The organism is Phenylobacterium sp., assembly GCF_046290725.1.
Taxonomy (GTDB): Bacteria; Pseudomonadota; Alphaproteobacteria; order Caulobacterales; family Caulobacteraceae; genus Phenylobacterium.
This window is the reverse complement of record NZ_JBKBUH010000001.1, coordinates 1,943,062-1,997,101: the sequence shown is the minus strand read 5'-3', so window position 1 is coordinate 1,997,101 and position 54,040 is coordinate 1,943,062. Positions and strand designations below refer to the sequence as shown.

Genomic DNA, 54,040 nt, shown 5'->3' with positions numbered 1-54,040 from the left:
TGGACGGCCCGGTCGGCGGCTCGATGCGCCATAGCGGGCGCGGGATCGAAGTGAAGTCGGTGATGAAGCCGGGCGGCACGATGATCGTGTCGCCGGATCCAAGATGGCCGACGTCGTAGCGGACGGGCTCCAGCAGCCGGTGCTGGGTGGCCCCGGACTTCTTGCGCAGGGCCGGGCGGCCGGCCTCGTCCTCGACCAGCTCGGTCCGCAGCTTGCTGGTGAAACTCATCGCCCGCCTCCCCAGCGCCGGCGCGGCGTGCGGAGGAAGAAGACGGCGCAGGCCGCGAACGGCGTCGCGGCGCCTAGCACGAAGGCCAGGCCCGCGGCGTAGGCGGCCAGGAAGCTCGGCACCCCGCACATCAGGCCAGCGCCCCGATCCGGTGGCGGATCCAGCCGAAGAAGAAGTCCTCGTTGGCGGCGTCTTCCGGCGTGATGTCGAAGTAACGGGCGCCCTGCTGGATGTTCAGGGCCTTGAGCATGACGCTCTCGCCGTCCTGGTCGCGGCGGATCTTCAGGTAGGTGGAGAGCGTGCGAAGCGTGATCGGGCCGACGTCGCCGTCGATCTTGATGTTCGGATAGTCGCGGCCGCGGCGGTTGAACCGGTTGAGGGCGGTCTGCAGGTAGATGCCCGGCCAGGCGACGCCCAGGTTCACGCCGGTGTCCAGCAGCTCCTCGGCGATGGGCAGCGAGAGATAGGCTACGGCCTCGAAGCCGGGCTCCTTCCAGTAGCGCTCCCGATAGATCCGCACCGCCTCGGCCCGCGGCATGTCGCGCATCGAGCCTGCGTAGCCATAGCGGCGGGCGGTCGCGACCGTGATCCCCCACATGGTCTCGCCGCCGCGGTCGGAGGGATGGTTGGAGTACTTGCCCTCGCGGCCGACCAGGCGGTCGATCACCTCTTCGACCTGGGCGGGAACGAACTTGGACGCGGGGGTGTTCACTGGCTGGCTCACGCAAAACCCGGCCTTGCGCCGGGCGATTTCACGTGTGCAGCATGGCTGAGCTGTGGAGCGGCTTAGCCCCTGACAGCTGTCACCCTCAGTCGAACAGATCGCCCTTGGGCTTCTTCGTCGCGGCCTTCACCCGGAAGGCCGAGCGGGTGTGCATGTCGGTGGCCAGCGCCACCTGACGGGCCGAGGCGCCCTTGGCGAGCAGCGCCGCCGCCGCGGCCCGGCGACCCTTCTGGCCGCGCAGGTTCGCCATCGGGACCGTCACCTTCCCGCGGCCGAGGCGCTGGACGATCTTCGCCGCGGCGGCCTGGCCGACCGCGCCGGAGAGCACCGAGCCCTTGGCGTCCGACAGGCTGATGTCGGTGCCCCCGAAGTCGCGGGCAAGCTTCAGGGCGACGTCCAGGCCGGCGGCGTCCGCGATCTCGGCCAGGATCCCGGACAGGCCGCTCATGCCGAGCCGCCCTTCCGGACGCGCTCCAGGGCCAGCTCGGCGCGCAGGGCTTCGAGGGTGGCGGCCTTCAACTGATCCTGGCGGGCGCGGACCTGGCCGTGCGGGGCGACGCGGGCCTTCATCGCCGCCTGGGCGCGGATCTCGGCGGCCGCGGCCTTGCGGGCCTCGGCCTCGGCTTCCTCGCGCCAGGAGAAGAGATCCGCCGGCGCCATGGTCAGTCGCCTGCAGCCCAGATCTCCGCCGCCAGCTCCTTGGCGTGGCGGTCGAGATCGCGCTCGTTGAGGCCGTGGACGGCCAGGAAGGGGCGGCCCAGCTTCTCCAGCTGGGCGTTGACCAGGCGCGCCTTCAGCACCCAGGTCTCGCGGTCGGCGTGGCGCCGATCGATCTGCTGCGACCAGCCGGCGCGCTCCGCCATCGCCTTCAGGGCCTCGACAAGGCGGTAGCCCTGCGACTGGTCGGCCCACTGCAGCCGGTCTACGCCGAGCTGGCGGCGGCCGAAGGCCTCCAGGGCGCGCTCGGAGGGGTCGCGGACGACGCCCAGCTGGTGGAGCGAGATCCAGAGCGCCCGGGCCTTCTTCGCCACCGGATGGTCGGCGGGCCGGCGGGCGCGCTTCAGATCGGGCGCCGCACCCGTTCTCACCGCCGGCGCCGCCGGCTTCCAGCCCAGGCGGCGATACTCGTCCAGCACCGCGGCGAGCTGGGCGTCGGTGCAGTCCGCCGAGGAGCGGTGGCGGGTGACGCGCTCCAGGATGTCCCGGCGCGTCTCCTCGTCCAGGCGCAACTCCTTCGCGCCGAGATGCACCTTGGCCAACAGAGCACGGCGGTGGCCGTCGAGGACGCGGGCGGGAGCGGTCATCGCCTGCGGCTCCTAGCCTGGCCTGATCCATAGCGCCGGGCCTGATCGTCGAGGGCGAGGCGTCTTCCCTCGGCCATCTCTTCTTCCCGGCGGCGGGCGGCTTCGGCGGCCGCGGCGTCATCGGCCCGCTGCCGCGCCCAGAGGCGGTGCATCGCGTAGCTGACGTGAGAGCCCGGGGGGCACACGGCGTCGTCGGTCATGCCGCCCTCCCCGGCGAGACGATGGAGAAGTTGATGCGCATGTTCTCCGACGCGATCTGGAACGCGCCGGCCGGCGTCAGGACTGCGCGGGTGGTGAAGACGATGGTCCGGCCCTGAATGTCCTTGAACCGGGCCTGGAAGGTGTAGCTGCGGCGGTTGCGAGCCACCCTGACGGTGGCCGGCGGCGTCAGGTCGTCAGCGGCGAGCCGGAAGAAGGCGCGGAACTCCGGCGACCACGGCATCGTCCCGGTTTGGCGCTTGCCGCCGGTCTTCGCGCGGCGGGCGGTCACGTGCGGACCTCCGGCATGGCGTCATGGGTGCGGCCGTCGAGCAGGCGGCCCGCCCAGCGCTTGCCGAGCCGCCATGCCACCTGACCGTCCGGGAAGTCATGCTCCTGTACGTTTTCTTCGAACCAAACCGTGTCGGGAGGAGCCTGATCCTCGGTGACCCACGAGCCCCACTGCTTGAAGAAGAATGCGACGCCGGCGACATCGCAGTCCTCGCGGATCTGGCGCGCCCATTCGGGGTGCATCGGCCGCGGGCCGTTCTCGCCGCCCACGATGGCCCAATCGATGCCACGCAACCAGCCTGCGGCGTGGATGGCGCTCAGCAGCGGCTCGAAGCTGATGAAGCGCACGGCGGCCGGGGTGCGCCGAAGAAAGGGCACGCGCTCCTCGAACCGCATCTGATCCTCGGCCGAGATGCCGAGCCAGACATTGCGAAGCGGCCAGGCCGTCTCCTCCAGCGCTCCGCCGTGGGTGCAGGTGACGTCGGCCGCCGCATCATCGATCCGCCGGGGCGCGATGCTCGGGTCGTCGCCCTGTGATTGGGCTTTCGCCTGAAGGCCCCTCATGTACGCGAGCATCCGGTCGGCCCGCTTCGTCAGCACCTGGAACGTGTGCTGCGGGCAGAGCGCCATGACGGCGAACACCCGGTCGATCCAAGCGTCGGGCACGCCTTCGGCGAACAGGTCGCCATGGGCGCAGACGAAGATCCGCCGCGGCCGGCGCCAACGCAGGGGCTGGTCGAGCCAGTCCTCGTTGAGCCGGACCTCGCCCGTCCACACGGGGCCGGCCTTGGTCACTCGAGTGAGGCCCTGGCGGGAGGGGTGATGCTGCAGCCGCGTGCCCGCCAGCTTCATGGCGTAGCAGTTGGTGCAGCCGGGAGAGACGACGCTGCAGCCGGTGACCGGGTTCCACGTCGCGTCGGTCCATTCAATGAGGCTTTGATCGGCCATCAGTGTTCGCTCCGGGATCGGGCCAGCTCGGCCTCCAGCTGCGCGACGCGCGTGCGGGCCAGGTCGAGTTCGTGGCGGATGAGGTAGATCGGCCGCCGCGTCGGGGAGGCGCCGGGAAGCTCTTCGAGGCCGAGGCGGTTCAGAGCCGCGTAGACGCGCAGCACCTCGCCCTCGTCGCCGGCTTCCAATCGCGCCTCCGCGCGGCGGGCGGCGTGAAGGATCGACGTGTGGTCGCGGCCGCCCAGGCGGCGGCCGAGGTTCGGCAGGGAGAGGTCCGGCCGGATCCGCCGGGCGAGCAGGCAGGTGGTCTGGCGCGGCTGGGCGTAAGCCTTCCAACGCCGCGGCCCCTCCAGGTCGGAGAGGCGCATCCCCGCGACGGCGGCGACCGCCCGCTTAATGCTCTCGAAGGAGATCTCGTGGGCCATCTCAGTCCTCCAGCCCATCAGTCCGGATGACGGTGACCACTTCGCCCGCGCGCAGCACCAGGTGGACGCCATAGGCGGGCACGTCGATGTAGATGGACGCGGGCGCCGTCTCGGCCGCCGGGTCGAAGCCGCCGGCGACGACAGCCTTGCGGATCTCTTCGCGGATCCGCTCGATGTCGGCCCCGACGACACGCTCCAGGTATCGCACCACGGCGTGGTCGGTGACCGACAGGAGGAGTTCGTCGGGGCCGGCCATGTCAGGCCGCCTTGCGGGCGCGGGGGCGCTCAGCGGCCGCCCGCATGTCGGCGACGGCGTCTTCGATCACCCGCCACTCGGCGTCGGTGACGTTCGCCTCGGCCCGGTGGTCGAGCCAGCGCCGGCCGACTTCGGCGATGGTCTCGCACTCGAAATCCGACAGGAGGTTGGCGTAGTGGCCCATCAGCGACGCGGCGCTGATCAGGGCGAATTGCTGCGACTTGGAGAGGGCCATCAGGCGGCTCCGACGAAGAGGGTCCAAAGGGCGCGGCCCCCCACGATCAGCCCGGCCCAGATGACCAGGTTGGCGACTAGGGCCACCTGGACGCGCCAGTTGCGCAGCCAGGGCGTGAAGGTGCGGGGGGCCGGGGCGAGCATCAGGCGGCGGCCACATCGATGGAGACGGCCTCCCAGGGATCGGTGGGGCGGGCGCGACGGTAGAACCGCACGTACTCCTTCGATCCCTCGATCCGGATGCTGTCGCGGATCGCGCGCATGGCGGTCTGCCAGCGCTCGTCCTGGATGTCGTGGCGCAGCAGGGTGAACAGCTCCGAGGGGCTGACCTTGCCCTCCTGGTCGACGCTGAAGGCGCTCTGGACGATGGTCCGCAGGGCGGCGTTGGCGTCGGTCGCCCACTCGTTGAGGCAGGCGTCGACCAGCTTCTTGGCCTCCTGCAGCTCCGGGCCGAAGACCACGCGGTCGGCGACCTGCACCTGCACCTTCATGAGCCCGTCGAAGGTGGTCAGGGTGACGTTGCCCTTCGGCCCGCCACGGGTGGTTCCGTACTCCTGCGAGAGGATGTCCTGGAAGGCGGCGACGTCCTGCAGCGTGTGCCGCTTGAAGCGTGCGATCTGATCGGCGAGCGGCTTGGCGTAGCCGAGGATCTTGCGGACCGTCTCGTCCATGAGCTTGTCGGCCGGACGAATGCTCTCGACCGGCACCAGCGCGCCCTTGTGGTTGCGCATGTAGGTCTGACCTTCGATCTCGAAGGTGCCGGGCTCGAACGTCTCCGAGACGGCGCGGGCCAGCTCGGCGGTGGGGGTGGCTTGGGTGATCAATGGAAGGCTCCGAGGATCTTGGACGCCAGGCCCTTTGCTCCGGCGTCGGGTTTGTCTGAGAGGAAGGCGGCCCGCGCGGCGGCCTGCTGGAGGCCCTGCTGCGCGGCGACATCGTGGCGGTGCACGAAGGGCTCCGGCGCTCCGGAGAAGGCGCTCAGTAACGAGCGCCAGAGCCCTCCGCGGCGGCGGCTCATCTCCGCCCCCCGTTGATCACGTGGAACGGGGGCAGATCGGCCGGGGCGGCGTCCTGGCCCATCACCTGGTCGAAGCCGGCCTCCACGGCGTCGAGCAGCCGGTAGAGTTCGCCGGGCGTCAGCACCCCGGCGCGTGCCTGGGAGCGGATCTGGCGGGCGGCGGAGCGGGCGTTGCGGACTTGATCGAGCGAGTTCACTGATCGTTCCTCCTTGCGGATTAGCGGGTACGGCCGAGGCCGGAGAGCTGGGCGAAAGCGCCCTTCAGATGTTCGAGCGAGAGGGCGTCGCCGGCGCCGCGCGCGGCCAGCAGGGCGGCCTCCATCGTCATCTCGATGTTGCGAAGGCCGCCGGCCCTGGAGGCGATGTCGACGCAGTAGGCGACCTCGGCCTCGCTGATGATCTCACCGTTCGCATCGGCCCAGGCGCGGGCCAACGCCGCGGCGTCGACCGGGTCCGGCGAGACGATCCAGCGGCGTTGCGCGAAGCGGCTGGAGACCTGCGCGAAGGCCGCCTTGCCGCCGGTGGTGCCGACGCGGGTCCAAGCCGTCTCGTTGCCCAGCAGCGCCACGCCGATGGGGGCGCCGCGTTCACGCGTGCGGTCGTTGAGCGCCCGCAGGGCTTCGATGGCTTGTTCGGAGAGGTGTTGAGCCTCGTCCACGATGATCAGGCCCTTGGCCTCGACCGCGATGTCGCAGACCCGGCGCATCAGCTGCTGGGGCGTGCCCTTGATCTCCGATACGCCCATGGCCGCCAGAACCTCCAGCAGCATGGTCGGAACGCCGCCGGTGGAGGGGTCCATGGCCGTGTACCAGGTGCGCGGGAAGTCCTCCCGGAACTGGCGCGCGCTGGCGGTCTTCGAGACGCCGGGCGAGCCGGCGATCATCACCATGCGCCCGGTCTCGCGGGCGTAGGTGAGCGCCATGGCGATCTTCCGCGAGCCGGTCAGCGGCATGTAGGCCGGCGCCTTCGGCAGCTGCCGGCGCATCTCGGCCGCCTGTTCGCGGGCGCGGAGCCACTTCGTCAGCTTGGCGGCGGTCGACGCCCGGCCCGCCTCGCTGGGATAGGTGCCGTTCAGATACTGGCTCAGCGTCGCCTGCGGGACGTCGGCCTGGCGGGCCAGGTCGGCCTGCGAGATCTTCTCCGCCGAAAGCACACCCTTGACCTGGGCGACCAGCGCCACGTGTTCGGCGTCGCTGAACTCGGTCTTGCCGGGATTGATGTTCATGGTACTCAAGCTCCTGTTCAGTTGCACTGTTGAGCCCGTCCGAGGTGGCAGCCCCGGGCGGGCTTTCTTCATCCGCGGCCGAGCACCGCGGCGACGCCGCGTTCCCAGCTCTCGTCGAAGTCGGTGGGGGCGCCGCCCAGCTCGGCGAGCTTGCGCGGGGCCTTGGGGACGAGGGCGACCACCTTCTCGTCCGGGGTGACGGGTTCGGGCGGGGCGACGCCGGCGACCTGGGCGGCCACGTCGCGGGCGGTCAGGCGACGCAGGGCGTGCGCCTGTTCCTTCTCGGCCCGCTTGAAGTCGCGGACCGCCTTCCGCTGCTCGCGGCCGTCCGCCAGGTTGTCGAAGCTGCCGGCTTCAAGCCGCTCCGCCCGGGCTAGCAGGCGCCCATCGAGGCTGTAGACGTAGGCCCCGAGATCCATCCGCTCGGGATCGAACCGGACCGTGACCTTCTGGCGCTTCAGGGCGCCCAGCTCCGGCGACCAGTAGCGGTGACCCTCGACCGCGACGGCGCCGCTGCGCGGATCCATCGAGACGGCCTTGGAAGCCAGCATGCAGAGACGCAGCTGGGCGTCGGTAAGACGCCGGATCGGCCGCCGCTCCAGCCCGGCCGCGAACACCTCGTCGAAGCTGCGGCCGTTCATGCCCATGCCGGTTCGGCCGACCTGGGCGTTGTAGTGGGCGATCTCGCGGCGGACGATGTGCTCGAACTCGGCGAAGGGCACCGCCCGCGAGCCATAGTTCTCCGGCTTGGAGACGGGGTTGTGCCCGGTGTAGGCGCCCTCGAACTCCGCGCGCTTGGCGATGTCGTGAGCGAAGTTGCGGAAGGACCGCTCGATGGGCTTGGCCTGGCCCCAATAGGGCGTGGCGAACAGCGCCTTGACGCCCAGGGTCTTCAGGAGGCCGGCCGGCTCCTCCTCGGGCGTCTTGCCCCAGCGCAGGCGCGCCAGGCCGCCGGAGATCGCCTTGGCGGCGTTCTCCCGGCCGTTGTCCATGATCAGCGTCTCGCAGAGCCCGAACTCTCGGAAGGTGTCTCCGAGCGCCAGGCGCACCAGGTGGTGGTTCAGCGTCAGGTCGAAGCGGATCGCCAGGATCTTGCCGCTGGCGACGTCCTGGACCGCCAGCGAGAGCGGCCGGGATATCGTCCCGCCGGGCCATTCCACCCGGATGTCCCAGGTGTGGCCGTCCAGGTTCAGCACCTGCATCGGCGCGATGCTGGAGCGGTCGCGCTCGCGGTGCGGGAAGGCGTGGCTGAGCGCGCTGTCGCCCTCGCGCAGATAGGTCTGGACGTTCGGCGGGATCTCGGCGTCCAGGCGGCGCTGCAGGGTCTTCGCCGAAGGGACGCGCCACCCGCGCTCGGCGGCGACGCGCTGGAGGTTGCGGTAGCAGCTGGCGTGCGTCGGCTTGGACTGCCGCAGATAGTCGCCCTTGTAGAACTCCCAGGCGTCCTGATCGCAGTCGGCCATCACGGTCCGGCCGGTCCAGTCGGGGACGAGGTAGGCCGCCCGATCCTCCGGCGCGACGCCGGCGATCCGCGCGAACCACCCGTGCACCGTGCTGCTGGACAGGCCGTCGCCGGCGCCGGTCAGGCGCGCCTCGCGGATGGAGGCCGAGACGACATAGTCGATGGCCGCGGTCTTGCGCATGCCCTGGCGGACCATGGCCTCGACGGCTTCGATCACGTCGAGCCGGCGCTGGGCCTGGGTCCTGACCGCCTCCGGGGCGGTCTCCCACCGCGCCCAGGCGGTGTCCCGATCCGGCCGCTCGACCTGGCGCTCGTCGTCCAGCATCAGCGCTGCGCGGGCCACTTCCGGCAGCAGGCTCAGGTGGTACTCGAGTCCGCCGCCGCGGCCTTGCCTCTTGCGGGCGAGGCGCCCGAGCTGGGGATGACCCCGGTGCTCCCATCCCTCGCGGGCGGCGAGCTTCAGGAGCCCCATCTTCGTGGCCGGCAGGCCCGGCAGCGCCATGGCCGCCAGTTCGCCCGCCGAGAACCATTCCTGGACCTTGCCTCCGACGACCATGCTTACGACCGCCCCCGCGGCTTACGGAACTGTGTCTGGAATGGCGCGGCCTCGCGGTGCGCGCGGGCCTTGCGCTTCAGCTGCTCGATCTGCTTCTCGATCAGCGCGGCCTCGGCCAGGTGGGCCTCTTCACCCTCCAGGACGATCAGTCCCTCGTCCTTCAGGATGAAGTCCCAGAGCCAGTTGCAGCCGGTCGCCCTCACGAAGGCGATCCAGCGAACGATGCTGATCGTGTGGCTGGTGCGGCTCTCGGCCGTGTAGGCGTAGAGCTGGGCCTTGGTGACCTCGTCGTCGCCCAGCAGCTCGCTCATCTCGGCGGCCACGACCGCGGCGCCCTTGCCGCATGTCCGCAGGGCCTCGCCCATCGCGACGGCGATGGCGCGCTTCATGTCCAGCGCCCGCGGCAGGTCCGAGGGCGCCCGGACCGGGAAGTAGGTTCCCTCGAAGAGATCGCCGGTGCGGTTGTCGCCGCGCGCCTTAGCCACGGTCGGCCTCCGTCACGCTCCAGCCGTCCGGCAGCTTCCGGCCGGCCAGGTCGTTGAGGATCGCCGCCCGGGCCGAGGTGGAGGCCGAGCCCCAGAGCTTTCGAAAGGTCTTCAGAACCTCGTCGGTGGGCGTTTGAACAGGTGTCGAAGGCGCGTTGCCGGCGGCGGCGGCGCGGGCGTCCGCCACGTTCTTCGCGGCGCCGGAGAGGATCAGCTCGGCCACCTTGGCCTGCTCTTTACGGTCGCCGATGGCCGCGAGCTGCCTCAGGAGGCCCTCGTTCCGAGCGAGCGGGGTGCCCCGCATCTGCGCGCGAAGGTCGGCAGGAAGGTTGGAGACCGTGCTGAAGGCGGCGCGGACGGTGCGCTCCGAGAGGCCGACGTCCGCCGCGGTCTCCGCTGCGAACCCCATGGTCTGGGGCGCCCCGCCGGATAATTCGGCAAACTTTGCCGAATTTGAGGGGCGCCCCCTCTTCGGCATGGCCTGGCCATCGGCTTGCGCCACCCGCTCCGGGAACCGGCGGCGCCAGACGGCGAACCGCTCGACGATCATCTCGCCGCGTTCGAGCGGGGTGAGCCCGCGCCGGATAAGGTTTTCGTCGATCTCGATCTGCAACGCCTCGTCGTCAGAGAGGACGCGGATCGTCGCCGGGATGGTCTGCCGGCCAAGGCCCTTCATCGCCGCGAGGCGGTGGGCGCCGGCCACCAGTTCGTACCGGGGGCCGAGGTCGTCGTCGGGCAGCGGGCGCACCAGGACCGCGCCAAACCAGCCGGTCTCCTGGATGGAGACCTGAAGGTTGGCCACGGCCGCGGGATCGACGGGGCGAAGGCGGGGGGCGACCATGATGCTCTTGATTGGGAGCATCTGGACCGCGGCGGCTTCCATGCGGGCGGCCATGTCTAACGCGCCCCCGCGTTTTGACGGTGCGCCGCACCACGATTGCGAATATTCTCATCACGAACGTGACGAGACCGGCGGCGCTCTCCCTCCTTGGAGTAGCGATCCGGCCACAGCTGATGGAGAGGCACCCCGAGGAACTCAGAGATCACCAGGTCGGAGGTCGGCTGGGGACGGCGAAGCGAGGCGCGGCAGGCGCTCTCGCAAAGTCCGTTCTGGAGCGACAAGGCTTTGAGCGAGGTGCCGCGCTTGCGGATCGCCGCCTTGATGTCCTCTGCGTGCCAGGCCTTCGTCATCGCCAACGTGCTCATTTCATCACTTTCGTGATGTAGCATCGAAAGCGAGATCGAAGTCAAGAGTTCCCGTGGTGGGAGAGCACCATGGACGGCGTAGTCGATCCGAATTTCGATATGCAGGGGTTCGCTCAGCGAGCGCGGGAAGCCATGTTTCCGGAGAAGATCACTGCATTCGCCCAGCGCGTCGGTCTGCCGCAGGCGACCGTCTCCAAGATCATGTCCGGAGGCAGCGTCGCCGGGCCTCGCCTCGACATCGCCGCCAAGATCGCCGAGGGGCTGGGCGTCAGTCTCGACTGGCTCGCCTTCGGCCGTGGCGATGGGCCGTCGACCGAATCAGTGCTCCGGGTTCCGCGCTATGACGTCCACCTGGCCGCCGGCGCTGGCGCCTGGAACGAGGGACGGGTGGAGGTCGAGCACATCCCGGTCACCTTGAGCTTCCTTCAGCAGCAGTTCGGGCGGACAACGGCCACAGGGCTGGCCGTCCTGACCGCCCGCGGCGACTCCATGGAGCCGACGATCAAGGACAAGGGCCTTGTGGTGATCGACCAGGGGGTCACTGAGCTGTTCGACGACGTGTTCGCCTTCGTGTTGGCCGGCGAGGCCCGCGTGAAGCGCTTCCGCCGGCTGACGGATGGGCTCATGCTGATTTCCGACAACGAAGACTATCCGCCGGAGACCGTGAAGGGCTCGGACATGGAGCGCCTGCAGATCATCGGCCAGGTGCTCGGCGTCCTGCAGGCGATCTAGGAGGCGACCATGACCGAGATCACAAACCGCGAAGCCGCCGCGCGAGGGGATGAGCCAGACCTGGGCAAGATCTTCGGCTGGCTCCTCTTCGCCGCCGGCCTGGCGCTCGTCGCCTGGGCGTTCGTCATGGACCCTTCGGTGGAGACCGGCCTCTCCGGCGGCCTGGAGCGGATCAACAACGTCGGCCGGCTGAACCACCAGCTGATGGTGGCCATCGTGGGCTCGGCCTTCGTGGTCGCCGGCTCGATCTTCGCCAGCCGGCGCTGATCCGAACGGCCAGTTCCCAGTTTACGGTTCGGGCGGGCGTCAAGCCCGCCCTTTTTCGTGCCCGCGGATGCTAAGCGCCTGTTCTGACGTAGAAATCGGCGAACCGTAAACTGTCGCCGATCTGGCATCTGGAGTTTACGGTTCACGGCCCCGCCGAGGTGGGGCTGGAGCGCCTCGTCCCCCCGCACCCAGGGGCCATCGCCACCGCCGCCCGTGCCGCCTTCGAGCGCGTTCAGGGCCTTATCCTTCAAGGCTTCGCCACACGCCGCCCGAACGGCCGGCGAACGCTCTTCGAACGGGCGAGCAATGTCTAATGGCGCAGCCGCCGTAGACTGTCTAAAACCGCCCTGCAGCGCCGCGACGGCCGATTTTTCGGGACAACTCGACGAAACCGCCCGCGCGCCGTTTTTGGAGCCCTAGCCGTTGCCCGATAAGGGTTTCATCCCGCCGTGTCCCGCATCATCCCGGACCATCCCGCCTCTCCAAGATCATGTGTCCAGGCACAGCGGCTGGGCGGCGGCTACGAAGTCGCGCCAAATCTGGGCCGGCAGGCCTCCGCCCACGGCGCGGCGCATGGGGCTGTTGTCGTCGTTGCCGATCCAGACGCCCACCACCAGGTCGCCCGCATAGCCGACGAAGAGGGCGTCGCGATAATCCTGGGTGGTGCCGGTCTTGCCATGGGCGCCGGAGACGCCGGCCGCCCGGCCGGTGCCCTGCGTCACCACCGCCCGCAGCAGGTCGCGCAGGGCCTCGCGCTCGCCGGCTGGCAGGACGCGCCGCTCGCCCGCCGGCGCTCGCCCGGCCAGGCCGTAGGGCCGGATCGGCGCCTCGCCCGCCGCCACGGCGGCATAGGCCGCCGTCAGCTCCAAGAGACTCATGGGCGAGGTGCCCAACGCCAAGGTCAGGTCGCGCGTGAGCGGCGCGCTCACCCCCATGTCGCGGGCCGCGCGGATTATCGGGTCCGTCCCCACTTCCCGCGCCAGCCGCACGGCCGCAACGTTGGAGGATCCGGCGAAGGCTCGCCGCAGGCTGATCGGCCGGCCGGCGTAGCGCGCCTCATGGTTTTCCGGCTCCCAATCGCCCACCTTGACGGGCGCGTCCAGGATCTCGCGATCGGGCGTCCAGCCCTGGCGGATCGCCGCCTGGTAGACGAAGAGCTTGAAGGCGGAGCCCGGCTGGCGCTGCGCGTCCACGGCGCGGTTGAACTGGCTCTGCGCATAGTCGCGCCCGCCGACCATCGCCACCACGCGCCCGTCCGTGCGCATGGCCACCAGCGCCGCCTGGCCGGCGTTCAGCGCGCCACCCTGCCGCGCCAGCGCCCGCTCTACGATCCGCTCGGCCTGGCTCTGCAGACGGCTGTCCAGGGTGGTGCGCGCCTCGATCTCTCCGAAGGCGCGATCGAAGCCGCGGCGAGCCTCGCGGGTGATCCAGTCGGCGAAATAGGTGCCCACCGGCAGGTCGGCGCGGCCTTCCCGCAGGCGGACGTTGCGGGCCGCTCGAGCCTGGGCCTCGCTGATGACGCCGGTCTCGACCATAGCGGCCAGCACCACCCGGGCCCGGGCCCGGGCCGCCGCCAGGTCCTCGGTGGGCGCGAGCCTCGAGGGCGCCTTGACCAGCCCCGCCAGCATGGCCGCCTCGCCGATGGAGAGGGCCTCGGGCTCCTTATCGAAATAGTGCCGGGCCGCAGCCCGCAGGCCGAACACACCATCGCCGAAATAGACCGCCGACAGGTAGCGGGAGAAGATCTCGTCCTTGGAGAGTCGGGCCTCCAGATAGAGCGCGATCAGCGCCTCCTGGGCCTTGCGTCGCCAGCTGCGCTCGTTGGACAGGAAGGCGTTCTTGGCGAGCTGCTGGGTGATGGTCGAACCGCCCTGAGCCACGCCGCCGGCCCGCAAATTGTCGCGCGCCGCCCGGGCGATGCCCGCAAGGTCCAGGCCGAAATGGCTGTAGAACCGCCGATCCTCGATGGCCAGGAAGGCTCCGGTCACGTGGCCGGGCAGCTCCTTCACCTCGACCGGCGCCTCCTTGTAGGCCCCCCGCCGGGCGAAAGGCCGTCCGTCGGAATCGGTCAGGACGAGGGTGGGCGTCGAAAGCGGCTCCAGCGCCCGCCCCAGCGGCAAAGCCCAGGTCAGGAACAGAAAGGCGGCGAGAAGCGCCAGCAGCGCCCCGCCGGCCGCCTGCCAACGCCGCCGCTTCCAGAAAGGCGTGGCGGCTGGCGGCTCGGGGCCCTCGTGCGGCGTCATGCAGGAAAACTCGGAAGGCGGCTTTGTTGGGCGGAAGCGCCCTCCTTAGCACGCCCCGCGCGCGCCGGAACCGAACAGGCGCGGCGGTGTTGGCGGAGACGAACCCCGAAGCTTCCAAACGCGAAGGAGCCGCCCCATGAGACCGCCTGCCGCGAGCCTAGCCCTTCTTCTTCTCCTGCCCGCCGCCGCCTGCCAGCGCCAGGCCGACACGCCGCCGGGCCAATCGGACGAGGCGACGGCCATCGCCGCCCAGCAGCCCACCGGCGGCGAACCGCAGAACCTGGAAGGCCAGGCCCGTGGGGCTTTGAGCGGCGGCCCCTCCGGCCAGACCCCGCCCTACGGCGCCGCCGGCGGCGTCGGGACCCAGATGGTCGAACAGCACAAGGGAACCCCGCCCTCGGCCGGGAACGACGACGGCGCGGTCAGCACCCAGCCCCCCGCCGCAAGCGCTTCGCCGCACTAGTCACGCAACGCTCCCCGGGGCCAAGGCGTTGGTTTGGCGGGAGGGACACCGCTCGGACCCAAGAGGAGATTTGGGATGAACAGCATTATCTATCTCGTCGGCCTTGTCGTCGTCGTCGGCGCCATTCTCGCCTTCGTGTTCTGACGCAAGGCCAGGCGCGGCGCGCCTTCGGGCCGCCTGCCGCGCCGGCGCCCCCCTTGAAGCAACACCCCGCCCGGGCCGTGTGATCGAAGCGTGAGCTTCGCCTATCGCGCCGAAAGCGTCAGGCTGGTCGGTCCTTCGGCGAAGCTGGCGCGCGCGAGGATCAGGGCGTACCGATCCATGGCCCGGGCGGCGGACTTGCGGCTGCACCAGCCGCGGAATTCGACTTCCAGCTCGCGGTTCGCCACGGCGTTGCGGCACACGGTGCGAGCCGCCGCGCGCACTTCATCACGCACGAGGTCGGCGCTCTTGCCGGCGAGCGGGATGCTGAGTTCGGTCGGGGCGCGGCCGCTGACCGCCAGTTCGTCAACGCTCTGGGCGTGGGCGAAAGCGCCGGGAACCGCCAGGGCGGCGGACGCAGCGAAGGCGGCGAGAGCCGTGCGGATGGCTTTGGGCGACATGGGATTCCTCCTCCGATGACAGAAGGAGGCTAACCCCGCGGGCGCCCGGCGCGATTGTCGCGGGTCAAGCTGCGTCTTGATCACCGGCGTCCGCGAGCTTGTTGCGATACGCCTCGCGGGCCGCCTTGAACCGCTCGAAGGGGAACTTGACCGGCACGCCTTCAAGGGCCGCGGCGAGCATGTCCAGATGCGCCTCCCAGCCGGCGGCCGAACGGGCGGCGTCTTCGCCCTCGGGAATGCGGAGAGTCAGCGATAGTCGGCAGCCGACCTCCGCCGGCTCAAGGCGCCCGCGCAACGGGCGCAGAGTCTCTTCGCCGGGCCCGCTCCAAGAATACTCCAGCAGATGGGTTGGATCACAGGCGCTCACCGCGGAATCGATAACGATCCCGCTATCGCCGAAGTCGAGCCTGGCCGCGCCTCCGAGGCGCAATTCGATGCGCCCGGGCGCCAGCCATTGGGGCAAAAGGGCCGGGTCGGTGAGGGCCCGCCAGACCGACTCCACGCCATGTTCGAACCGGCGTTCGAACCCGATCTCCACCAAGCCCTGGCCGGTGACGAACCGGGCGCCGAACTCCCCTTGCGCGTCCATGCGATCCTCCGTGAATGGGGTGCAAGCTTGGCACGGCCCGACTGCGCGGAGCTTGATGCGGGTCAATCGGCGGTCCAGGCGCGCTCCAGGATCGCCGGCGCTCCGACGCCCTCGGGCAGCATGCCGAAAGCGCCACCCTCCTCGGAGAACCGGCTTTCGATAAACGCCTCGGCGAGGAAGGCGGGCGCATGGCGCACGAGCAAGGCGCCCTGGACCGTCACCGCCAGGTCGCGGCTGAAGCGCCGCAGGGCGGCCTCTGGCAGGCCGCTCCGCCCGGCTTCCAGCAACCGGTCGATGGCGGCGTCCAGCTTGCCGTGGCGGCCGCGGGCCGGCGCCAGCTCTGCGGCCAGGGCGTCCAGCGCCTCCGGCTCCCGGCGCAGGGCGCGCAGCACGTCCAGGGCCATCACGTTCCCCGAGCCCTCCCAGATCGAATAGACCGGCAGCTCGCGATAGAGGCGCGGCATGCCGCTGTCCTCGATGTAGCCGGAGCCGCCCAGCACCTCGAGGGCCTCCGCCGCGAGGATCGGGCCCCGCTTGCAGATCCAGAACTTGGCGGCGGGCGTCACCAGCCGGGCGAACAGCGCCTCGGCCGGGTCGGCCTTGGCGTCAAAGGCCCGCGCCAGCCGGAAGGCGAGCGCGGTAGCGGCCTCCACCTCCAGCGCCATGTCGGCCAGCACGGCGGCCATCAGCGGCTGGTCGGCCAGCTTGCGTTGGAAGGCGGTGCGGTGGCGGGCGTGATGGATCGCCTGGATCAGCGCCTGCCGCTGAACCCCGGCCGAGCCGACCACATTGTCCAGCCGCGTATAGCCGACCATCTCGATGATCGTCGGGACGCCGCGCCCCTCCTCGCCCAGCAGCCAGCCGACGGCGCCCTCGAACTCCACCTCGCTGGAGGCGTTGGAGCGGTTGCCGAGCTTGTCCTTCAGCCGCTGGAAACGCAGGGCGTTGAGCTCGCCCTCCGGCGTCCAGCGCGGCAGGAAGAAGCACGACAGCCCGCCGGGCGCCTGGGCCAGGATCAGGAAGGCGTCGCACATGGGCGCCGACATGAACCACTTGTGACCGACGATGCGGTAGGGCTCGCCCGGACCGGGCCGGCCGAGCGGCTGGGCGCGGGTGGTGTTGGCGCGCACGTCCGAGCCGCCCTGCTTCTCGGTCATGCCCATGCCGATCAGGGCGCCGGCCTTTTCGGCGACGGGGCGATGGGCGGGATCATACTGGCGGGAATGGAGCTTGGGCAGCCAGGCCCGCAGGTGTTCGGGGGCCGCGTCCAGCACAGGGATGGCGGCGTAGGTCATTGAGATGGGGCAGCTCGTCCCCGCCTCCACCTGGCCGCTCATATAGAGGCCGGCGGCGCGGTGGACATGGGCGCCGGGCCTGGGATCGCTCCAAGGCGAAGCATGGATCCCCTGCGCCACCTGGAACGTCATCAGTTGGTGATAGGCGGGATGGAACTCCACCCAGTCGGAGCGCCGCCCATAGCGGTCGAAGGCGTGCAGCCGCGGCGGCTCGCGGTTGGCCACGAGGCCGAGATTGAGCGTCTCCGGATCGCCCAGCGCCGCGCCGTAACGGGCGAGGTCTTCCGCAGCCCAGGCGGCGCCTTCCCGGCTGATCGCCTCGGTGAGCGCCCGGTCTGAGGAAAACAGATTGTAGCCGGCCAGCGGCGGCGGCTGGTTGAACACCTCGTGGGTGCGGAACTCCTCGGCGAAGCTTGCGTCCATGGCGGCCTCCTGCGGAGGCGAGCCTAACCCAGGCGGACGGCGGCGCCGCGTGACTTCGATCAAGCCGCCCGCCCAGGCGCCGTTGATCTACGACAATTCAAACCTCGGCGATGTGGGTTAGGGACCAAGCGAATTCGACGTTTCCCGAGGATGAGCATGGATCTCGTCAAGACTGCCGGCTCCAAACCCAAGGCGCGGATCGACGAGAGCCTGCCCTTCTATCCCCTCAGCATCGCGGTGCTGACCGTGTCGGACACCCGCGACGAGGCGACCGACACTTCCGGCGGCCTACTCGCCCAGCGCCTGTCGGCCGCCGGCCACGTTCTGGCCGGCAAGGCTATCGTCAAGGACGAGGTCGAAGCCATTCAGGCCCAGATTCGCGCCTGGGCCGACGATCCTGGCGTCGACGTGATCCTGACGACCGGCGGCACCGGCTTTGCGCCTCGGGACGTCACGCCTGAGGCCGTGCGACCGCTGCTGAGGCGGGAGATGGACGGCTTTGCGGTGGTCTTCCACCAGGCCAGCTACGGCACGGTCGGGGTCTCCACCCTGCAGTCGCGGGCCCTGGCGGGTCAGGTCGGCGAGACCTTCGTCTTCTGCGTTCCGGGCTCGACCGGCGCCTGCCGCGACGCCTGGGATCTTGTGCTGGCCGAGGAGCTGGACAGCCGGTTCAAGCCCTGCTCGCTTGTCGGCCAGATTCCGCGCTACCGCGGCGTCTGCGCCTGATCCTCCAGAAAGGGCGCGAACAGCACCTCGTTCTCCAGGCGCATGTGCTCGCGCAGGTCGGCGTCGAGCTTGCGGCAGGAGTCGTAGAGCGCCTGCCAGCTGGCGCAGGCCCCTTCCGGCGCCGTGAAATCCTGGGTCAGCAGGCGCAGCCGCTGCAGCTGGCCCTCCACGTCCTCGTGCTCGGCCATCATCCGACCGATGGGGAAGCGGATCATCGGATGGCCGCCGCCGGCCAGGATCATCGGGAAGAGCACCTGCTCCTCCTTCTGCTGGTGGCTCTCCAGCTCGGCGGCCATGAAGGCCAGGTGATCGCCAAGGCCGCGGGGGCAGTCGGGATCGCCGGCGTGCCGCGCCTCCACCTTCCGCGCCAAGCGCACGGCTTCCGGGAACTCTCGCCGGTGGGTCTCGTGATAGCGCTCCAGGATATGGGGGATCAGGTCCTGGGGATCGGCAGGCGCCGCCTCCCTCGCCTTCGGCGGCGCGGGCTTGTCGGCTGGCGGGCGCAGGGCGAACTCCCGAAGGATGAGCGTCGTTTCGTTCAGCATGGCGAACTCCTTCGGCCGGGAGCCTAACCTGCCGCCCCGCACGCCGCCTTGAAGGCTCCAGCGCGCGCCCTTGATCTTGGGCAAGTCCGCTCGCCCCCGACAAAGCTCGCTCGGTCGACATATCTCAAAGCCTTCGGCCGGGGGAATCGCTCAGCCTGATCCCTCCGCCCGGAGAGACGATCATGGCGTTCGACAACCCGCTGGCTGGCGAGATCTGGGCCAGCAAGTACCGCTTCAACCCTGCCGACGCCGAAGGCGACGCCACCGTCGAGGAGACTTGGGCGCGGGTGGCCGCCGCCCTCGCCGAGGCCGAGGCGCCGGAGCAGCGCGAGGCCATGAAGGCGCGGTTCCTGGAGGCGTTGCAGGACTATCGCTTCCTGCCGGCGGGGCGGATCCTGGCCGGCGCCGGGACGGCGCGGGCGGTGACGCTCTTCAACTGCTTCGTCATGGGCGAGATTCCCGACGACCTCTCCGCCATCTTCGCCCATCTGCGGGAAGCGGCCGTCACCATGCAGCAGGGTGGCGGCGTGGGCATGGACTTCTCGTCCATCCGGCCGGCGGGATCGGCGGTGAAGGGGGTCGGCGCCGACGCCTCGGGCCCTTTGAGCTTCATGGACGTCTGGGACGCCATGTGCCGCACCATCATGTCCGCCGGCCAGCGGCGCGGGGCGATGATGGGCTGCCTGCGCATCGATCATCCGGACATCGAGGCCTTCATCGACACCAAGCGCGAGCCTGGGCGGCTGCGCAACTTCAATCTCTCGGTCCTGGTCACCGACGCCTTCATGCAGGCCCTCGAAGACGACGGCGACTGGCCGCTGACCTTCGGCGGCGAGGTGTTCCGCACAGTGCGGGCGGCCGACCTCTGGCGGCGACTGATGCAGGCGACCTACGACGCCGCCGAGCCAGGCGTGATCTTCATCGACCGGGTGAACGCGCAGAACAACCTCGCCTATTGCGAGACCATCCTGGCCAGCAATCCGTGCGGCGAGCAGATGCTGCCGCCCTACGGCGCCTGCCTGCTGGGCTCGATCAACCTGGCGCGCCTGGTGGAAAAGCCGTTCCGCAAGGGCGCCAAGCTGGACGAGGCGGCTCTGGCCGAGCTCACCCGCACGGCGGTGCGGATGCTGGACAACGTCATCGACATCTCCCGCTATCCCCTGGAGGCGCAGGAAGCCGAGGCCAAGGCCAAACGGCGGATCGGCCTGGGCGTCACCGGCCTCGCCGACGCCCTGGTGTTCTGCGGCGTTCCCTATGGCGGCGAAGCGGCCGTCGCCCTGACCGGACGCTGGCTGTCGGTCATCAAGCGCGAGGCCTATCGCGCCTCGGCCGAGCTGGCGGCCGAAAAGGGCGCCTTCCCACTCTACGATGCCGCCATACTGGACCGGCCGAACCTCGCCTCGCTCGACCCTGAAACGCGGGAGCTGATCGCCCGGCACGGCCTGCGCAACGGCTGCCTGACCTCCATCGCCCCCACCGGCACCACCTCCCTGCTGGCGGGCAACGTCTCGTCCGGGATCGAGCCGGTCTTCGCCTATTCCTACACCCGCAAGGTCCGCCAGCCGGACGGCTCCACCCGCGAGGAGCCGGTGGAGGACTACGCCCTCGCCCAATGGAAGCGGCTGCATGCCGAGACGCCGCCGCCGGAAGACGTGTTCGTCAGCGCCCAGACCCTGACGCCCGCCGACCACCTGCGCATCCAGGCCGCGGCCCAGGCGCATGTCGACTCCTCGATCTCCAAGACCGTGAACTGCCCGGAGGACATCCCTTTCGAGGCCTTCGGGGACGTCTATCTCGAAGGCTACCGGATGGGCTGCAAGGGCCTGACCACCTATCGCCCCAACCTGGTGACCGGATCGGTCCTGGCGGTCGAGCCTGCGCCGGAGCCGGCGCCCGAGCCGAAGCTTGCGCCCCGGCCCGAAGCCCTCGAGGGGGCGACCTACAAGATCTCGTGGCCCGAGAGCGCACACGCCGTCTACATCACCATCAACGACGTGGCCGAGCACGGCGAGCGACGACCGTTCGAGATCTTCATCAACTCCAAGAACATGGAGCACTACGCCTGGACGCTGGGCCTGACCCGGATGATCTCGGCGGTGTTCCGGCGCGGCGGCGACGTGGGCTTCGTCGCCGAGGAGCTGAAGGCGGTGTTCGATCCGCGCGGCGGCGCCTGGCTGGGCGGGCGCTATGTGCCCTCGCTGCTGGCGGCGATCGGCGGGGTCATCGAGCGGCACCTGGGCAAGTCAGCGCACCACCCCGAGCCGGAAGCCGCGCCCGCCCTGCCGGTCCGTCCCTTCGCCGGCGCGTCCTGCCCGCGCTGCGGCGGTTTCGACCTGGTCCGCAAGGAGGGCTGCGACACCTGCTTCTCCTGCGGCTATTCGAAGTGCGGCTGACCCTCGCTTGACGCGGGTCAAGGCGGCGGCGCGGGCGTTGTGGCATCGAAACGCCATGCCAACAGCCGCCGCCCGCCGGGCCTATTCCGGCCCGCCCGTCTTCAGTTTCGGATTCCGCCCCTTCTTCCTGCTCGGAGCGCTCTGGGCGGCCATCGCCGTGCCGCTCTGGGTCTGGAGCTGGCTGGGCGGGCCTGTCGCCTTCGCCCACCGGGACTGGCATGTCCATGAGATGCTGTTCGGTTTCCTGGCGGCGATCGTCGCCGGTTTCCTGACTACGGCGGTGCCCAACTGGACCGGGCGGATGCCGGTGATCGGCGCGCCGCTCGCAGGCCTCGTCGCCCTCTGGATCGCGGGCCGTGCGGCCATGCTGTTCGCGGACGGCCTGGGACCGGCCGCCGCCGTGATGGACGCCGCCTTCCTGGTCGTCTTCGCCGGCGTGATCTGGCGCGAGGTGCTGGCCGGCCGCAACTGGCGCAACCTGCCGGTCTGCGGCCTGGTGACCCTGCTGGCGCTCGCCAATATCGGCTTCCATCTGGATGCGGCCCTTTGGCGCACCGGCGCAGGCGAGCGGCTGGCGCTGGGCGCCATCGCCATGCTGCTGGCCCTGATCGGCGGGCGCATCACCCCGAGCTTCACGCGCAACTGGATGAAGGCGCGCCGGCTCGCGCCGGAGCCCGCCGCCGCCGGTCGCTTCGACCAGGCGGCTCTCGCCCTGACCGGGGCCGGCGTGCTCGCCTGGGTCCTGCTGCCCGAGAGCCGCCACGCTGGCGTTCTGCTCGCCGGGGCCGGGCTCGCCAATCTGATCCGGCTGGCCCGGTGGCGCGGCTGGGCCGCCGCCGGCGAGCCGCTCGTCTGGATCCTGCATCTCGGCTATGCGTGGCTAGGCCTGGGTCTGCTGCTTCTCGGCGCCTCGAAGCTGGTGGAACTCGTTCCGCCGACCGCCGGCCTTCACGCGCTCGCCGCCGGGGCGGCCGGCGTCATGACCCTGGCGGTGATGACGCGAGCCAGCCGCGGCCATACCGGCCGCGACCTCGCAGCGGACCGCGCGACCACGGCCATCTACCTGGCGGTCAACGCCGGGGCCGTATTGCGTGTGGCCGCCGCCTTCGCCGTCGAGGCGCAGACCCCCCTGCTGGCCGCCTCGGCGACCCTCTGGGCGATGGCCTTCGGCGGCTTCGCCCTCACCTACGGCAGGATGCTCACGACACCACGCCGGGTCGCCGCTTGACCTCCATCAAAGGCGAACGGTCGCCGCGCCTCTAGGCTTTGTTCAAGCCGCAGGACCTGCGGCGTTCACATGCTCCGAGCGATCCGGCCTACCGCGCATGCGCCACGGCCGGGCCGCCGCGCCGGCCTGGGCCGGCAAGGGTGACGGGGGAAACGCCGTCGCCTCCCGCGCTTGGAAAGGAGCCGGCATTGGGATCTCTCGTCGACGGCTTCGGCCGCCGTTTCCACTATCTGCGGCTTTCGGTCACCGAGGTCTGCAACTTCCGCTGCACCTATTGCCTGCCTGACGGTTTCAAAAAGACCGGGCCGTTGCAGTTCATCTCGCCGCTGGAGTGCGAGCGCGCGGTGCGCGCCTTCGCCGACCTGGGCGTGTCGAAGGTCCGGCTGACGGGCGGGGAGCCTAGCGTCCGCCGCGACCTTGCGGAAATCATCGCCCGCACCGCCGCCGTGCCCGGTGTGGGCAAGGTCTGCATCACCACCAACGGCTGGAACCTGGATCGCCAGATCGAGGCCTGGCGCGAGGCCGGCCTCACCAACCTGAACGTCAGCATCGATTCCCTGGACCGCGACACCTTCCGAAAGATCACCGGCCATGATCGCCTGGCCCAGGTGGTGCGCGGGCTGGACCGGGCCCTCGAGCTTGGCGTGCCGCAGGTGAAGGTGAACGGCGTGCTGCTGCGCGACACCGTGGCGGCGGGTTTCGACGCCTTCGCCGACTTCGTACGGGAGCGGCCGGTGGCCGTGCGGTTCATCGAGCTGATGCGCACCGGCGACAACGCCGACTATTTCGCCGCCCAGCATGTGCCTGGATCGGCCCTGACCGACTGGCTGACCGCTCGCGGCTGGCGCCCGCGCGAACGCGCCTTCGATGACGGCCCGGCGGTGGAGTACGCCCACCCCGACCATGCCGGCCGGATCGGCCTCATCGCCCCCTATGCGCCCGGCTTCTGCGACAGCTGCAACCGGTTGCGCGTGACCGCCCGCGGCCAGTTGCGCCTGTGCCTGTTTGGAGAGCTGGGCGTCGGCCTGAAGGATCTGCTGGAGAAGGACGAGCCCGAAGCGCTGCGCGCGCGCATCCGCAAGGCGCTGGGCGAAAAGCCCGCCGGCCACCGGCTGCATCAGGGGATCAGCGGCGAGACCCGACAGCTCGCCCAGTACGGAGGATAAGGTCGCGAGCGCGTTCCGCAAAAGCGGACGCCGGTCTTGCGATCAGAACGCGCTCCGCGTTTGAATCGTGCCCTAGGCGGCCCGCGGGTCGCCCTCCACCGGCCAGCGCTCGCGCTGCGCCTTGCCGGTCAGGGCGTCGGTCACCGGCTGATGGTTGTCGATCAGCGGCGTGGGCTTGGCCAGGCGTTCCAGCACCACCGGCCGGCCGATGGTCACCTGCGGCCCGTTCACCGTCACGCCGTAGTCGGCGAGCTGGGCGAAGGCGCGCGAGAGGTTTTCCGGCGTCATGCCGAGCAGGGAGGCGAGCACCCGCTTCTCGTGCGGCAGGGCGAAGGTCTCATGCCCACCTTGGCGCAGCTTCTGGGTGATCAGGTAGTTGGCCAGGCGCTCCAGGCCGCCGCGCAGCTTCTGGTTCTTCAAGGTCCGCACGAGGCCGCGATAGCAGCCGGCGAGTTCCTGCGAGACGGCGAAGCCGAACTGCGGGTCTTCTTTCATGGCCCGGCGTAGCGCCTCGCCCGACAACATGAGGATGTCGGAGCGCTCTATGGTGCGCGCGCTCATCAAGGCGTCGGCGTCCAGCACCACCGCGGCGAGGATGAAGGTCGAGACCGGGCGCAGGACCGCCAGCGTCGTCTCCTTGTCGTTCCAGGTGCCCTCCAGCTCCACGATCCCGTCGAGCAGCACATAGAGGAAGTCGACCTGGTCCCCCTCCAGCAACAGGGTGGTCCCGGCCGGGAAGCGCTGCAGGAAAGCGCCGGCCGTCACCCGTCGAAAGGTGTCCTCCGAACAGCCTGCGAACAGGGGCAGGGCCTTCACCCGCTCCAGATCGACGTCCCTCATCGGCATGGCGCATCGCCCCCCACGGTCTCTTGCGTGAAGGCTTCGTGCGCCGCGGGACGGACTTTCGCCTTGATCTTCGTCAAGCGCCCCTGTGGACGCCTGTCGAGGCGCTTGACCTTCATCAAGCGACCCCATGATCCGTGTCGGCTCCCAAGTAGAAATACGTAAAGTGACGTGCGTATTACTTTGTCGGATGCGACAAATCTCCCCAACGATGTAGTCAGATTGACGAGCGTCAAACAGAACTTCTGAGGCGCAAGGCTAAACCTTCGGCGAAGCGAGGGCCGCCCCGGTCACCGCGATTCCGATTGGGTTTTCCTCGTGAACGCACCCGTCCCGACCCAGAAAGGCGCGAACGCCGCGCTCGGCATGAGCACCTTCGCCTTCACCGCCTGCTTTGCGGTGTGGACGATCTTTTCGATCATCGGCGTGCAGATCAAACAGGAGCTGGGCCTCACCGAAGCTCAGTTCGGCCTGCTGATCGGCACGCCCATCCTCACCGGCTCGCTGATCCGCGTGGTGCTCGGCGTCTGGGCCGACCAGTACGGCGGGCGCCTGGTCAACCTCTTCGTGATGCTCTCGGCGGCGGCGGCGACCTTCGCCCTCTCCTATGCCGAGACCTACCTGCAGTTCCTGGTCGCCGCCCTCGGCGTCGGCATCGCCGGCGGCTCCTTCGCCGTCGGCGTGGCCTACGTCTCCAAGTTCTATCCCAAGGAGAAGCAGGGCACCGCGCTCGGCATCTTCGGGGCCGGCAATGTCGGCTCGGCGGTGACCAAGTTCGCCGCTCCCTTCGTGATGGTGGCCTTCGGCTGGGAATTCGTCGCCCAGGCCTGGGCCGCGGCCCTCGCCCTCATCGCCGTGGTCTTCTACCTGACCACCAAGGATGATCCGGACCTCGTGCGCCGCCGGGAAACCGGCGAGAAGCCGCAGGCCGCCTGGATGCAGCTCTCACCCCTGAAGAGCCTGCAGGTCTGGCGCTTCTCGCTCTACTACTTCTTCGTCTTCGGCGCCTTCGTGGCCCTGGCGCTCTGGCTGCCGCGCTATCTGGTCGGCGTCTACGGCCTGGACATCAAGACCGCCGGGATGATCGCGGCGGCCTATTCGATCCCAGGTTCCCTGTTCCGGGTGTTCGGCGGCTGGCTGTCGGACAAGATCGGCGCGCGCAAGGTGATGTACATCACCTTCGGGGTCAGCCTGATCTGCACCTTCCTGCTCTCCTACCCGGCCACCAGCTATGTGGTCGACGGCATCGAGGGCCCGATCGCCTTCCGGCTGGCGACCGACCTGGTCACCTTCACGGTCATCGCCTTCGTGCTGGGCTTCGCCATGAGCCTGGGCAAGGCCGCGGTCTTCAAGCACATCCCGGTCTACTACCCGAACAACATCGGCTCGGTGGGCGGTCTGGTCGGCATGATCGGCGGCCTGGGCGGTTTCGTCCTGCCCATCGCCTTCGGGTTCCTGAACGACATCACCGGCGTCTGGACCAGCTGCTTCATGCTGCTCTTCGTCTTGGTCGCCACGGCTCTCGCCTGGATGCACTTCGCGATCCGCCGGATGGAGCGCGCCCGGACGCCCGAGCTCGGCCGCCTGCCCGAGCTGCCGGAAATGGCCGCCATCCACCCCACGCCCGAGCCGGCCTCGCCGGCGCCCGGCGGCCGCCTGCGCGCGGCCGAATAAGAGAAGGAAGCTCGAACCATGTCTTCCGCCAAACCCGGCCGCCACGTCCTCACCGACTGGCGACCCGAGGATCCCGCCTTCTGGGACAGCCGGGGCAAGGCCCTGGCGGCCCGGAACCTCTGGATCTCCATCCCCAACCTGCTCCTGGCCTTTTCGGTCTGGATGGTCTGGTCGATGGTGGTCGCCAAGCTGAAGCTGATCGGCTTCTCCTTCACCACCGACCAGCTGTTCTGGCTGACCGCCCTGCCGGCGCTGTCGGGCGCCACCCTGCGGATCTTCTACAGCTTCCTGGTGCCGATCCTCGGCGGCCGGCTGTGGACCACGCTCTCGACCCTTTCGCTGCTGGTCCCGGCCATCGGCATCGGCCTGGCGGTGCAGAACCCGGCGACGCCCTACTGGACCTTCGTACTCCTGGCCCTGCTCTGCGGCTTCGGCGGCGGCAATTTCGCCTCCTCGATGTCGAACATCTCGTTCTTCTATCCGAAGAAGGAGAAGGGCAACGCGCTCGCGCTCAACGCCGGCTTCGGCAATCTAGGCGTCAGCGTGATGCAGTTCCTGGTCCCGGTGGTGATCACGCTCGGCCTCTTCGCCCCAGTGATCGGCGCGCCGCAGATCGCCGTCGAGAATGGCGTGCGGAGCGAGATCTGGCTGCAGAACGCCGGCTTCGTCTGGGTTCCCTTCATCATCGCCTCGGCGGTCGCGGCTTGGTTCGGCATGAACGACATCGCCTCGGCCAAGGCCTCCTTCTCCAGCCAGGCCGTGGTCTTCAAGCGCAAGCACAACTGGGTGATGTGCTGGCTCTATGTCGGCACCTTCGGCTCCTTCATCGGCTTCTCGGCGGCCTTCCCGCTGCTGATGAAGACCCTGTTTCCGGAGGTGAACGCGCTGCAGTTCGCCTTCCTCGGCCCGCTCGTCGGCGCCGGCTCCCGCGCCCTGACCGGCTGGGTGTCGGACAAGTGGGGCGGCGAGCACGTCACCCACTACGTCTTCCTGGCGCTCTCCCTCGGCGTCCTGGCCGTGCTGCACAGCGTCGGCGCCTTTGGGGCGGAGCCCTCCTTCGCCTTCTTCTTCGCCAGCTTCATGTGGCTGTTCGCCTGGACGGGGATCGGCAACGCCTCCACCTTCCAGATGATCCCGGCGATCATGCGCAGCGACATGCCGCGCCTGATGCCGGCCGCCGATCCTGCGGCCCGCCTGAAGGCCGCCGAAATGGAATCGGCCGCGATCGTCGGCTTCTCCTCGGCCATCGGCGCCTATGGCGGCTTCTTCATCCCCAAGGCCTTCGGCGACTCGCTGAAGGCCACGGGCGGGCCTGAGACGGCCCTCTTCATCTTCCTCGCCTTCTACCTGAGCTGCGTCGCGGTGAACTGGATCTTCTACGGCCGCAAGGCCTCGATGCTCCACGCCGGCGCCCAATCCACCGCTTTCAAGGTGCCCGCAGAATGAGCCATACCCTCGACCGCCTGGCGTTCTTCACGCGCAAGACGGAGCTCTTCTCCAACGGCCACGGCGTCATGAACGACGACGACCGGGTCTGGGAAGAGGCCTACCGGTCCCGCTGGCGCCACGACAAGATCGTCCGCTCCACCCATGGGGTGAACTGCACCGGCTCCTGCTCCTGGAAGATCTACGTCAAGGGCGGGATCGTCACCTGGGAGACCCAGCAGACCGACTATCCGCGCACGCGGCCGGAACTGCCGAACCACGAGCCGCGCGGCTGCGCCCGCGGGGCCAGCTACAGCTGGTACCTCTACTCCGCCAACCGGGTGAAATATCCGCTGGTCCGCGCGCGCCTCCTGAAGCTGTGGCGCGCGGCGCGGGCGACCCAAAGCCCGGTCGCGGCCTGGGCCTCGATCCAGAACGACGCGGAAAAGCGTCGGTCCTACACCTCCATGCGCGGGTCGGGCGGCTTCGTCCGCGCCACCTGGGACGAGGTCACTGAGATCGTCGCGGCGGCCAACGCCTATACGGTGAAGCAGTGGGGTCCGGACCGGGTGTTCGGCTTCTCGCCGATCCCGGCCATGTCGATGGTCTCCTATGCGGCCGGCGCGCGCTATCTGCAGCTGCTCGGCGGGGCCTGCGGCTCGTTCTACGACTGGTACTGCGACCTGCCGCCCTCCTCCCCCCAGACCTGGGGCGAGCAGACCGACGTGGCCGAGAGCGCCGACTGGTACAATTCGGGCTTCCTGCTGCTGTGGGGCTCGAACGTCCCGCAGACCCGCACGCCGGACGCACACTTCTACACCGAGGCCCGCTATCGCGGCGCCAAGTCGGTGGTGATCTGCCCCGACTATTCGGAAGCCTCCAAGTTCTCCGACCTGTGGCTCCCGGTGAAGCAGGGCACGGACGCGGCGCTCGCCATGGCCTTCGGGCACGTGATCCTGAAGGAATTCCACGTCGACCGGCAGGTCCCCTACTTCCGCGACTACATCCGCCAGTATTCCGACATGCCGATGCTGGTCCGGCTGGTCCCGCAGGACGGCGCCCTGGTTCCCGAACGCCTGCTGCGGGCCGCCGACTTCGACGACGCCCTGGGCCAGGCCAACAATCCGGACTGGAAGACGGTGGCGATCGACGAGGCCACCGGCCAGATCGTCGTCCCCAACGGCTCCATCGGCTTCCGCTGGGGCGAGGACGGCAAGTGGAACCTTGAGGAAAAGGACGCCGAGGGCCGCGAGACGGTCCTGCGCCTGGGCCTGAAGGGCGCGCATGACGAGGTGGTGGGGGTCCGCTTCCCCTACTTCGCCAACACCGCGTCGAACGGCTTCGCCTCCACGGACCATCCGGACGTGCTGGTCCGCAACGTGCCGGCCAAGCGACTGAAGCTGAAGGACGGCGAGACCCTGGTGGCCAGCGTCTACGACCTGTTCCTCGCCAACTACGGCGTCGACCAGGGCTTCGGCGGCGACCACATGCCGGGGAGCTTCGACGATCCGGAGCCCTATTCGCCGGCCTGGGCGGAAGCCATAACCACCGTGCCGCGCGACCAGATCGTCGCCGTGGCCCGCGGCTTCGCCACCAATGCCGAAAAGACCGGCGGCAAGTCGATGGTCATCATCGGCGCGGCGATGAACCACTGGTTCCACATGGACATGAACTACCGCGGCGTCATCAACATGCTGGTGATGTGCGGTTGCGTCGGCCAGTCGGGCGGCGGCTGGTCGCACTATGTGGGCCAGGAAAAGCTGCGTCCGCAGTCCGGCTGGGCGCCGCTGGCCTTCGGCCTCGACTGGGCGCGGCCGCCGCGGCAGCAGAACTCCACCTCGTTCTTTTACGCCCACACCAACCAGTGGCGTTACGAGACGGTCTCGGCCTCCGAAATCCTGTCGCCCACGGCGCCGGAAGGCCCCTGGGACGCGGCCCTGATCGATTACAACGCCCGCGCCGAGCGCATGGGCTGGCTGCCCTCGACCCCGGCCCTGAAGACCAATCCCCTCGAGGTGGCCCGCGCCGCCGAGAAGGAAGGGATCGACCCCAAGGTCTATGCGGTCCGCGAGCTGAAGGCCCGCAATCTCGAAATGTCCTGCATGGACCCGGACGACCCGGCCAACTGGCCGCGGAACATGTTCGTCTGGCGCTCCAACCTGCTGGGCTCGTCCGGCAAGGGGCACGAGTACTTCCTCAAGCACCTCTTGGGCGCAGCCCACGGCGTCCAGGGCAAGGACTTGGGCGAGATGGGCCGCCAGAAGCCGGTGGACGTCGCCTGGCACGACGAGGCGCCGGAAGGAAAACTGGATCTGCTGGTGACGCTGGACTTCCGCATGTCCACGACCGCGGTCTATTCCGACATCGTCCTTCCGACGGCCACCTGGTACGAGAAGAACGACCTCAACACCTCCGACATGCATCCCTTCATCCACCCGCTCTCGGCGGCCGTGGACCCGGCGTGGGAAGCCAAGTCGGACTGGGAGATCTTCAAGGCGATCGCCAAGCGGTTCTCCGAGGTCGCCCCCGAAGTTCTGGGCGTCGAAAAGGACGTCGTTCTCACCCCGATCCAGCACGACAGCGCCGGCGAACTGGCCCAGCCCTTCGACGTCAAGGACTGGTATCTGGGCGAATGCGACGCGATCCCGGGCAAGACCATGCCCCAGATCACCGTGGTCGAACGGGACTATCCCAACCTCTATAAGCGCTTCACGGCGCTCGGCCCGCTGATGACCAAGGTCGGCAACGGCGGCAAGGGCCTGGCCTGGAACACCGAGCACGAAGTCCAGCTGCTGGGCGAACTGAATGGCCCCGTCCTGGAGCCCGGCCCGACCGAAGGCCTGCCGCGGATCGACAGCGACATCGACGCCTGCGAGGCGATCCTGATGCTCGCGCCGGAGACCAACGGCGAGGTGGCGGTCAAGGCCTGGGAAGCGCTCGAGAAGCAGACCGGACGCGAACACGCGCACCTGGCTATCCCGAAGGAGGAAGAGAAAATCCGCTTCCGCGACCTGGTCGCCCAGCCGCGGAAGATCATCTCCTCCCCAATCTGGTCAGGGCTGGAGAGCGAGAAGGTCTGCTACAACGCTGGCTACACCAACGTCCACGAACTGATCCCCTGGCGGACCCTGACCGGCCGGCAGCAGCTCTATCAGGATCACCTGTGGATGCGAGCCTTCGGCGAGGCGCTCTGCGTCTACCGCCCGCCGGTGGACCTGAAGACCACCTACGTCCAGGGCCAGAAGCCCAACGGCGAAACGGAAATCCTCCTCAACTTCATCACCCCGCACCAGAAGTGGGGGATCCACTCCACCTATTCCGACAACCTCCTGATGCTGACGCTCAATCGCGGCGGCCCGGTGGTCTGGATCTCGGAGGTGGACGCGAAGAAGGCGGGGATCGTCGACAACGACTGGATCGAGGTCTTCAACGCCAACGGGGCGCTAACGGCGCGCGCGGTGGTCTCCCAGCGCATGCGTGAAGGCACGACCTTCATGTACCACGCCCAGGAGAAGATCGTGAACACGCCGGGGTCGGAGATCACCGGCCTGCGCGGCGGGATCCACAATTCCTGCACCCGCACGGTCCTCAAGCCCACCCACATGATCGGCGGCTACGCCCAGCTGGCCTACGGCTTCAACTACTACGGAACCGTCGGGGCCAATCGGGACGAGTTCGTCGTCGTCCGCAAGATGAAGAAGGTCGACTGGCTGGACCAGCCGCTGTCGGCCGGGGAGTCCCACCAATGAAAGTCCGCGCCCAGATCGGGATGGTGCTGAACCTCGACAAGTGCATCGGGTGTCATACCTGCTCGGTGACCTGCAAGAACGTGTGGACCAACCGCCAGGGGGTCGAATACGCCTGGTTCAACAACGTCGAGACCAAGCCCGGCGTCGGCTATCCCAAGGACTGGGAGAACCAGAAGCGCTGGAACGGCGGCTGGGTCCGGAAGGCCAACGGCAAGATCGAGCCCCGCATGGGGGCCAAGTGGCGGATCCTCGCCAAGATCTTCGCCAACCCCGACCTGCCCGAGATCGACGACTATTACGAGCCCTTCGACTTCGACTATGGGCACCTGCAGACGGCGCCGGAGATGAAGGCGTTCCCCACCGCCCGCCCGCGCTCGAAGATCACCGGCGAGCGGATGGAGAAGATCGAGTGGGGGCCGAACTGGGAGGAGATCCTGGGCGGCGAGTTCGCCAAGCGCTCGGCCGACTACAACTTCGAAGGGGTCGAGAAGGAGATCTACGGCCAGTTCGAAAACACTTTCATGATGTACCTGCCGAGGCTTTGCGAGCACTGCCTCAACCCCGCCTGCGTCGCCGCCTGCCCGTCGGGCGCGATCTACAAGCGTGAGGAGGATGGCATCGTCCTGATCGACCAGGACAAGTGCCGCGGCTGGCGGATGTGCGTCTCGGCCTGCCCTTACAAGAAGATCTACTACAACTGGGAAAGCGGTAAGTCGGAGAAGTGCACCTTCTGCTTCCCGCGCATCGAGGTGGGCCAGCCGACGGTCTGCTCCGAGACCTGCGTGGGGCGGATCCGCTATCTGGGCGTCCTGCTCTATGACGCCGACCGCATCGAGGCCGCGGCGGCCGAGCCGGACGAGAAGGACCTCTACCAGGCCCAGCTCGACGTCTTCCTGGACCCGTTCGATCCGGCGGTGATCGCCCAGGCGCGCGCCGACGGCGTGCCGGAAGCCTGGCTGGAGGCCGCGCGCCGCAGCCCGGTCTACAAGATGGCCATCGACTGGAAGGTCGCCTTCCCGCTGCACCCGGAATACCGGACCCTGCCGATGGTCTGGTACGTCCCGCCGCTCTCCCCGATCCAGTCGGCGGCCTCGGCCGGCGCGCTGGAGATGGACGGCGAGATGCCGGACGTGAAGTCCCTGCGCATCCCGGTGAAGTACCTCGCCAACCTGCTCACGGCCGGCAACGAGCCGCCGGTGGTGCTGGCGCTGGAGCGGATGCTGGCCATGCGCAGCTTCATGCGGGCCAAGACCGTGGACGGTCGGATCGACCACCGCGTCGCCGAGAAGGTCGGCCTCTCCGCCCCTCAGGTGGAGGAGATGTACCGCTACATGGCGATCGCCAATTACGAGGATCGCTTCGTCATCCCCTCCACCCACCGCGAGACGGTCGAGGACGCCTACGACCTGAAGGGCTCCTGCGGTTTCACCTTCGGCAACGGCTGCTCCGGCGGTCGCACCGAGCTTGGCCTGTTCGGCCCCGACAAGCGCAAGCGCGCCAAGACCCCGATGGAGGCCTGAGCCATGTCCCTCTCCTATCGCGCCCTGGCGGTGCTGCTTTCCTATCCGACCGAGCAGGTCCGGGCCCTGATCCCCGACGCCGCGGCGGTGCTCAGCGAGGACGCGCGCATTCCGGCCCCTGTGCAGCGTGCGATCGCGAAGCTCGCCCAGGAGCTGATCACCGGCGACCTCTATGAGGACCAGGAACGCTATGTCTGGCTGTTCGACCGGACCCGGTCGCTGTCGCTGAACCTCTACGAGCACGTCCACGGCGAGAGCCGTGACCGCGGCCAGGCCATGGTCGCCCTACTGGAGCTCTATCGCAGCAAGGGCCTGGAGCTCTCGGCGAACGAACTGCCGGACCACCTGCCGGTGTTCCTGGAGTTCCTGTCGACCCTGCCGGAGCCCGAGGCCGCCTCCCTGCTGGGCGAGGCGGCGCACGTCCTGTCGGCCCTCGGCGAGCGGCTGCACAAGCGCGGCAGCCCCTATCGCGCCTTGTTCGGCGCGCTCACGGCCCTGGCCGCCGATCCGGCGGACGCCGAAGCCCTGGCCGCCCTGATGGCGGAGCCGGATGACAATCCCGACGACCTCGAGGCCATGGACAAGCTCTGGGCCGAGACCGCCGTGACCTTCGGCCCCTCCGACGTCGGCTGCCCGAAGGCCGATGCGCTGGTCAAAGCCATGAACGCCAACCCACCGCCTGCGCCCCGCCGCGCCGGCGCCGCGGCCTGAGGAGACCGCCATGGACCTCAATCAGATCGTCTTCGGCGTCTATCCCTATATCGCGCTGGCCGTGCTGGTGCTCGGCTCCGTCATCCGGTTCGACCGCGAGCCCTATACCTGGCGTACGGGCTCGTCCCAGCTCCTGCGGCGAAAGCAGCTGGTCGCCGGCTCGGTGATGTTCCACCTGGGCGTGCTGGCCATCTTCGCCGGGCACTTCGTGGGCCTGCTGACCCCCATCTGGGTCTTCGACGCCCTGGGCGTCAGCCACGAGTTCAAGCAGATGCTGGCCATCGTCGCCGGCGGCGCGGCGGGCCTCCTGGCCCTGGCCGGCGGACTGCTGCTGCTGCACCGGCGGCTGTTCGACCCGCGAATCCGCAAGACCTCCAGCTTCGGCGACACCGCCATCCTGGCGATCCTGATGATCCAGCTGTGCCTCGGCCTGGCCACCATCCCCCTGTCGCTGCAACACCGCAGCGGCGAGGAAATGGTCAAGTTCATGAGCTGGGCCCAGGGGATCTTCACCTTCCGGGCTGGCAGCGCCGACTTCGTCGCCGACGTGCACTGGATCTTCAAGGCGCACCTGGCGCTGGGCCTGACCATCCTGCTGGTCTTTCCCTTCACCCGTCTGGTGCACATGCTCTCCGCGCCGGTCTGGTATCTGAACCGCCGCGGCTGGCAGCTGGTCCGCACCAAGCGGGTCCTGCCTCGCAAGCCCGAGCCGCTGGCCCCCGCCTACCCCCTCACCCCGGCCGTCCGCCCGACGGCGGCCGCCAACCGGCTGGAGGCCGCGGAGTAAGATGCGCGCCATCGTCGTCGACGGGGTCGAGATCCCCGAATCCCTGCTGGCCCAAGAGGTCCAGAACCACCCCGCCGCCTCGGCCGCCGAGGCGAGGGCCGCGGCGGGCCACGCCCTGGCGATCCGCGCCCTGCTGTTGCAAAAGGCGCGGGAGCTCGGCCTCGCCGCCGAGCCGGAATTCGACTCCGCCGGGCGCGAGGAGACCGCCGAGGAGGCGCTGGTCCGCGCCGTCCTCGACCAGGAGGTGGAGGTCGCCCCCCCGACCGAGGCCGAGTGCCGCCGGGTCTATGAGGCCGAGCGCGCCCGCTTCCGCACGCCGGCGCTCTACGAGGCCTCTCACATCCTGGTCGAGGCCCGCGGCGCCGACGAGGCCGCCCTGGCCGTCGCCCGCGCCACCGCCGCACGCCTGATCGAGATCCTGAACGCCGGCGGCCGCAGCTTCGCGGACCTGGCGCGAGAAGCCTCCGACTGCTCGTCGGCGGCCATGGGCGGCTCCCTGGGCCAGCTCAAGGCCGGCGATCTGGTCCCCGAGGTGGAAGATGTGCTGACCGCCATGCAGCCGGGCGAGGTCGCTCCCGAGCCCGTCCTCTCCCGCTTCGGCTGGCACGTCCTGAAACTCGACCGCCGCGTCGAGGGTCGCGACCTGCCGTTCGAGCTGGTCCATGAGCGCATCGCCCTGCACCTGGAGAGCCGGGCCTGGACGGCCGCCGCCGCCCGCTACGTCGCCGACCTCGCGGCGCAGGCGAGATCCCAGGGCGTGGCCCTGACCCTCACCCCCGAAGGGGGCGTGCGGAACGGCTCGGCCACGCTCGGCGACTTCCTTGGCGACCTGGGCGCGGCCCAGCGGCTGGAGCCGTGGCTGGAGAGCGTCGACGCCGACCTCCTGCGCCGCTTGCGCCACGCCGCCGCCAGCGCCGAGACCCCCGTGGGCGACTTCGTGCAGGCCGCCATGGCCGAGTTCGTGGCGGACGCCTCCGACGAACGCTGGACCAACCTGATCTCGGCCGCCCGCGATGCGGAGGATCCGGCGCTGGCCTGCCTGGCGGCCGTACTCCGCTCCAAGCTCGTCCCCGCCAAGCAGACCTTCACCCTCATCCGCAGAGTTCAATCGTGACCGCGTTCAAAGCCCGCCTTGCCGGCGGCGCCTGCATCCTCGCCCTCGCCGCGCCGGGGCTCGCCTTCGCCGACGCCCCGAAGGGCGACTTCATCCTCGACATGCGCCTGCGCGCTGAGACCGTCGACCAGGACGGTTTCGGCAAGGACGCCCAGGCCCTGACCCTGCGCACGCGCCTCGGCTACGAGACGCCCGCCTGGCGCGGCTTCAAGGTGCTGGTGGAGGGCGAGAACGTCACGGCCCTGGTCGACGACTACAACAGCACCACCAACGGCCGCCTCGCCTACCCGGTCGTGTCCGATCCGGAGACCACCGAGCTGAACCGAGCCCAGATTTCCTGGAAGGGCGAGAAGGCCGAGGCCGTCGTCGGCCGCCAGCGGATCATCCTTGGGAACGCCCGCTTCGTCGGCAATGTCGGCTTCCGCCAGAACGAACAGACCTTTGACGCCGCCCGCATCACGGCGCGCCCTTATGAGGGCGTCACCCTCGCCTATGCCTATGTGGACCGGGTCCACCGGGTGTTCGGCGACGATCATCCGCAGGGGGAGTGGGACAGCGACTCCCACCTGCTGCAGGCCGATTTCAAGACCAAGGCCGGCCAGCTGACCGGCTATGCGCAACTGTTGGCCTTCGAGACCGCGCCGGCCCAGTCGAGCTCCACCTGGGGCGTCCGCTTCGCAGGCGTGCGCCCGCTGTCGAGCGGCCTGGGCGTCTCCTACGAGGCCGAACTGGCCCGCCAGACGGACTATCGCAACAGCCCGGCGGACTTCGAACTCGGCTACGCCGCGGGGAGCCTGGGCCTAACCTCCGGCCCGCGCTGGGCCTCGCTGGGCTTCGAGCGGCTGGACGGGAACGGCCGGCGCGGCTTTCAGACCCCGCTCGCCACCCTGCATGCGTTTCAGGGTTGGGCCGACGTGTTCCTGACCACGCCGGCGACGGGGGTTCGCGACGTGAACCTCAAGGCCGGAACCACCTGGAAACTCGGCCCGGCCGCCAAGCCGGTGCGCCTGCAGGCCGCCCTCCACGACTTCACCGACGACGACGGCTCGGTCCGCTACGGCCGCGAACTCGACCTGCTGGCGGCCGTGCCGCTCACCAAGAACCTCACCGCCGAGGCCAAGGCCGCCGTCTTCGACGGCGCGCGGCCCGCCTATCCGGACCGGACCAAGGTCTGGTTCACCCTGGAGCTCAAGTACTAGCCCGTCGCCAAGGAGGCGCCGATGAGCACCCCGCAATTCCAAGTGATCGACGAGGTTTCCCCGGGCCTGATGAACGACCCGCTGGACTGGTTCTTCGCCGAACACCACCGGCACCGTCAGTTCTGCCGCCTGGTTGAGCAGGTGGCGCAGGCGCAGGCGTTCGACGGCGAGACCGTCACGCGCGTGGTCGAGTTCCTGCGCCACGACCTGGCCCTGCACATCATCGACGAGGAAGAGGATCTGTTCCCCCTCCTGCGCCGCCGCGCCGTCGCCGAGGACGGCGTGGAACACGTGCTGGGGCGGCTCTCGGCCGAACATAAGACCGACGGGGACCTGGCTGCGACGGTGCGCGAACGGCTCGAGGCCTGCCTAGAGCGCCGGACCGCGCCCAGCGCCGACCCGCAGACGCGCCAGGCCCTGCTGGCCTTTTCGGCCCAGGAGCTCCAGCACCTGGCGCTGGAGAACGCCGTCGTGCTGCCGCTGGCGCGGCTTCGACTGTCCCCCCGCGACCTCAAAGGCCTTGGCCGGCGGCTCGCCGCCCGCCGCGGCCAGATGCTGGAGCTCATCCCGGCATGATCGAGGACCTGTTCGACAACAACATCCGCTGGGCCGCATCGCGCGCGCGAGTCGACCCGGAATACTTCCGCCGCCTGGCCGCGCAACAGTCGCCGGAATATCTGTGGATCGGATGCGCCGACAGCCGTGTGCCGGCCAACGAGATCGTGGGCCTCGACCCCGGCGAGCTGTTCGTGCACCGCAACGTCGCCAACCTCGCCCCACCCCAGGACGCCAACTTCCTTTCGGTCCTGCAGTTCGCTGTCGAGGTCCTGAAAGTCCGGCACGTGATCGTCTGCGGCCACTATGGCTGCGGCGGGGTGCGGGCGGCCATGTCGGGCGAGCGCCACGGCCTCATCGACCACTGGCTCCAGCCGGTGAGCACGCTCTGCCGACGCCATGCCCACGCTCTGGAGGCCATCGAGGACCTCGACGCCCGCGTGAACGCGCTCTGCGAAAAGAACGTGCTGGCCCAGGTGGCGAGCGTGGCCGAGAATCCCTTCGTCCAGGACGCCTGGCGACGCGGCCAGCCGCTTTCGGTGCATGGCTGGATCTATTCGATCCAGGACGGCCTGTTGCGCGATCTGGAGACCACGGTGGACGGCCGGGAGGCGGCCCTGAGGCTGCTCGACGGCGACGGGACACGCGCGCCGGCTCCGCCCGCCCTGGCCGCCGTCAGCTAGCCTCGCCGCCCAGTTCGCCCAGCCGCCCGCGCATGAGCTGCAGGATCGCCGAGAAGTCCTTGCCGCCGTGGCCCAGGCGCTCGAACAGGGCGTAGAGGCCCTCGGCCTGGGCGCCCATGGGCGTCGCCGCTCCGGCCGCCGCGGCGGCCTGCTGGGCGAGTTTCAGGTCCTTCAGCATCATCGCCGTGGCGAAGCCCCCGCTGTAGCCGCGGTTCGAGGGCGCCGCCTCCACCGGGCCCGGCCAGGGATAGTAGCTGGTGATCGACCAGCACTGGCCCGAGGACTTCGACGCAATCTCGAAGAACCGCTCCGGATCGAGGCCGAGCTTCTCGGCGAGCGCGATGGCCTCGCACACCCCGATCATCGAGATGCCGAGCACCATGTTGTTGCAGATCTTGGCCGCCTGGCCCGCGCCATGGTCGCCGGCCCGGATGACCGCCCGCGCCATAGGCTGCAGCGCCGCCTCGACGGGGGTGAAATCCGCCTCGTCGCAGCCGACCATGAAGGCCAGGGTTCCGGCGTCGGCCGCGGCCGTGCCGCCGGAGACCGGAGCGTCGGCGAAGCGGAATCCGGCCTTACGCGCCTGCCCGGCCACGGCGCGGGCGCTCTCCACATCGATGGTCGAGCAGTCGATCAGCAGCGCGCCAGGCGCGGCGTGCGGCAGAATCTGTTCGGCATAGACCGAGCGCACGTGCGGGCCGGCGGGCAGCATGGTGATCACCACTTCGGCGCTCGCCACCGCCTCGGCCGCCGAGGCCGAAGGGAAGCAGCCGGCGGCCTTAGCTCGGTCCAGCGCGGCGGCCGAAAGGTCGAAGGCGATCACCTCCCGCCCGGCCTTGGCCTGGTTGACGGCCATGCCGCCGCCCATGTTGCCCAGGCCAATGAACGCGATGCGGATTGGGGCTTCAGCGGACACGGGTCATCACCTTTCCTTCGTCCAGGTGCTCCACGCGCCATTCGGTGGCCGGCGCATACTTCCGGACGGTTTTCAGATAGCGGTCGGGACGGCGGACATTGACCACGCAGGAGCCGCCCACCGGCAGCTTCAGCAGGCGCTCGGTGATGTCGCCATAGGTCTTGGACATCGCGCCGCCCCCCTTAGCGCATCGTGGGGATCACGAAGCTGGAATCGGCGTGGGCGTCGCCCTCCGGCCAGCGGGCGGTGATGGTCTTGACCTTGGTGTAGAACCGCACCCCTTCCAGGCCGTGCTGATTGACGTCGCCGAAGGCCGAGCGCTTCCAGCCGCCGAAGGTGTGGTAGGCGACGGGCACCGGGATCGGCACGTTGATCCCCACCATGCCCACCTGGACGCGGCTGGCGAATTCGCGCGCCGCGCGGCCGTTGCGGGTGAAGATGGCCACGCCGTTGCCGTACTGGTGCTGGCTCGGCAGGGCCAGAGCTTCCTCGAAGCTCTCGGCGCGGACCATCTGCAGGACCGGACCGAAGATCTCCTCCTGATAGGTGCGCATCGCCGGCTTCACCCGGTCGAAGAAGGACGGACCGATGAAGAAGCCTTTCTCGAACCCCTGGAGCGAGAACCCCCGGCCGTCGACAACCAGCTCGGCGCCCTCGTCGACGCCCAGTTGGATGTAGTCGGCGATCTTCTGGCGATGGGCGGCCGAGACCACCGGGCCGTATTGGGCGGCCGTATCGGTCGAGACGCCGACCTTCAGGGTCTCGATCTCCGAAAGAAGGCGCTCGCGCAGGGCCTCGGCGGTCTTGGCGCCGACCGGCACCGTCACCGGCAAGGCCATGCAGCGCTCGCCGGCCGACCCGTAGGCCGCGCCCACCAGGTCCTTCACCGTCTGGTCGAGGTCGGCGTCGGGCAGGACGATCCCGTGGTTCTTGGCCCCGCCCATGGCCTGGACGCGTTTTCCGTGCGCCGTGCCGGTCCGGTAGACATAGTGGGCGATGTCGGAGGAGCCGACGAAGCTGACGGCGGCGATGTCCGGATGCTCCAGGATGGCGTCGACGGCCGCCTTGTCGCCGTGCACGACGTTCAGCACGCTGGCCAGGTCCATGCCGAGATTGGCGCCGGCCTCCATGAACAGCTCGGCCAGGCGCACCGGCACGCTCGGGTCCTTCTCCGACGGCTTCAGGACGAAGGTGTTGCCGACCGCGATGGCGATGCCGAACATCCACATCGGGATCATGGCGGGGAAGTTGAACGGCGTGACGCCCGCACAGACCCCCAGCGGCTGACGCATGGAATAGACGTCGATCCCCGGTCCCGCGCCCTCCGTGTACTCGCCTTTCAGAGCGTGGGGGATGCCGCAGGCGAACTCGATCACCTCAAGGCCGCGCTGGATGTCGCCCTTGGAGTCGGCGATCACCTTGCCGTGCTCGGACGAGAGCAGGGCCGCTAGCTCGTCCATCCGCGCCTCTACCAGACGCTTGAACTCGAACATCACCCGCGCCCGGCGCTGGGGATTGACTGCAGCCCAGGCGGGCTGGGCCGCCGCGGCGGCCCGGACGGCCGCGTCCACCTCGGCCGGGGTGGCGAGCGCCACCCGCGCCTGCACCTCGCCGATATTGGGGTCGAAGACCTCGCCGAAGCGGCCGGAGGCGCCGGCCACGGCCGCGCCGGAGACGAAGTGGGAGATCTCGCGCATGACGTTTCCTCTGTTTCCCAAGCGCTAACATTGCGCGGGCGTGATAGGTCCAGCAAAGTTGCAACTCAGATCATGCAATTCTGCAGGAGCCGATGTTCGACTGGGACGATCTGCGGATTTTCGTCGCCGCCGCACGCAGCGGATCGCTGGGCGCGGCGGGCCAGCGCCTGGGCATCGACGCCGCCACCGTGGGCCGGCGCGTCGCGCGGCTCGAGAGCGCCCTGAAGTCCACCCTAGTCGTGCGCTCGCCCTCGGGTCTGCAACTCACCGCCGCGGGCGCCCAGCTCTTCGAGATCGGCCTCGACGCCGAGGCGGCCATGACGGCTGCGGCGCGGGTGGCCCAGCCCGATCTGGTGGCCGGCACGGTGCGGATCAGCGCCTCGGAAGGCTTCGGGGCGGCGATCCTGGCGCCTGCTCTCCCGGCGTTGGCCCGCGCCCATCCAGGTCTTCGCATCCACCTGGCGGCGACGGCGGGCTTCCTCTCGCCCAGCCGGCGGGAGGTGGACATGGCGATCACGCTCGGCCCGCCGGACGCCCATCGCCTGGTGGTCGAGCCGCTGACCCACTACCAGCTCGCCCTCTACGCCTCGCAGGCCTACCTGGAAGAAGCCGGTGCGCCGGGAACGGTGGACGACCTGCCCCAGCGCCGGATCGTCGGCTATGTGGACGACCTGATCTATGCGCCGGAACTGCGCTATCTGGACGAGGTGCGGCCGGGCCTGGCGCCCACCCTCGCCTCCTCCTCCATCCGCGCCCAGCGGGAGATGCTGCTGGCGGGCGGCGGGATCGGCGTCCTGCCCTGCTTCATGAGCGCGGGGCTGGTCCGGGTCCTGCCCCAGGTGATGCTCTCGCGCCGCTTCTGGATCAGCGTTCACCCGGACGTCCACGAGACCGCCCGCGCCCGGGCGGTCCGCCGCTGGCTGGAGGCGTTAGTGAGGGACGAGCAGGAAAGGCTCTCGCCCTACGCCTGAGCCGCTTCAGTGGTTGTCGCGCGGCACGCCGAATGTCTGAGCCACGGCGCGATAGCCGACCGCCGCCTCCAGCACCGCGCCGTCGCCAAGCTGGCCGACATTTGCACGGTGCAGGTGCTGCCACGGCGTCTGGGAGGCCGGGAAGCCGTATCCGCCGGCCGCCTCCAGCGCCGCGCGTCGCTCGGCCAGCGCCGCCTCCGACAGCAGGACGTCCACCCGGCGCGCCCTCAGGTCCACCCGCACCCGGTCGCCGGTCCGCAGCAGGGCGAGCCCGCCGCCCGCCGCCGCCTCCGGCGAGGCGTTGAGGATCGAGGGCGAGCCTGAGGTGCCCGACTGCCGCCCGTCGCCCATGCAGGGCAGCTCGGTCACCCCGCGTTTGATCAGGTAGTCCGGCGGCCGCATGTTCACCACCTCCGCGGCGCCCGGATAGCCGATGGGGCCGGCGCCCCGCATCACCAGGATCGTCCCCTCGTCGATCCCGAGCGACGGGTCGTCGATCCGGGCGTGATAGTCCTCCGGCCCGTCGAACACCGCCACCGGCCCCTCGAAGGCGTCGGGATCGTTCGGATCGCAAAGGTAGCGCTCGCGGAAGGCCGGGCCGATGACGCTGGTCTTCATAATGGCGGAGTCGAACAGGTTGCCGCTCAGCACCACGAAGCCGGCCTGGGTCATCAAGGGTCGGTCGAAGGGCCGGATCACCTCCGGCAGGGCGATCCGCACGTCCCGACAGTTCTCGCCGAGGGTCTTGCCGTTGACGGTCAGGCAGCCTTCGCGGATCAGGCCCTGGCGCATGAGTTCGGCCACCACGGCGGGCACGCCGCCGGCCTGATAGTAGTCTTCGCCCAGATACTCCCCAGCCGGCTGCAGGTTCACCAGCAGCGGCACCTCATGGCCGTGCGTCTGCCAGTCTTCCAGGCCGAGCTCGACCCCGGCATGGCGCGCGATCGCCGCCAGGTGGATCGGCGCGTTGGTGGATCCGCCGATGGCCGAGTTCACGACGATGGCGTTCAAGAACGCGTCACGGGTCAGGATGTCGGAGGGCTTTAAGTCCTCGCGCACCATCTCCACGATCCGCTTGCCGGTGGCGTAGGCGACCTGCTGACGATCGCGATAGGGGGCCGGAATCGCCGCCGAGCCGGGCAGCTGCATGCCCAGGGCCTCGGCCAACGAGTTCATGGTGGTGGCGGTGCCCATGGTGTTGCAATAGCCGGTGGAGGGCGCCGAAGCCGCCACCAGGTCGATGAAGCCGCGATAGTCGATCTCGCCCGCGGCCAGCATCTCCCGCGCCTTCCAGACGATGGTTCCCGACCCGACGCGCCGGCCGTCGCGCCAGCCGTTCAGCATCGGACCGACCGAAAGGGCTATGGCCGGGATGTTCACCGTCGCCGCCGCCATCAGACAGGCCGGCGTGGTCTTGTCGCAGCCGATGGTCAGCACCACCCCGTCGAGCGGGTAGCCGTAGAGCACCTCGACCAGGCCCAGATAGGCGAGATTGCGATCGAGGCCCGCCGTGGGACGCTTGCCCGTCTCCTGGATGGGGTGAACCGGGAACTCGAAGGCGATTCCGCCGGCTTCCCGGATCCCCTCGCGCACCCGCTCGGCCAGGACCAGATGGTGACGGTTGCAGGGCGACAGATCCGAGCCGGTCTGGGCGATGCCGATGATCGGCCTGCCCGACTGCAGCTCCTCCCGGGTAAGGCCGTAATTCAGATAGCGCTCCAGATAGAGCGCCGTCATGTCCGGGTTGTCGGGGTTGTCGAACCAGGCCTGCGACCGAAGCCGCCGCCGGTCGCCCTTCGCTACGCGTTCCGAAGTCGTCAAGTTCCGCTCCCGAGCCGCCGCAACCACGTTCCCGCAGATCCAGGGCGACACTTGTCGCACAGATCGGCGGCAAGGCGACAAGAGCACACCTCCCGGAAGGGCGCGCGCGTCGCATGGCGCCGCCGGCCTCAGATCAGCCCGGTCAGCCGTGCGGTCTGATAGCCGGCGAGGCCGAGCACCAGAAGCCCCACCGCAATGGTCAGCGGCCGGGCGGGGATTGCCTTGACCACCAGGCCCGCCAGGGGTGCGGCCATGAGCCCGCCGACGATCAGGCCGGCCACCGACGCGGCGTGGGTGGTGAAGCCCTCGGCCTCGCTCCAGTGGCCGGAAAGCAGGGCGGCCAGGAAGCTGGCCGAAATGGCGGAGGTGACGAAGAACTCCGCGGTGTTGGCGGTGCCGATGCTGGTGCGCGGATCGCCGCCGGCGCCGACCAGGGCGCTGGTCACGGTCGGCCCCCAACCGCCGCCGCCGACGGCGTCAAGGAAGCCGCCGACCCCGCCTAAGGGGCCGCTCCAGCGCGCCGGGAAGGCCCTCGGCTTGGCCGCCCGCCAGGCGCGGTAGAGGATCAGCGCGCCCATCAGGCCCAGATAGGCTGTGATGAACGGCTTGATCGTGTTCCCGTCTATGGAGGTGAGGACGAAGGCGCCCAGGGCTCCGCCGATGCAGCCGCCCAGCGCCAGCGGGACGAACAGCCGCCAGTTCACGTTCTTGTTGACCGCATGGGAGCCGGCCGAGGCGGCGGTGGTGAACACCTCGGCCGCATGCACGCTGGCCGAGGCCGTCGCCGGCGGCACGCCGAAGCTCAGCAGCACCGTGGAGGAGATCACGCCATAGGCCATGCCGAGCGCGCCATCGACGATCTGGGCGAGGAATCCCACGAAGGCGAAGAGGAGGAAGTCTTCCAAGCGGAGGCTCCAAGGCGTTGAACGCCGCAGCCTTGCCGCACGAGGATGACGCTGTCCCGCGAGTTATCGTCGAAACGCCTGGAGCCTTTCTGACGCCCCGGCTCGGTGAATACGCCCGCGCACCTCCAGACATACTTGATCTTCAAAAACCGAGCCGTCACCTTGGCGGCTCGGGAAGAGGCGGCCGAACGAGCCAGTCCGCTCCCTCAGAGAAGATTAGGGGAAGAACGCGCCATGACCGAAGCCGTCGCCGGAATCCAGGGCGCCACGCGCAGCGAAACAGCGCCCCCGCCTACGATCTGGACGAAACTCGCCTATGGCTTCGGCTCAGTGGCCTACGGGGTCAAGGACAACGGCTTCGGCTATTTCCTGCTGATCTTCTACACCCAGGTCATCGGCCTGGACGCCCGGCTGGTGGGCCTAGCGATCACCACCGCCTTGGTGTTCGACGCGATCAGCGACCCCGTGGTCGGCTACTGGTCGGACAATCTCCGCTCCCGCTGGGGCCGGCGCCATCCGTTCATGTACGCCTCGGCCGTGCCGGTTGCGGCCAGTTACTTCCTGCTCTGGAACCCGCCCGAGGGATGGTCGCAGATCGCACTATTCTGGTACGTGCTGGTGCTGGCGGTCCTGATCCGCACTTTCATCACCTTCTACGAAACGCCGAGCTCGGCCCTCGCTCCGGAGCTGAGCGCCGACTACGACCAACGAAGCTCGCTGCTGAGCTTCCGCTACTTCTTCGCCTGGACGGGCGGCAACGCCATGTCGGTCGGGATGTTCCTGATCCTGTTCCCGGCCTTCGCCACCGCCGCCATTCCGAACGGCCAGTTCAACCGCGACGCCTACTCGGTCTACGGGATCGTCGCCTCGGTCCTGATCTTCCTGGCGATCGTCGTCTCCGCGGCCGGGACCCATGCGCGGATCATCCACCTGAAGCCGCCGCCGCCCAAGCGCACGCTCACGCTCGGGAAGATCTTCAAGGAGATCCTCGAGACCCTGGCCAATCGGTCCTTCATCGCCCTGTTCCTGGCGGCGATGTTCGGAGCCATCGCGGCCGGCCTCTCGGCGGCGCTCTCGTTCTACTTCCTGACCTACTTCTGGGGCTTCAGCCCCCAGCAGAACGGCCTCATCACCATGGGCGTCTTCGTCTCGGCGATCATCGGCTCCACCCTGGCGCCGATCGTCACCCGGTCCCTCGGAAAGAAGCGGGGGGCGATGATCATCGGGATTACCGCCTTCCTGGGCTCGCCCATGCCCATCGTCCTGCGGCTGCTCGGCGTGCTGCCGGAGAACGGCACGCCCTTCCTCTTCTATTTCGTCCTGTTCACGACGATGTTCGATGTGGGCCTGATCATCTGCTTCCAGATTCTCTCGGCCTCGATGATGGCCGACCTCGTGGAACAGGCCGAGCTCAAGACCGGCCGGCGCTCGGAGGGGATATTCTTCTCGGCCTCCACCTTCATCCGGAAGATGGTGGGCGGGCTTGGCGTGATGACGGCCACCTTCGTGCTGACCATGGCCCAGTTCCCGTCGGGCGCGGCGCCGGGCCAGGTTCCGGCCGAAGCGCTCTGGCGGCTGGGGGCCTTCTACGTCCCCACCATCCTGACGCTCTGGATGGTGATGATGGCGATCATCTCGACCTACAAGCTCAACCGCGCCGATCACGAGGAGAACCTGCGCCGGCTGGCGGAGGGGCAGGCCGGCTAAGGGGCCCTCAGCGCCCCTTGAAGTCGGCCGGCCGCTTCTCGAGGAAGGAAGTCATGCCTTCCCGAAAATCCTGGGTTCGGACCAGCTGCAGGAACTGCAGATAGACGTGGTGGACGTGGTCGTTGAAGGTCTCGTTCAGCCCCATCCGCATCAGGCGCTTGGCGGACTGGACGGCCAGCGGGGCGTTGCCCGCCATCTCCAGCGCGATCTCCCGCGTCCTGGCGGCGAGTTCGGCGTCGGGGACCACGTGGTTGACGAGGCCCAGCTCCAAGCTCTCGGCGGCCGAGAGCGTGCGGCCGGTGAAGATCAGCTCGGCGGCCTTGGCCCAGCCCAGCAGCCGCGGGAGGATCCAGGTGCCCCCGGACTCCGGCACCACGCCACGCTTGACGAAGGCCGCCGCCATCTTCGCGCTCTCCGCCATGATCCGGACGTCGCAGCCCATGGCCGTGTCCATGCCGTAGCCGGCCGCAGAACCGTTCAGGGCGCAGATGGTCGGCTTGTCCATGGCGAACAGCACCGTCGGCGGAGTGTTGCGCAGGTCGAGGTTCACCGACACCGCGTCGGCCTGGGCCTGTGATCCGATGCCCGATCCTTGGGTGGCGTCGACCAGGTCGAGCCCCACGCAGAAGGCCCGGCCGGCGCCGGTCAGCACGACCACCCGCACGTTCGGGTCCTCGTTCGCCTTCACCAGCAGTTGGGTCAGGCGCGCCAGCATCGGCCCGGAGATGGCGTTCATCCGATCGGGGCGGTTCAGGGTGAGCGTGGCGATCCCATCGGCCACTTCGTAGAGAACTTCTGCGGCCTGGCCGGCGGTCTCGGCGGCGGCGGCGGGCTTGTTCATGCTTCCATCCCTTTATGCTGTAAGGCGATGGAAACACCCTGCCGCGCCGGCAGGCAAGCGCGGCTGCGCAAAGCCGCGCCAGTTGGATCGCCCGAGCCGATTTTCGTTGTATCGCCCCTTCCGCCGCCACGCCGTCGCGTGCAGTGTCCGCCTGGGCCGTCGGGGAGTTTCGCGTGCGTGACGTCGGAGAAGCAGCAGGCCGTCGGGCCTTCCTTCGCAGCTCCATGGCCGCCGGCGTCCTGACCCTCGGCGGCTGCGCCACAGCCGGGGCGCGCCCGATCGCCGCCGCCGGCTTCGCCCCACGCCCGCTCGTGCCGCCCATCGAGGCGCGGATGGAGCGCGTGTTCAACATCACCGTCTGCCTGCGCCCGTTCCGGTCGGCGGGGCCGAGGCTCGACACCGAGCACGTGGGCGAGACCCTGGTGGTGCACAACTACGGCCACGGCGGCAGCGGCTGGTCGCTGGCCTGGGGTTCCGGCGCCGTGGCCGTGCGCCAGGCCATGGCCCGGGGCGCTCGCGAGATCGCCGTCGTCGGCGCCGGCGCGCTGGGCCTCACCGCCGCGGTCCTGGCGCAACGGGCCGGCGCCAAGGTCACGCTCTACGCCCGCGACCTGATCCACGAGACCCGCTCGGCCCGGGCCACCGGCACCTGGTCGCCGGACTCGCGCATCGCCCTGACCCGCGCCGCAGCGCCGGAATTCCCGGCCCTATGGGAAGAGATGTGCCGCGCTTCCTACAAGGCGCACCTCGCCTATCTGGGCCTCGCCGACGCGCCTGTGGAATGGACCGACCGCTATACGCTGTCCGATGGTGAGGGCGCTCCCCACCTCGATCCGATCGGCTTTGCACAGTACCGCAGCCGGATTCCCGACCTGCACCCGCGCTCGGTCGCCCTCGAGCCGGACGAGCACCCTTTCCCGGTGGCGCGGGCGCGAAGGGGGCCCTCGCTCACCTTCAACATCACCGCGCTCGGCCATCTGCTCATGCGCGAGTTCGTGCAGGCGGGCGGCCGGATCGAGCGGCGGGAGTTCCACACCCCGGCCGAGTTCGGCCAGCTGCCGGAAAAGGTGGCGATCAACTGCACCGGTTATGGCGCGCGGGCGCTATGGAAAGACGAAACCCTCGTGCCCGTGCGCGGTCAGATCGCGTGGCTGACGCCCCAGCCGGAAGCGAACTACGGCCTCTATTTCGACAACGTCTCGCTGCTCGCCCGGCGTGATGGGATCGTGGTTCAGGCGCTGGGGCCGGACGAATCCTGGGGCTATGGCGACGACAACGAGACGCCAGACCTCGCCGAGGCCGAAGCGGCGGTTCGCACTATGGCCCGCCTTTTTCCAAAGGCTCCGTCACGCGCGGGGTGACTTTCCAACCTGGGCTGTTGCAAACAGTCTTCCGGCGGCCCGGCCGCCCGTTTCATTTCCGAGGATCCCCATTATGCCGAAGACCCCGTTCCGCGCCCTGCTTCTGGCGGCCAGCGCCGCGGCGAGCCTTTCCCTCGCCCTCCCCGCCCAGGCGGCGGTGTCCAACGCCCAGCGCGCCGAGATCCAGCGGACAGTGGACACGGGCGCAGAGCAGATCGCCGATGCGGCCATGAAGCTCTGGGGTTTCGCGGAGCTCGGCTATCAGGAGACCCAGAGCACGGCCCTGCTGCAGGACCAGCTCAAGGCCGCAGGCTTTGCTGTGACGCCCGGCGTCGCCGGCATGCCCACGGCTTTCGTCGCCAGCTACAAGAACGGGTCGGGGCCGGTGATCGCGATCCTGGCCGAATACGACGCCCTGCCCGGCCTCGCCCAGGCGGCCGAGCCGGTGCGCACGCCGATCGCAGGCCAGCACAACGGTCACGGCTGCGGCCACAACCTGTTCGGCGCGGCCTCCGTGGGCGCGGCGGTCGCCCTGAAGGACTGGATGGTCAAGAACAACGTCAAGGGCGAGCTTCGGGTCTACGGCACGCCGGCCGAGGAGGGCGGCTCGGGCAAGGTCTACATGGTCCGCGACGGCCTATTTTCCGACGTCGACGCCACCCTGCACTGGCATCCCGGCGGCTCGAACAGCGCGGTCCAGGGCGTCTCCATGGCCAATATCAGCGGGAAGTTCCGCTTCCGCGGGGCTTCGGCCCACGCCTCGGGTGCGCCGGAGAAGGGCCGCTCGGCGCTGGACGGCGTGGAGGTGATGAACGTCGCGACCAACTTCCTGCGCGAGCACACCCCCGACAAGACCCGCATCCACTATGTCGTCACCAACGGCGGCAGCGCCCCCAACGTGGTGCCGGACTTCGCCGAGTCCTACTACTACGTCCGCCATCCCGATCCGGAGGTGGTGCGCAGCGTCTGGGAGCGCGTGCGCAAGGCCGCGGAGGGCGCGGCCCTGGCCACCAACACCGAGGTGGAGATGGAGATCACGGGCGGCGTCTACGCCATGCTGCCCAACGACACGCTCGGCCGGGTGATGGACGCCAACCTGCGCAGAGTGGGCGGGATCGAATGGACCGCAGAGGAGACCGCCTTCGCCAAGACCCTGCAGCAATCGCTGGTCGGCCGCGTGCCGCCGCTGGAGCGGGTGAGGCGGGTGGAGCCTTACAAGGTGGAGCTGGAAGGCGGCGGCGGATCGACCGACGTCTCCGACATCAGCTGGGTGACGCCGACGGTCGGGCTGTCGACGGCCACCTTCGTGCCCGGCTCGGCGGGCCACAGCTGGCAGAACGTGGCGGCGGCCGGCACCACCATCGGGATCAAGGGCGCGGTCAACGCCGCGAAGACACTGGCGCTGACCGGCGCAGACCTGTTCTCCGACCCGTCCATCATCGCCAAGGCGAAGGCCGAGCTGCAGAGCCGGCGCGGACCTGACTTCGCCTACAAGGCCATGCTGGGCGACCGGCCGCCGGCGCTCGACTACCGCAAGGCGCAGACGGCCGGTGAATAATACGCTCAGGCCGTGGCGGCGGCTCTCAAGGGGGCCTGCCCGCCGCGGCCGACCTGCGGGCGTTCCGGCGCCTGCAGGGCGTCGTCGAAGCGGCGCATGACCTGGGCGGCGACCTCCCGCTCGGCCTCCAGCCGGGCGATGCGGAGGGAGAGCTTCTCCACCGCCGCGGCCATGGCGTCACGGTCGTAATCGGCGTCCAGCACCTCGCGGATGTCTTCGATGGCGACACCGGCCTTGCGCAGCTCCACGATCAGCCGCAGGCGTTCCCGGGCGCGGGCGTCGTAGGTGCGGCAGTTCCGGCGGTCGCGGGCGGTCTCGATCAGGCCCACCGCCTCATAATAGCGCACCGCCCGGGCGGTCACGCCGTACATCCGCATCACGTCCGTCAGGGTGACGTCGGACAGGTTTCGTCCATTGCGCATCGACATCAGGCCAGCTCCACCAATACGTCGTCGGCCGCCACCGGGTCGCCCGGCTGGGGGCCCGTCGCCTTCACCTTTCCATCCCGCTCGGCGCGGATGATGTTCTGCATCTTCATGGCCTCGACCACGGCCACCTGTTCGCCGGCCTTGACCTCCTGGCCGGGGACGACGTCCAGCGACACCACGAGGCCCGGCATCGGCGACAGGATCAGCTTGGCGGTGTCGGCGGCCTTCTTCGGCGGCAGCTTGGCGTGCAGCTCAGCCGAGCGCGGGGTCAGCACCAGCACGTGCGCGCTCGCCGCCCGATGGCGGATGCGGAAGCCTTCGCCGAGGGGCGCCGCCGCCGCGGCGAAGGGCTGCGCGCCCAGACGGCCGGCGAACACCGGGCGGCCAGGCCGCCAGTCGATCTCGTCCAGCAGAAGGCCCTCGCCCGGAGTGTCGGGGAAGGCGATACGCAGGGCTCCGCCGGCCTCGGCGAGTTGCACGCGCCGGGGCTCGCCGGCCCCGACCACGATCCATTCGTCGCGCGTCGCCTTGGGGTTCGCCCGCCGCGAGAGGACGCGGTGCATGGCGCAGGCGACCGCCGTCATCACGTCCCGCTGGAACTCATCCGGAGCCAGGCCGTGGAAGCCCTCCGGGAACTCGTCCTTGATGTAGTTGGTGGAGAGCTTGCCCGAGCGGAAGCGGTCCTGGTCCATCACCCCGGCCAGGAAGGGCACATTGTGGCCCAGGCCTTCGATATGGAACCGCTCCAGCGCCGCGGCCATGGCGTCGATGGCCTGGTCGCGGGTCGGAGCCCAGGTGGAAAGCTTGGAGATCATCGGGTCGTAGAACATCGAGATCTCGTCGCCCTCGCGCACGCCGGCGTCGTTGCGCACCCGCGCGCCATCCGGCGTCGAGCCCTCCTCCGGCGGCGAATAGCGGACCAGCCGTCCGATGGAGGGCAGGAACCCGCGATAGGGGTCTTCGGCGTAGATCCGGCTTTCGATCGCCCAACCGTCGATGGATAGGTCGTTCTGCGCGAAGCTCAGCTTCTCGCCGGCGGCCACGCGGATCATCTGCTCGACCAGGTCGATCCCGGTGATCAGCTCGGTCACCGGATGCTCCACCTGCAGACGGGTGTTCATCTCCAGGAAGAAGAAGCTCTTGTCCTGGCCGGCCACGAACTCCACCGTGCCGGCGCTGTCGTAGCCGACGGCCTTGGCCAAGGCGACGGCCTGGGCGCCCATGGCCGCGCGGGTGGCCTCGTCGAGAAGCGGGCTCGGCGCCTCCTCGATGACCTTCTGGTTCCGGCGCTGGATGGAGCACTCGCGCTCAAACAGGTGCACGACGTTGCCGTGCTTGTCGCCCAGCACCTGGATCTCGATGTGCCGGGGGCTCTCGATGAACTTCTCGATGAAGATGCGGTCGTCGCCAAACGAGGCCTTGGCCTCGGCGCGGACGGCGGGAAAGCCCTCCTCGACGTCCTTGCGGCTCCAGGCGACGCGGATGCCCTTTCCGCCGCCGCCGGCCGAGGCCTTGATCATCACCGGATAGCCGATCTCCTCGGAGATGCGGACCGCCTCCGCCACGTCGGCGATCTCGCCCACGTGCCCCGGCACGGTGCTGACGCCGGCCTTGGCGGCGAAACGCTTGGACTCGATCTTGTCGCCCATGGCCGAGATCGCGCCGGGATTGGGGCCGATGAAGACGATCCCCTCATCGGCCAGTCGCTGGGCGAAGGCGGCGTTTTCCGAAAGGAAGCCGAAGCCCGGATGCACCGCCTCCGCACCGGTCTCGCGGCAGGCTGCGACGATCTTGTCGGCGTCGAGGTAGGATTGGGCGGCCGGCGGCGGGCCGATGAACACCGCCTCGTCGGCCATTTCCACCGCGAGCGAGTCGGCGTCGGCTTCCGAATAGACCACGACCGTGGCGATGCCGAGCCGGCGGCAGGTGCCGATGATGCGGCAGGCGATCTCGCCCCGGTTGGCGATGAGGATCTTGGAGAACATGGTCACAGCGGAATGTTGTCGTGCTTCTTCCAGGGGTTCGTCAGCTGCTTGCCCTGAAGGTTGGAGAGCGCCCGCACGATCCGGCGGCGGGTCGAGTGCGGCATGATCACGTCGTCGATATAGCCGCGGCTGGCGGCGACGAACGGGTTGGCGAACCGCTCCTTGTACTCGGCTTCCCGCTCGGCCAGGGCTTCGGCGTCCTGGTTGCGGAAGATGATCTCCACCGCCCCCTTGGAGCCCATCACTGCGATTTCCGCCGTCGGCCAGGCGTAGTTCACGTCGCCGCGGATGTGCTTGGAGCTCATCACGTCATAAGCGCCGCCATAGGCCTTGCGGGTGATCAGCGTCACCTTCGGCACCGTGGCCTCAGCATAGGCGAACAGGAGCTTGGCGCCGTGGCGGATCAGGGCGCCCTGCTCCTGGCGGGTGCCCGGCATGAAGCCCGGCACGTCGACAAAGGTCACCAGCGGCAGGCCGAAGGCGTCGCAGAAGCGCACGAAACGGGCCGCCTTGCGCGAGGCGTCGATGTCCAGCACGCCGGCCAGAACCTGCGGCTGGTTGGCGACAATCCCCACCGGCCGGCCGTCCATGCGGGCGAAGCCGCAGACGATGTTCTTGGCGAAGTCCGGCCCGATCTCGAAGAAGTCGGCCTCATCCACGACCTTCAGGATCAGCTCCTTCATGTCGTAGGGCTTATTGGGGTTAGCCGGAACCAGGCTGTCCAGGCTCATCTCGATCCGGTCGGGCTCGTCATAGGGCTCGCGGGTCGGCGGCGCCTGGCGATTTGAAGAGGGGAGGAAGTCGACCAGGCGCCGGATCTGGGTCAGGGCCTCCAGGTCGTTTTCGAATGCGCCGTCGGCCACGCCGCTCTTCAGGGCGTGGATGCGATAGCCGCCCAGTTCCTCGTGGGTGACCTCTTCGTGGGTGACCGTCTTCACCACATCGGGGCCGGTCACGTACATGTAGCTCGTGTCCTTCACCATGAAGATGAAGTCGGTGATCGCCGGCGAATAGACGTCGCCGCCGGCGCACGGCCCCATGATGACGCTGATCTGCGGGATGACGCCCGAGGCCAGGGTGTTCTGCAGGAAGATGTCGGCGTAGCCGGCGAGCGAGTCGACGCCTTCCTGGATGCGGGCGCCGCCGGCGTCGAACAGGCCGATGATCGGCGCGCCGACCTTCATCGCCTGCTCCTGCACCTTCACGATCTTTCGCGCGTGCGCCCCGGAAAGCGAGCCGCCGAACACCGTGAAGTCCTTGGAAAAGACGAACACCACCCGGCCGTTGATCGTGCCCCAGCCGGTCACCACCCCGTCGCCGGGCACCTTCTGGTCGGCCATGCCGAAGTCGGTCCCCCGGTGCTCGACGAACATGTCGAACTCCTCGAAGGAGCCCTCGTCGAGCAGCAGGTCCAGCCGTTCGCGGGCGCTCAGCTTGCCCTTGGCGTGCTGGGCGGCGACGCGGCGTTCGCCGCCGCCGGCCCGGGCTTCGGAGCGCCGCCGCTCCAGCTCTTCGAGGATCTGCTTCATGCGCACTTCGTGAAATTGCGTAGGTGACGGAGGCGTCGGTGACGCGAGGTGACCCAAGGTAGAGCGCAGAACGGCCGTGTTTCTCAAGCCAGAACGTGCGAAACATTCGCCAATCGGCCTCATCGATTTGTGAAATTGCAAAATGCGACCGAAGCTCTTTATCGGCCCGAAGGTGCGCAGCCTGCGCGAGGCGCGGGGCTGGCGGCTTGAGATGTGCGCGCGCCGGCTGGGCGTTTCCATCAGCTATCTGTCGCAGATCGAGGCCAACCAGCGGCCGGTGACCTCGCGGGTGCTGATGGCGCTGGTGGAGACCTTCGACGCGCCGGCCTCCGCCTTCGACGCCGACGACGATCAACGCCTGATCGCTGATCTGCGGGAGGCCATCGCCGATGCAGGCCTCGGCGGCTCCCCGCCGCCGCTGTCGGAACTGCGGGCCGCGGCCATCCATGCGCCGAGCCTCGCGCGGCTCTATCTCGACCTGCATCGCGCCTATCACCGCCTCGACGAGCGCCTGAAAACCACCGAGGAAGCCGTGGCCCTGGACGAGATGGGCGCGGCCAGCGCTCAGCTTCCCTACGAAGAGGTGCGGGATTTCTTCCACTACACCGACAACTACCTGCACGCGCTCGACGCAGCGGCCGAGGCGCTCGCAGGCCGCGTGGGATTGCCGACCGCCAGCGCCCTGGACCGGGTGCTGGAGAGCTATCTGGCCGAAGCCTTCGGCGTGCGCGTGGCCTACGTCGCCGAGGAAGAGCTGCTGCACCGGTTCGAACCCGGCTCCGGGGTCCTGGCCCTCAACGCCGCCCATCCGCCGGAGACGCGCGCCTT

58 protein-coding genes and 1 riboswitch (2 of these 59 running past the window's edge) are annotated in these 54,040 nt (G+C 69.3%); of the genes, 22 read left to right on the top strand and 36 right to left on the bottom strand.

Translation table 11 applies throughout. The features are described 5' to 3' along the window. The 21 genes from ACK41C_RS10380 to ACK41C_RS10280 form a co-directional block, all read right to left on the bottom strand. Positions 1-229: the 5' portion of a DUF1353 domain-containing protein gene (locus tag ACK41C_RS10380; protein WP_409653438.1), read on the bottom strand. The gene continues 257 nt to the left of window position 1, outside the view; 229 of the gene's 486 nt are visible here — the first part of the coding sequence; the start codon lies at positions 227-229; its stop codon lies beyond the left edge, outside the window. Next, positions 226-360, bottom strand: a complete 135-nt coding sequence (locus tag ACK41C_RS10375) for a hypothetical protein (protein ID WP_409653436.1) — start codon at positions 358-360, stop codon at positions 226-228. The genes ACK41C_RS10380 and ACK41C_RS10375 overlap by 4 nt, the downstream gene beginning before the upstream one ends. Then, the gene (locus ACK41C_RS10370; RefSeq protein ID WP_409653434.1) at positions 360-941 is read right to left on the bottom strand and encodes a glycoside hydrolase family 108 protein; all 582 of its coding nucleotides are present in this window, start codon (positions 939-941) and stop codon (positions 360-362) included. Before ACK41C_RS10370 ends, ACK41C_RS10375 begins: the two co-directional genes overlap by 1 nt. 97 nt (positions 942-1,038) lie before the next feature. Next, positions 1,039-1,401 carry a hypothetical protein gene (locus tag ACK41C_RS10365; protein WP_409653431.1) on the bottom strand — a complete coding sequence of 121 codons (363 nt, stop codon included), beginning with the start codon at positions 1,399-1,401 and terminating at the stop codon, positions 1,039-1,041. Next, the gene (locus ACK41C_RS10360; RefSeq protein ID WP_409653429.1) at positions 1,398-1,613 is read right to left on the bottom strand and encodes a hypothetical protein; all 216 of its coding nucleotides are present in this window, start codon (positions 1,611-1,613) and stop codon (positions 1,398-1,400) included. The genes ACK41C_RS10365 and ACK41C_RS10360 overlap by 4 nt, the downstream gene beginning before the upstream one ends. Before the next feature lie 2 nt (positions 1,614-1,615). After that, the gene (locus ACK41C_RS10355; RefSeq protein ID WP_409653427.1) at positions 1,616-2,257 is read right to left on the bottom strand and encodes a regulatory protein GemA; all 642 of its coding nucleotides are present in this window, start codon (positions 2,255-2,257) and stop codon (positions 1,616-1,618) included. After that, a complete protein-coding gene (locus tag ACK41C_RS10350; RefSeq protein WP_409653425.1) occupies positions 2,254-2,457 on the bottom strand; it encodes a hypothetical protein in 204 nt (67 codons plus the stop codon). The genes ACK41C_RS10355 and ACK41C_RS10350 overlap by 4 nt, the downstream gene beginning before the upstream one ends. Continuing rightward, positions 2,454-2,747, bottom strand: a complete 294-nt coding sequence (locus tag ACK41C_RS10345; protein WP_409653422.1) for a hypothetical protein — start codon at positions 2,745-2,747, stop codon at positions 2,454-2,456. Before ACK41C_RS10345 ends, ACK41C_RS10350 begins: the two co-directional genes overlap by 4 nt. Next, the gene (locus tag ACK41C_RS10340) at positions 2,744-3,694 is read right to left on the bottom strand and encodes a DUF5131 family protein (protein WP_409653419.1); all 951 of its coding nucleotides are present in this window, start codon (positions 3,692-3,694) and stop codon (positions 2,744-2,746) included. The genes ACK41C_RS10345 and ACK41C_RS10340 overlap by 4 nt, the downstream gene beginning before the upstream one ends. Further along, complete coding sequence (locus ACK41C_RS10335) at positions 3,694-4,119, bottom strand: helix-turn-helix domain-containing protein (RefSeq protein WP_409653416.1); 426 nt, start codon at positions 4,117-4,119, stop codon at positions 3,694-3,696. The genes ACK41C_RS10340 and ACK41C_RS10335 overlap by 1 nt, the downstream gene beginning before the upstream one ends. A 1-nt stretch (position 4,120) precedes the next feature. Then, positions 4,121-4,375, bottom strand: a complete 255-nt coding sequence (locus ACK41C_RS10330) for a hypothetical protein (protein ID WP_409653413.1) — start codon at positions 4,373-4,375, stop codon at positions 4,121-4,123. 1 nt (position 4,376) lies between these two features. Then, complete coding sequence (locus ACK41C_RS10325) at positions 4,377-4,610, bottom strand: hypothetical protein (RefSeq protein WP_409653411.1); 234 nt, start codon at positions 4,608-4,610, stop codon at positions 4,377-4,379. Further along, positions 4,610-4,753 (bottom strand): hypothetical protein, encoded by a 144-nt coding sequence (locus tag ACK41C_RS10320; protein WP_409653409.1) that lies wholly within the window; start codon positions 4,751-4,753, stop codon positions 4,610-4,612. The genes ACK41C_RS10325 and ACK41C_RS10320 overlap by 1 nt, the downstream gene beginning before the upstream one ends. Beyond that, entirely contained in the window at positions 4,753-5,433 is a 681-nt protein-coding gene (locus tag ACK41C_RS10315) for a DUF3164 family protein (protein ID WP_409653408.1), read from the bottom strand. Before ACK41C_RS10315 ends, ACK41C_RS10320 begins: the two co-directional genes overlap by 1 nt. Next, positions 5,430-5,627 (bottom strand): hypothetical protein, encoded by a 198-nt coding sequence (locus ACK41C_RS10310; RefSeq protein ID WP_409653406.1) that lies wholly within the window; start codon positions 5,625-5,627, stop codon positions 5,430-5,432. The genes ACK41C_RS10315 and ACK41C_RS10310 overlap by 4 nt, the downstream gene beginning before the upstream one ends. Next, positions 5,624-5,824, bottom strand: coding sequence for a hypothetical protein (locus tag ACK41C_RS10305; protein WP_409653404.1), 201 nt, complete (start codon positions 5,822-5,824; stop codon positions 5,624-5,626). Before ACK41C_RS10305 ends, ACK41C_RS10310 begins: the two co-directional genes overlap by 4 nt. A 20-nt stretch (positions 5,825-5,844) precedes the next feature. Beyond that, the gene (locus ACK41C_RS10300) at positions 5,845-6,852 is read right to left on the bottom strand and encodes an AAA family ATPase (RefSeq protein ID WP_409653402.1); all 1,008 of its coding nucleotides are present in this window, start codon (positions 6,850-6,852) and stop codon (positions 5,845-5,847) included. Positions 6,853-6,920: 68 nt separating this feature from the next. Continuing rightward, entirely contained in the window at positions 6,921-8,870 is a 1,950-nt protein-coding gene (locus tag ACK41C_RS10295) for a transposase domain-containing protein (protein ID WP_409653400.1), read from the bottom strand. A 2-nt stretch (positions 8,871-8,872) separates the two neighbouring features. Beyond that, complete coding sequence (locus ACK41C_RS10290) at positions 8,873-9,355, bottom strand: hypothetical protein (RefSeq protein WP_409653398.1); 483 nt, start codon at positions 9,353-9,355, stop codon at positions 8,873-8,875. Then, positions 9,348-10,250, bottom strand: a complete 903-nt coding sequence (locus ACK41C_RS10285; RefSeq protein ID WP_409653397.1) for a ParB/RepB/Spo0J family partition protein — start codon at positions 10,248-10,250, stop codon at positions 9,348-9,350. Before ACK41C_RS10285 ends, ACK41C_RS10290 begins: the two co-directional genes overlap by 8 nt. Positions 10,251-10,252: 2 nt before the next feature. Beyond that, a complete protein-coding gene (locus ACK41C_RS10280) occupies positions 10,253-10,606 on the bottom strand; it encodes a helix-turn-helix domain-containing protein (protein WP_409653395.1) in 354 nt (117 codons plus the stop codon). Positions 10,607-10,630: 24 nt separating this feature from the next. On the opposite strand from ACK41C_RS10280, the gene ACK41C_RS10275 reads away from it, so the two are divergent. After that, positions 10,631-11,293 (top strand): helix-turn-helix transcriptional regulator, encoded by a 663-nt coding sequence (locus tag ACK41C_RS10275; RefSeq protein ID WP_409653393.1) that lies wholly within the window; start codon positions 10,631-10,633, stop codon positions 11,291-11,293. A gap of 9 nt (positions 11,294-11,302) precedes the next feature. Further along, positions 11,303-11,560: a hypothetical protein gene (locus tag ACK41C_RS10270; protein WP_409653391.1), complete on the top strand. Its 258-nt coding sequence runs from the start codon at positions 11,303-11,305 to the stop codon at positions 11,558-11,560. A gap of 488 nt (positions 11,561-12,048) precedes the next feature. Here ACK41C_RS10270 and ACK41C_RS10265 read toward each other — a convergent pair whose 3' ends face one another. Beyond that, positions 12,049-13,803 (bottom strand): transglycosylase domain-containing protein, encoded by a 1,755-nt coding sequence (locus ACK41C_RS10265; RefSeq protein ID WP_409653389.1) that lies wholly within the window; start codon positions 13,801-13,803, stop codon positions 12,049-12,051. A 136-nt stretch (positions 13,804-13,939) separates the two neighbouring features. On the opposite strand from ACK41C_RS10265, the gene ACK41C_RS10260 reads away from it, so the two are divergent. Next, on the top strand, positions 13,940-14,266 hold the full coding sequence (locus ACK41C_RS10260) for a hypothetical protein (protein ID WP_409653387.1): 327 nt from the start codon (positions 13,940-13,942) through the stop codon (positions 14,264-14,266). A gap of 245 nt (positions 14,267-14,511) precedes the next feature. On the opposite strand, the gene ACK41C_RS10255 is transcribed toward ACK41C_RS10260, so the two are convergent. The 3 genes from ACK41C_RS10255 to ACK41C_RS10245 all read right to left on the bottom strand — a co-directional run bounded on the left by ACK41C_RS10255 (position 14,512) and on the right by ACK41C_RS10245 (position 17,175). Beyond that, entirely contained in the window at positions 14,512-14,868 is a 357-nt protein-coding gene (locus ACK41C_RS10255; protein ID WP_409653385.1) for a hypothetical protein, read from the bottom strand. Between the two features lie 64 nt (positions 14,869-14,932). Then, the gene (locus ACK41C_RS10250; protein ID WP_409653383.1) at positions 14,933-15,457 is read right to left on the bottom strand and encodes an SRPBCC family protein; all 525 of its coding nucleotides are present in this window, start codon (positions 15,455-15,457) and stop codon (positions 14,933-14,935) included. 62 nt (positions 15,458-15,519) lie between these two features. After that, entirely contained in the window at positions 15,520-17,175 is a 1,656-nt protein-coding gene (locus tag ACK41C_RS10245; RefSeq protein WP_409653381.1) for an isovaleryl-CoA dehydrogenase, read from the bottom strand. A gap of 156 nt (positions 17,176-17,331) precedes the next feature. Here ACK41C_RS10245 and moaB point away from each other — a divergent pair, with 156 nt between their 5' ends. Then, the gene (moaB, locus tag ACK41C_RS10240) at positions 17,332-17,901 is read left to right on the top strand and encodes a molybdenum cofactor biosynthesis protein B (protein ID WP_409653379.1); all 570 of its coding nucleotides are present in this window, start codon (positions 17,332-17,334) and stop codon (positions 17,899-17,901) included. Here moaB and ACK41C_RS10235 read toward each other — a convergent pair. After that, positions 17,880-18,446: a hemerythrin domain-containing protein gene (locus ACK41C_RS10235; RefSeq protein ID WP_409653377.1), complete on the bottom strand. Its 567-nt coding sequence runs from the start codon at positions 18,444-18,446 to the stop codon at positions 17,880-17,882. The two genes, moaB and ACK41C_RS10235, sit on opposite strands and share 22 nt — an antisense overlap. Positions 18,447-18,628: 182 nt before the next feature. Between ACK41C_RS10235 and ACK41C_RS10230 the strand changes: the two genes are divergently transcribed. From ACK41C_RS10230 to moaA, 3 genes are all read left to right on the top strand, one after another. Continuing rightward, a complete protein-coding gene (locus tag ACK41C_RS10230; RefSeq protein ID WP_409653375.1) occupies positions 18,629-20,839 on the top strand; it encodes an adenosylcobalamin-dependent ribonucleoside-diphosphate reductase in 2,211 nt (736 codons plus the stop codon). Positions 20,840-20,894: 55 nt separating this feature from the next. After that, positions 20,895-22,067 carry an NnrS family protein gene (locus ACK41C_RS10225; protein WP_409653373.1) on the top strand — a complete coding sequence of 391 codons (1,173 nt, stop codon included), beginning with the start codon at positions 20,895-20,897 and terminating at the stop codon, positions 22,065-22,067. A 60-nt stretch (positions 22,068-22,127) separates the two neighbouring features. Further along, positions 22,128-22,265: riboswitch (molybdenum cofactor riboswitch) on the top strand. Next, the gene (gene moaA / locus ACK41C_RS10220; protein WP_409653371.1) at positions 22,256-23,233 is read left to right on the top strand and encodes a GTP 3',8-cyclase MoaA; all 978 of its coding nucleotides are present in this window, start codon (positions 22,256-22,258) and stop codon (positions 23,231-23,233) included. (Overlaps the previous riboswitch by 10 nt.) 72 nt (positions 23,234-23,305) lie before the next feature. Here moaA and ACK41C_RS10215 read toward each other — a convergent pair whose 3' ends face one another. After that, entirely contained in the window at positions 23,306-24,079 is a 774-nt protein-coding gene (locus ACK41C_RS10215) for a cyclic nucleotide-binding domain-containing protein (RefSeq protein ID WP_409653370.1), read from the bottom strand. A gap of 315 nt (positions 24,080-24,394) precedes the next feature. Here ACK41C_RS10215 and ACK41C_RS10210 point away from each other — a divergent pair, with 315 nt between their 5' ends. From ACK41C_RS10210 to ACK41C_RS10165, 10 genes are read left to right on the top strand one after another with little or no spacing between them, the layout of a single operon-like run. Then, entirely contained in the window at positions 24,395-25,750 is a 1,356-nt protein-coding gene (locus ACK41C_RS10210; protein WP_409653369.1) for an MFS transporter, read from the top strand. 18 nt (positions 25,751-25,768) lie between these two features. Next, a complete protein-coding gene (locus ACK41C_RS10205) occupies positions 25,769-27,196 on the top strand; it encodes a NarK family nitrate/nitrite MFS transporter (protein ID WP_409653367.1) in 1,428 nt (475 codons plus the stop codon). Further along, the gene (locus tag ACK41C_RS10200) at positions 27,193-30,924 is read left to right on the top strand and encodes a nitrate reductase subunit alpha (RefSeq protein WP_409653366.1); all 3,732 of its coding nucleotides are present in this window, start codon (positions 27,193-27,195) and stop codon (positions 30,922-30,924) included. The genes ACK41C_RS10205 and ACK41C_RS10200 overlap by 4 nt, the downstream gene beginning before the upstream one ends. Beyond that, complete coding sequence (gene narH, locus ACK41C_RS10195; RefSeq protein ID WP_409653365.1) at positions 30,921-32,444, top strand: nitrate reductase subunit beta; 1,524 nt, start codon at positions 30,921-30,923, stop codon at positions 32,442-32,444. Before ACK41C_RS10200 ends, narH begins: the two co-directional genes overlap by 4 nt. Positions 32,445-32,447: 3 nt before the next feature. Next, on the top strand, positions 32,448-33,155 hold the full coding sequence (gene narJ / locus ACK41C_RS10190) for a nitrate reductase molybdenum cofactor assembly chaperone (RefSeq protein ID WP_409653363.1): 708 nt from the start codon (positions 32,448-32,450) through the stop codon (positions 33,153-33,155). 10 nt (positions 33,156-33,165) lie between these two features. Then, positions 33,166-33,942, top strand: coding sequence for a respiratory nitrate reductase subunit gamma (gene narI, locus ACK41C_RS10185; RefSeq protein ID WP_409653362.1), 777 nt, complete (start codon positions 33,166-33,168; stop codon positions 33,940-33,942). Position 33,943: 1 nt separating this feature from the next. Then, complete coding sequence (locus ACK41C_RS10180; RefSeq protein WP_409653361.1) at positions 33,944-35,056, top strand: peptidylprolyl isomerase; 1,113 nt, start codon at positions 33,944-33,946, stop codon at positions 35,054-35,056. Then, positions 35,053-36,255 (top strand): hypothetical protein, encoded by a 1,203-nt coding sequence (locus ACK41C_RS10175; RefSeq protein WP_409653359.1) that lies wholly within the window; start codon positions 35,053-35,055, stop codon positions 36,253-36,255. The genes ACK41C_RS10180 and ACK41C_RS10175 overlap by 4 nt, the downstream gene beginning before the upstream one ends. Before the next feature lie 21 nt (positions 36,256-36,276). Next, complete coding sequence (locus ACK41C_RS10170) at positions 36,277-36,831, top strand: hemerythrin domain-containing protein (protein WP_409653358.1); 555 nt, start codon at positions 36,277-36,279, stop codon at positions 36,829-36,831. After that, a complete protein-coding gene (locus tag ACK41C_RS10165) occupies positions 36,828-37,493 on the top strand; it encodes a carbonic anhydrase (RefSeq protein ID WP_409653357.1) in 666 nt (221 codons plus the stop codon). Before ACK41C_RS10170 ends, ACK41C_RS10165 begins: the two co-directional genes overlap by 4 nt. Here the strand turns inward: ACK41C_RS10165 and mmsB are convergent. From mmsB to ACK41C_RS10150, 3 genes are read right to left on the bottom strand one after another with little or no spacing between them, the layout of a single operon-like run. After that, positions 37,486-38,391: a 3-hydroxyisobutyrate dehydrogenase gene (gene mmsB, locus ACK41C_RS10160; protein ID WP_409653987.1), complete on the bottom strand. Its 906-nt coding sequence runs from the start codon at positions 38,389-38,391 to the stop codon at positions 37,486-37,488. The two genes, ACK41C_RS10165 and mmsB, sit on opposite strands and share 8 nt — an antisense overlap. 7 nt (positions 38,392-38,398) lie before the next feature. Beyond that, a complete protein-coding gene (locus tag ACK41C_RS10155; RefSeq protein ID WP_409653356.1) occupies positions 38,399-38,578 on the bottom strand; it encodes a hypothetical protein in 180 nt (59 codons plus the stop codon). A 13-nt stretch (positions 38,579-38,591) separates the two neighbouring features. Next, positions 38,592-40,106, bottom strand: a complete 1,515-nt coding sequence (locus ACK41C_RS10150) for a CoA-acylating methylmalonate-semialdehyde dehydrogenase (protein WP_409653355.1) — start codon at positions 40,104-40,106, stop codon at positions 38,592-38,594. A gap of 92 nt (positions 40,107-40,198) precedes the next feature. Between ACK41C_RS10150 and ACK41C_RS10145 the strand changes: the two genes are divergently transcribed. Continuing rightward, positions 40,199-41,077, top strand: coding sequence for a LysR family transcriptional regulator (locus tag ACK41C_RS10145; protein ID WP_409653354.1), 879 nt, complete (start codon positions 40,199-40,201; stop codon positions 41,075-41,077). 6 nt (positions 41,078-41,083) lie between these two features. On the opposite strand, the gene ACK41C_RS10140 is transcribed toward ACK41C_RS10145, so the two are convergent. Together ACK41C_RS10140 and ACK41C_RS10135 are read right to left on the bottom strand one after the other, a co-directional pair. Continuing rightward, positions 41,084-42,814, bottom strand: a complete 1,731-nt coding sequence (locus tag ACK41C_RS10140) for an IlvD/Edd family dehydratase (protein WP_409653984.1) — start codon at positions 42,812-42,814, stop codon at positions 41,084-41,086. A 212-nt stretch (positions 42,815-43,026) separates the two neighbouring features. Beyond that, positions 43,027-43,803 (bottom strand): sulfite exporter TauE/SafE family protein, encoded by a 777-nt coding sequence (locus ACK41C_RS10135; protein WP_409653352.1) that lies wholly within the window; start codon positions 43,801-43,803, stop codon positions 43,027-43,029. Between the two features lie 234 nt (positions 43,804-44,037). Here ACK41C_RS10135 and ACK41C_RS10130 point away from each other — a divergent pair, with 234 nt between their 5' ends. Continuing rightward, entirely contained in the window at positions 44,038-45,510 is a 1,473-nt protein-coding gene (locus ACK41C_RS10130) for an MFS transporter (RefSeq protein WP_409653350.1), read from the top strand. Positions 45,511-45,517: 7 nt separating this feature from the next. Here ACK41C_RS10130 and ACK41C_RS10125 read toward each other — a convergent pair whose 3' ends face one another. Further along, entirely contained in the window at positions 45,518-46,351 is an 834-nt protein-coding gene (locus ACK41C_RS10125; RefSeq protein ID WP_409653348.1) for an enoyl-CoA hydratase/isomerase family protein, read from the bottom strand. A 173-nt stretch (positions 46,352-46,524) separates the two neighbouring features. Here ACK41C_RS10125 and ACK41C_RS10120 point away from each other — a divergent pair, with 173 nt between their 5' ends. Together ACK41C_RS10120 and ACK41C_RS10115 are read left to right on the top strand one after the other, a co-directional pair. Further along, positions 46,525-47,712: an FAD-dependent oxidoreductase gene (locus ACK41C_RS10120; RefSeq protein WP_409653347.1), complete on the top strand. Its 1,188-nt coding sequence runs from the start codon at positions 46,525-46,527 to the stop codon at positions 47,710-47,712. Positions 47,713-47,785: 73 nt separating this feature from the next. Continuing rightward, positions 47,786-49,270, top strand: coding sequence for an amidohydrolase (locus ACK41C_RS10115; RefSeq protein ID WP_409653346.1), 1,485 nt, complete (start codon positions 47,786-47,788; stop codon positions 49,268-49,270). Between the two features lie 5 nt (positions 49,271-49,275). On the opposite strand, the gene ACK41C_RS10110 is transcribed toward ACK41C_RS10115, so the two are convergent. The 3 genes from ACK41C_RS10110 to ACK41C_RS10100 are packed head-to-tail and all read right to left on the bottom strand — an operon-like array spanning position 49,276 to position 53,212. Beyond that, complete coding sequence (locus ACK41C_RS10110; protein ID WP_409653345.1) at positions 49,276-49,698, bottom strand: MerR family transcriptional regulator; 423 nt, start codon at positions 49,696-49,698, stop codon at positions 49,276-49,278. Continuing rightward, positions 49,698-51,683 (bottom strand): acetyl-CoA carboxylase biotin carboxylase subunit, encoded by a 1,986-nt coding sequence (locus ACK41C_RS10105; RefSeq protein WP_409653344.1) that lies wholly within the window; start codon positions 51,681-51,683, stop codon positions 49,698-49,700. The genes ACK41C_RS10110 and ACK41C_RS10105 overlap by 1 nt, the downstream gene beginning before the upstream one ends. Positions 51,684-51,685: 2 nt before the next feature. Beyond that, positions 51,686-53,212 (bottom strand): acyl-CoA carboxylase subunit beta, encoded by a 1,527-nt coding sequence (locus tag ACK41C_RS10100; protein ID WP_409653342.1) that lies wholly within the window; start codon positions 53,210-53,212, stop codon positions 51,686-51,688. Positions 53,213-53,354: 142 nt separating this feature from the next. Here ACK41C_RS10100 and ACK41C_RS10095 point away from each other — a divergent pair, with 142 nt between their 5' ends. Next, a protein-coding gene (locus ACK41C_RS10095; protein ID WP_409653340.1) for a short-chain fatty acyl-CoA regulator family protein crosses the window boundary here: on the top strand, positions 53,355-54,040 show its 5' portion. It continues 733 nt past the right edge of the window; only the first 686 of its 1,419 coding nucleotides appear in the window; the start codon lies at positions 53,355-53,357; its stop codon lies beyond the right edge, outside the window.

Bases quoted from the DNA above. Each gene is read 5' to 3' on its own strand.
- ACK41C_RS10375 (WP_409653436.1), bottom strand. From the start codon at position 360: ATGTGCGGGGTGCCGAGCTTCCTGGCCGCCTACGCCGCGGGCCTGGCC.
- ACK41C_RS10365 (WP_409653431.1), bottom strand. From the start codon at position 1,401: ATGAGCGGCCTGTCCGGGATCCTGGCCGAGATCGCGGACGCCGCCGGC.
- ACK41C_RS10360 (WP_409653429.1), bottom strand. From the start codon at position 1,613: ATGGCGCCGGCGGATCTCTTCTCCTGGCGCGAGGAAGCCGAGGCCGAG.
- ACK41C_RS10355 (WP_409653427.1), bottom strand. From the start codon at position 2,257: ATGACCGCTCCCGCCCGCGTCCTCGACGGCCACCGCCGTGCTCTGTTG.
- ACK41C_RS10350 (WP_409653425.1), bottom strand. From the start codon at position 2,457: ATGACCGACGACGCCGTGTGCCCCCCGGGCTCTCACGTCAGCTACGCG.
- ACK41C_RS10340 (WP_409653419.1), bottom strand. From the start codon at position 3,694: ATGGCCGATCAAAGCCTCATTGAATGGACCGACGCGACGTGGAACCCG.
- ACK41C_RS10335 (WP_409653416.1), bottom strand. From the start codon at position 4,119: ATGGCCCACGAGATCTCCTTCGAGAGCATTAAGCGGGCGGTCGCCGCC.
- ACK41C_RS10330 (WP_409653413.1), bottom strand. From the start codon at position 4,375: ATGGCCGGCCCCGACGAACTCCTCCTGTCGGTCACCGACCACGCCGTG.
- ACK41C_RS10325 (WP_409653411.1), bottom strand. From the start codon at position 4,610: ATGGCCCTCTCCAAGTCGCAGCAATTCGCCCTGATCAGCGCCGCGTCG.
- ACK41C_RS10320 (WP_409653409.1), bottom strand. From the start codon at position 4,753: ATGCTCGCCCCGGCCCCCCGCACCTTCACGCCCTGGCTGCGCAACTGG.
- ACK41C_RS10310 (WP_409653406.1), bottom strand. From the start codon at position 5,627: ATGAGCCGCCGCCGCGGAGGGCTCTGGCGCTCGTTACTGAGCGCCTTC.
- ACK41C_RS10300 (WP_409653402.1), bottom strand. From the start codon at position 6,852: ATGAACATCAATCCCGGCAAGACCGAGTTCAGCGACGCCGAACACGTG.
- ACK41C_RS10295 (WP_409653400.1), bottom strand. From the start codon at position 8,870: ATGGTCGTCGGAGGCAAGGTCCAGGAATGGTTCTCGGCGGGCGAACTG.
- ACK41C_RS10285 (WP_409653397.1), bottom strand. From the start codon at position 10,250: ATGGCCGCCCGCATGGAAGCCGCCGCGGTCCAGATGCTCCCAATCAAG.
- ACK41C_RS10275 (WP_409653393.1), top strand. From the start codon at position 10,631: ATGGACGGCGTAGTCGATCCGAATTTCGATATGCAGGGGTTCGCTCAG.
- ACK41C_RS10270 (WP_409653391.1), top strand. From the start codon at position 11,303: ATGACCGAGATCACAAACCGCGAAGCCGCCGCGCGAGGGGATGAGCCA.
- ACK41C_RS10265 (WP_409653389.1), bottom strand. From the start codon at position 13,803: ATGACGCCGCACGAGGGCCCCGAGCCGCCAGCCGCCACGCCTTTCTGG.
- ACK41C_RS10260 (WP_409653387.1), top strand. From the start codon at position 13,940: ATGAGACCGCCTGCCGCGAGCCTAGCCCTTCTTCTTCTCCTGCCCGCC.
- ACK41C_RS10255 (WP_409653385.1), bottom strand. From the start codon at position 14,868: ATGTCGCCCAAAGCCATCCGCACGGCTCTCGCCGCCTTCGCTGCGTCC.
- ACK41C_RS10250 (WP_409653383.1), bottom strand. From the start codon at position 15,457: ATGGACGCGCAAGGGGAGTTCGGCGCCCGGTTCGTCACCGGCCAGGGC.
- ACK41C_RS10245 (WP_409653381.1), bottom strand. From the start codon at position 17,175: ATGGACGCAAGCTTCGCCGAGGAGTTCCGCACCCACGAGGTGTTCAAC.
- moaB (WP_409653379.1), top strand. From the start codon at position 17,332: ATGGATCTCGTCAAGACTGCCGGCTCCAAACCCAAGGCGCGGATCGAC.
- ACK41C_RS10235 (WP_409653377.1), bottom strand. From the start codon at position 18,446: ATGCTGAACGAAACGACGCTCATCCTTCGGGAGTTCGCCCTGCGCCCG.
- ACK41C_RS10230 (WP_409653375.1), top strand. From the start codon at position 18,629: ATGGCGTTCGACAACCCGCTGGCTGGCGAGATCTGGGCCAGCAAGTAC.
- ACK41C_RS10225 (WP_409653373.1), top strand. From the start codon at position 20,895: ATGCCAACAGCCGCCGCCCGCCGGGCCTATTCCGGCCCGCCCGTCTTC.
- ACK41C_RS10215 (WP_409653370.1), bottom strand. From the start codon at position 24,079: ATGCCGATGAGGGACGTCGATCTGGAGCGGGTGAAGGCCCTGCCCCTG.
- ACK41C_RS10205 (WP_409653367.1), top strand. From the start codon at position 25,769: ATGTCTTCCGCCAAACCCGGCCGCCACGTCCTCACCGACTGGCGACCC.
- ACK41C_RS10200 (WP_409653366.1), top strand. From the start codon at position 27,193: ATGAGCCATACCCTCGACCGCCTGGCGTTCTTCACGCGCAAGACGGAG.
- narH (WP_409653365.1), top strand. From the start codon at position 30,921: ATGAAAGTCCGCGCCCAGATCGGGATGGTGCTGAACCTCGACAAGTGC.
- narJ (WP_409653363.1), top strand. From the start codon at position 32,448: ATGTCCCTCTCCTATCGCGCCCTGGCGGTGCTGCTTTCCTATCCGACC.
- narI (WP_409653362.1), top strand. From the start codon at position 33,166: ATGGACCTCAATCAGATCGTCTTCGGCGTCTATCCCTATATCGCGCTG.
- ACK41C_RS10180 (WP_409653361.1), top strand. From the start codon at position 33,944: ATGCGCGCCATCGTCGTCGACGGGGTCGAGATCCCCGAATCCCTGCTG.
- ACK41C_RS10170 (WP_409653358.1), top strand. From the start codon at position 36,277: ATGAGCACCCCGCAATTCCAAGTGATCGACGAGGTTTCCCCGGGCCTG.
- ACK41C_RS10165 (WP_409653357.1), top strand. From the start codon at position 36,828: ATGATCGAGGACCTGTTCGACAACAACATCCGCTGGGCCGCATCGCGC.
- ACK41C_RS10155 (WP_409653356.1), bottom strand. From the start codon at position 38,578: ATGTCCAAGACCTATGGCGACATCACCGAGCGCCTGCTGAAGCTGCCG.
- ACK41C_RS10150 (WP_409653355.1), bottom strand. From the start codon at position 40,106: ATGCGCGAGATCTCCCACTTCGTCTCCGGCGCGGCCGTGGCCGGCGCC.
- ACK41C_RS10145 (WP_409653354.1), top strand. From the start codon at position 40,199: ATGTTCGACTGGGACGATCTGCGGATTTTCGTCGCCGCCGCACGCAGC.
- ACK41C_RS10140 (WP_409653984.1), bottom strand. From the start codon at position 42,814: ATGACGGCGCTCTATCTGGAGCGCTATCTGAATTACGGCCTTACCCGG.
- ACK41C_RS10130 (WP_409653350.1), top strand. From the start codon at position 44,038: ATGACCGAAGCCGTCGCCGGAATCCAGGGCGCCACGCGCAGCGAAACA.
- ACK41C_RS10125 (WP_409653348.1), bottom strand. From the start codon at position 46,351: ATGAACAAGCCCGCCGCCGCCGCCGAGACCGCCGGCCAGGCCGCAGAA.
- ACK41C_RS10115 (WP_409653346.1), top strand. From the start codon at position 47,786: ATGCCGAAGACCCCGTTCCGCGCCCTGCTTCTGGCGGCCAGCGCCGCG.
- ACK41C_RS10110 (WP_409653345.1), bottom strand. From the start codon at position 49,698: ATGTCGATGCGCAATGGACGAAACCTGTCCGACGTCACCCTGACGGAC.
- ACK41C_RS10105 (WP_409653344.1), bottom strand. From the start codon at position 51,683: ATGTTCTCCAAGATCCTCATCGCCAACCGGGGCGAGATCGCCTGCCGC.
- ACK41C_RS10100 (WP_409653342.1), bottom strand. From the start codon at position 53,212: ATGAAGCAGATCCTCGAAGAGCTGGAGCGGCGGCGCTCCGAAGCCCGG.